General features: G+C 49.1%; 64 protein-coding genes (2 of these 64 cut by a window edge). 25 read left to right on the top strand and 39 right to left on the bottom strand.

From position 1 onward, the window contains the following. The 4 genes from D8682_RS00750 to D8682_RS00735 form a co-directional block, all read right to left on the bottom strand. A protein-coding gene (locus tag D8682_RS00750) for a hypothetical protein (RefSeq protein ID WP_121813091.1) crosses the window boundary here: on the bottom strand, positions 1-474 show its 5' portion. The gene continues 45 nt to the left of window position 1, outside the view; only the first 474 of its 519 coding nucleotides appear in the window; the start codon lies at positions 472-474; its stop codon lies off the left edge, out of view. Continuing rightward, positions 467-838 carry a hypothetical protein gene (locus D8682_RS00745; RefSeq protein ID WP_121813090.1) on the bottom strand — a complete coding sequence of 124 codons (372 nt, stop codon included), beginning with the start codon at positions 836-838 and terminating at the stop codon, positions 467-469. Before D8682_RS00745 ends, D8682_RS00750 begins: the two co-directional genes overlap by 8 nt. 40 nt (positions 839-878) lie before the next feature. Continuing rightward, entirely contained in the window at positions 879-1,148 is a 270-nt protein-coding gene (locus D8682_RS00740) for a hypothetical protein (protein WP_121813089.1), read from the bottom strand. Positions 1,149-1,219: 71 nt separating this feature from the next. Beyond that, positions 1,220-1,705, bottom strand: a complete 486-nt coding sequence (locus D8682_RS00735; RefSeq protein ID WP_238392751.1) for a DUF1419 domain-containing protein — start codon at positions 1,703-1,705, stop codon at positions 1,220-1,222. Between the two features lie 552 nt (positions 1,706-2,257). Here D8682_RS00735 and D8682_RS00725 point away from each other — a divergent pair. Beyond that, positions 2,258-3,640 (top strand): hypothetical protein, encoded by a 1,383-nt coding sequence (locus tag D8682_RS00725; RefSeq protein WP_121813087.1) that lies wholly within the window; start codon positions 2,258-2,260, stop codon positions 3,638-3,640. 20 nt (positions 3,641-3,660) lie between these two features. After that, positions 3,661-3,876, top strand: coding sequence for a hypothetical protein (locus tag D8682_RS26570; RefSeq protein ID WP_162302948.1), 216 nt, complete (start codon positions 3,661-3,663; stop codon positions 3,874-3,876). Between the two features lie 190 nt (positions 3,877-4,066). Here D8682_RS26570 and D8682_RS00720 read toward each other — a convergent pair whose 3' ends face one another. From D8682_RS00720 to D8682_RS00710, 3 genes are all read right to left on the bottom strand, one after another. Continuing rightward, positions 4,067-4,621, bottom strand: coding sequence for a hypothetical protein (locus D8682_RS00720; protein WP_121813086.1), 555 nt, complete (start codon positions 4,619-4,621; stop codon positions 4,067-4,069). A 76-nt stretch (positions 4,622-4,697) separates the two neighbouring features. Further along, positions 4,698-5,195 carry a hypothetical protein gene (locus D8682_RS00715; protein WP_121813187.1) on the bottom strand — a complete coding sequence of 166 codons (498 nt, stop codon included), beginning with the start codon at positions 5,193-5,195 and terminating at the stop codon, positions 4,698-4,700. Between the two features lie 180 nt (positions 5,196-5,375). Further along, on the bottom strand, positions 5,376-5,813 hold the full coding sequence (locus tag D8682_RS00710) for a hypothetical protein (protein ID WP_121813085.1): 438 nt from the start codon (positions 5,811-5,813) through the stop codon (positions 5,376-5,378). Between the two features lie 389 nt (positions 5,814-6,202). Here D8682_RS00710 and D8682_RS26565 point away from each other — a divergent pair, with 389 nt between their 5' ends. Next, complete coding sequence (locus D8682_RS26565) at positions 6,203-6,448, top strand: hypothetical protein (protein ID WP_162302947.1); 246 nt, start codon at positions 6,203-6,205, stop codon at positions 6,446-6,448. 86 nt (positions 6,449-6,534) lie between these two features. On the opposite strand, the gene D8682_RS00700 is transcribed toward D8682_RS26565, so the two are convergent. From D8682_RS00700 to D8682_RS00650, 11 genes are all read right to left on the bottom strand, one after another. Next, positions 6,535-7,227 carry an N-6 DNA methylase gene (locus D8682_RS00700; RefSeq protein ID WP_238392750.1) on the bottom strand — a complete coding sequence of 231 codons (693 nt, stop codon included), beginning with the start codon at positions 7,225-7,227 and terminating at the stop codon, positions 6,535-6,537. A 91-nt stretch (positions 7,228-7,318) separates the two neighbouring features. Beyond that, positions 7,319-7,768, bottom strand: coding sequence for a hypothetical protein (locus D8682_RS00695; protein WP_121813084.1), 450 nt, complete (start codon positions 7,766-7,768; stop codon positions 7,319-7,321). A 48-nt stretch (positions 7,769-7,816) separates the two neighbouring features. Further along, a complete protein-coding gene (locus tag D8682_RS00690; protein ID WP_121813083.1) occupies positions 7,817-8,089 on the bottom strand; it encodes a hypothetical protein in 273 nt (90 codons plus the stop codon). A 46-nt stretch (positions 8,090-8,135) separates the two neighbouring features. After that, a complete protein-coding gene (radC, locus tag D8682_RS00685) occupies positions 8,136-8,579 on the bottom strand; it encodes a DNA repair protein RadC (RefSeq protein ID WP_121813186.1) in 444 nt (147 codons plus the stop codon). A 147-nt stretch (positions 8,580-8,726) separates the two neighbouring features. Then, complete coding sequence (locus D8682_RS00680) at positions 8,727-9,092, bottom strand: hypothetical protein (protein ID WP_121813082.1); 366 nt, start codon at positions 9,090-9,092, stop codon at positions 8,727-8,729. A 753-nt stretch (positions 9,093-9,845) separates the two neighbouring features. Continuing rightward, positions 9,846-10,091, bottom strand: a complete 246-nt coding sequence (locus tag D8682_RS00675) for a hypothetical protein (protein WP_121813185.1) — start codon at positions 10,089-10,091, stop codon at positions 9,846-9,848. A 30-nt stretch (positions 10,092-10,121) separates the two neighbouring features. Next, positions 10,122-10,856 (bottom strand): Fic family protein, encoded by a 735-nt coding sequence (locus D8682_RS00670; RefSeq protein ID WP_370090662.1) that lies wholly within the window; start codon positions 10,854-10,856, stop codon positions 10,122-10,124. Between the two features lie 48 nt (positions 10,857-10,904). Further along, complete coding sequence (locus tag D8682_RS00665) at positions 10,905-11,210, bottom strand: hypothetical protein (protein WP_121813183.1); 306 nt, start codon at positions 11,208-11,210, stop codon at positions 10,905-10,907. 44 nt (positions 11,211-11,254) lie between these two features. Continuing rightward, a complete protein-coding gene (locus D8682_RS00660; protein ID WP_121813182.1) occupies positions 11,255-12,352 on the bottom strand; it encodes a DNA sulfur modification protein DndB in 1,098 nt (365 codons plus the stop codon). A gap of 142 nt (positions 12,353-12,494) precedes the next feature. After that, positions 12,495-12,704, bottom strand: coding sequence for a hypothetical protein (locus tag D8682_RS00655; RefSeq protein WP_121813080.1), 210 nt, complete (start codon positions 12,702-12,704; stop codon positions 12,495-12,497). A gap of 23 nt (positions 12,705-12,727) precedes the next feature. Next, positions 12,728-13,126 carry a hypothetical protein gene (locus D8682_RS00650; protein WP_121813079.1) on the bottom strand — a complete coding sequence of 133 codons (399 nt, stop codon included), beginning with the start codon at positions 13,124-13,126 and terminating at the stop codon, positions 12,728-12,730. A 131-nt stretch (positions 13,127-13,257) separates the two neighbouring features. Between D8682_RS00650 and D8682_RS00645 the strand changes: the two genes are divergently transcribed. The 3 genes from D8682_RS00645 (at position 13,258) to D8682_RS00635 (ending at position 14,446) form a co-directional block, all read left to right on the top strand. Beyond that, entirely contained in the window at positions 13,258-13,536 is a 279-nt protein-coding gene (locus tag D8682_RS00645) for a hypothetical protein (RefSeq protein WP_121813078.1), read from the top strand. A 9-nt stretch (positions 13,537-13,545) separates the two neighbouring features. Then, a complete protein-coding gene (locus tag D8682_RS00640; protein ID WP_121813181.1) occupies positions 13,546-13,962 on the top strand; it encodes a type II toxin-antitoxin system HigA family antitoxin in 417 nt (138 codons plus the stop codon). A 208-nt stretch (positions 13,963-14,170) separates the two neighbouring features. After that, positions 14,171-14,446 carry a hypothetical protein gene (locus D8682_RS00635; protein WP_121813077.1) on the top strand — a complete coding sequence of 92 codons (276 nt, stop codon included), beginning with the start codon at positions 14,171-14,173 and terminating at the stop codon, positions 14,444-14,446. A gap of 417 nt (positions 14,447-14,863) precedes the next feature. On the opposite strand, the gene D8682_RS00630 is transcribed toward D8682_RS00635, so the two are convergent. Then, positions 14,864-15,142 (bottom strand): hypothetical protein, encoded by a 279-nt coding sequence (locus tag D8682_RS00630; protein ID WP_121813180.1) that lies wholly within the window; start codon positions 15,140-15,142, stop codon positions 14,864-14,866. Between the two features lie 214 nt (positions 15,143-15,356). Between D8682_RS00630 and D8682_RS00625 the strand changes: the two genes are divergently transcribed. Then, on the top strand, positions 15,357-15,797 hold the full coding sequence (locus D8682_RS00625) for a hypothetical protein (RefSeq protein ID WP_121813179.1): 441 nt from the start codon (positions 15,357-15,359) through the stop codon (positions 15,795-15,797). An 8-nt stretch (positions 15,798-15,805) separates the two neighbouring features. Here D8682_RS00625 and D8682_RS00620 read toward each other — a convergent pair whose 3' ends face one another. After that, positions 15,806-16,321 carry a hypothetical protein gene (locus D8682_RS00620; protein ID WP_121813178.1) on the bottom strand — a complete coding sequence of 172 codons (516 nt, stop codon included), beginning with the start codon at positions 16,319-16,321 and terminating at the stop codon, positions 15,806-15,808. 46 nt (positions 16,322-16,367) lie between these two features. Here D8682_RS00620 and D8682_RS00615 point away from each other — a divergent pair, with 46 nt between their 5' ends. Beyond that, positions 16,368-16,667 carry a hypothetical protein gene (locus tag D8682_RS00615; RefSeq protein WP_121813177.1) on the top strand — a complete coding sequence of 100 codons (300 nt, stop codon included), beginning with the start codon at positions 16,368-16,370 and terminating at the stop codon, positions 16,665-16,667. A gap of 5 nt (positions 16,668-16,672) precedes the next feature. Here the strand turns inward: D8682_RS00615 and D8682_RS00610 are convergent, their stop codons facing one another. The 19 genes from D8682_RS00610 to D8682_RS00515 form a co-directional block, all read right to left on the bottom strand. Next, positions 16,673-17,377: a hypothetical protein gene (locus D8682_RS00610; RefSeq protein ID WP_121813176.1), complete on the bottom strand. Its 705-nt coding sequence runs from the start codon at positions 17,375-17,377 to the stop codon at positions 16,673-16,675. A gap of 4 nt (positions 17,378-17,381) precedes the next feature. Beyond that, positions 17,382-18,755, bottom strand: a complete 1,374-nt coding sequence (locus D8682_RS00605) for a KorB domain-containing protein (RefSeq protein WP_121813175.1) — start codon at positions 18,753-18,755, stop codon at positions 17,382-17,384. Next, a complete protein-coding gene (locus D8682_RS00600) occupies positions 18,755-19,624 on the bottom strand; it encodes a ParA family protein (RefSeq protein WP_121813174.1) in 870 nt (289 codons plus the stop codon). Before D8682_RS00600 ends, D8682_RS00605 begins: the two co-directional genes overlap by 1 nt. A gap of 703 nt (positions 19,625-20,327) precedes the next feature. After that, positions 20,328-20,495, bottom strand: coding sequence for a hypothetical protein (locus D8682_RS00595; protein WP_238392749.1), 168 nt, complete (start codon positions 20,493-20,495; stop codon positions 20,328-20,330). Between the two features lie 493 nt (positions 20,496-20,988). Beyond that, a complete protein-coding gene (locus tag D8682_RS00585; protein WP_121813173.1) occupies positions 20,989-21,786 on the bottom strand; it encodes a MucR family transcriptional regulator in 798 nt (265 codons plus the stop codon). Continuing rightward, positions 21,776-22,807: a type VI secretion system baseplate subunit TssG gene (gene tssG, locus D8682_RS00580; protein WP_121813172.1), complete on the bottom strand. Its 1,032-nt coding sequence runs from the start codon at positions 22,805-22,807 to the stop codon at positions 21,776-21,778. Before tssG ends, D8682_RS00585 begins: the two co-directional genes overlap by 11 nt. Then, positions 22,804-24,588 carry a type VI secretion system baseplate subunit TssF gene (tssF, locus tag D8682_RS00575; protein ID WP_121813171.1) on the bottom strand — a complete coding sequence of 595 codons (1,785 nt, stop codon included), beginning with the start codon at positions 24,586-24,588 and terminating at the stop codon, positions 22,804-22,806. The genes tssG and tssF overlap by 4 nt, the downstream gene beginning before the upstream one ends. Further along, positions 24,585-25,109, bottom strand: a complete 525-nt coding sequence (gene tssJ, locus D8682_RS00570; protein WP_121813170.1) for a type VI secretion system lipoprotein TssJ — start codon at positions 25,107-25,109, stop codon at positions 24,585-24,587. Before tssJ ends, tssF begins: the two co-directional genes overlap by 4 nt. After that, the gene (locus D8682_RS00565; protein ID WP_121813169.1) at positions 25,106-28,459 is read right to left on the bottom strand and encodes an ImcF-related family protein; all 3,354 of its coding nucleotides are present in this window, start codon (positions 28,457-28,459) and stop codon (positions 25,106-25,108) included. Before D8682_RS00565 ends, tssJ begins: the two co-directional genes overlap by 4 nt. Continuing rightward, complete coding sequence (locus D8682_RS00560) at positions 28,440-29,585, bottom strand: hypothetical protein (RefSeq protein WP_121813168.1); 1,146 nt, start codon at positions 29,583-29,585, stop codon at positions 28,440-28,442. The genes D8682_RS00565 and D8682_RS00560 overlap by 20 nt, the downstream gene beginning before the upstream one ends. Beyond that, on the bottom strand, positions 29,582-29,839 hold the full coding sequence (locus D8682_RS00555; protein ID WP_121813198.1) for a PAAR domain-containing protein: 258 nt from the start codon (positions 29,837-29,839) through the stop codon (positions 29,582-29,584). Before D8682_RS00555 ends, D8682_RS00560 begins: the two co-directional genes overlap by 4 nt. Before the next feature lie 2 nt (positions 29,840-29,841). Next, complete coding sequence (locus tag D8682_RS00550; protein WP_121813167.1) at positions 29,842-32,136, bottom strand: DUF2235 domain-containing protein; 2,295 nt, start codon at positions 32,134-32,136, stop codon at positions 29,842-29,844. Beyond that, positions 32,121-32,651, bottom strand: coding sequence for a DUF3304 domain-containing protein (locus D8682_RS00545; protein WP_370090659.1), 531 nt, complete (start codon positions 32,649-32,651; stop codon positions 32,121-32,123). The genes D8682_RS00550 and D8682_RS00545 overlap by 16 nt, the downstream gene beginning before the upstream one ends. Before the next feature lie 4 nt (positions 32,652-32,655). Beyond that, on the bottom strand, positions 32,656-33,414 hold the full coding sequence (locus D8682_RS00540; RefSeq protein ID WP_121813166.1) for a DUF4123 domain-containing protein: 759 nt from the start codon (positions 33,412-33,414) through the stop codon (positions 32,656-32,658). 9 nt (positions 33,415-33,423) lie between these two features. Next, the gene (locus tag D8682_RS00535) at positions 33,424-35,808 is read right to left on the bottom strand and encodes a type VI secretion system Vgr family protein (protein WP_121813165.1); all 2,385 of its coding nucleotides are present in this window, start codon (positions 35,806-35,808) and stop codon (positions 33,424-33,426) included. Between the two features lie 27 nt (positions 35,809-35,835). Further along, a complete protein-coding gene (tssL, locus tag D8682_RS00530; RefSeq protein WP_162302952.1) occupies positions 35,836-36,534 on the bottom strand; it encodes a type VI secretion system protein TssL, short form in 699 nt (232 codons plus the stop codon). A 492-nt stretch (positions 36,535-37,026) separates the two neighbouring features. Then, a complete protein-coding gene (locus D8682_RS00525; protein WP_238392747.1) occupies positions 37,027-37,389 on the bottom strand; it encodes a DUF4157 domain-containing protein in 363 nt (120 codons plus the stop codon). 881 nt (positions 37,390-38,270) lie between these two features. Next, positions 38,271-39,314, bottom strand: a complete 1,044-nt coding sequence (locus D8682_RS00520) for a hypothetical protein (RefSeq protein ID WP_121813163.1) — start codon at positions 39,312-39,314, stop codon at positions 38,271-38,273. 213 nt (positions 39,315-39,527) lie between these two features. Continuing rightward, positions 39,528-39,803 carry a hypothetical protein gene (locus D8682_RS00515; RefSeq protein WP_121813162.1) on the bottom strand — a complete coding sequence of 92 codons (276 nt, stop codon included), beginning with the start codon at positions 39,801-39,803 and terminating at the stop codon, positions 39,528-39,530. Positions 39,804-39,927: 124 nt separating this feature from the next. On the opposite strand from D8682_RS00515, the gene D8682_RS00510 reads away from it, so the two are divergent. The 17 genes from D8682_RS00510 to D8682_RS00430 form a co-directional block, all read left to right on the top strand. After that, the gene (locus tag D8682_RS00510; RefSeq protein ID WP_121813161.1) at positions 39,928-40,266 is read left to right on the top strand and encodes a hypothetical protein; all 339 of its coding nucleotides are present in this window, start codon (positions 39,928-39,930) and stop codon (positions 40,264-40,266) included. A gap of 83 nt (positions 40,267-40,349) precedes the next feature. Next, entirely contained in the window at positions 40,350-40,676 is a 327-nt protein-coding gene (locus D8682_RS00505; RefSeq protein ID WP_121813160.1) for a hypothetical protein, read from the top strand. Positions 40,677-41,036: 360 nt separating this feature from the next. Continuing rightward, positions 41,037-41,417, top strand: a complete 381-nt coding sequence (locus D8682_RS00500) for a hypothetical protein (RefSeq protein WP_238392746.1) — start codon at positions 41,037-41,039, stop codon at positions 41,415-41,417. Continuing rightward, the gene (locus D8682_RS00495; protein WP_121813159.1) at positions 41,417-42,286 is read left to right on the top strand and encodes a DsbC family protein; all 870 of its coding nucleotides are present in this window, start codon (positions 41,417-41,419) and stop codon (positions 42,284-42,286) included. Before D8682_RS00500 ends, D8682_RS00495 begins: the two co-directional genes overlap by 1 nt. Positions 42,287-42,301: 15 nt before the next feature. Continuing rightward, a complete protein-coding gene (locus D8682_RS00490; protein WP_121813158.1) occupies positions 42,302-42,703 on the top strand; it encodes a conjugative transfer protein TraE in 402 nt (133 codons plus the stop codon). 12 nt (positions 42,704-42,715) lie between these two features. Beyond that, on the top strand, positions 42,716-42,997 hold the full coding sequence (locus D8682_RS00485) for a hypothetical protein (protein ID WP_121813157.1): 282 nt from the start codon (positions 42,716-42,718) through the stop codon (positions 42,995-42,997). 3 nt (positions 42,998-43,000) lie between these two features. After that, positions 43,001-43,630, top strand: a complete 630-nt coding sequence (locus D8682_RS00480) for a TraE/TraK family type IV conjugative transfer system protein (RefSeq protein WP_121813156.1) — start codon at positions 43,001-43,003, stop codon at positions 43,628-43,630. A gap of 35 nt (positions 43,631-43,665) precedes the next feature. After that, the gene (locus D8682_RS00475; RefSeq protein ID WP_121813155.1) at positions 43,666-44,460 is read left to right on the top strand and encodes a type-F conjugative transfer system secretin TraK; all 795 of its coding nucleotides are present in this window, start codon (positions 43,666-43,668) and stop codon (positions 44,458-44,460) included. Beyond that, positions 44,460-45,707 (top strand): TrbI/VirB10 family protein, encoded by a 1,248-nt coding sequence (locus tag D8682_RS00470; protein ID WP_121813154.1) that lies wholly within the window; start codon positions 44,460-44,462, stop codon positions 45,705-45,707. The genes D8682_RS00475 and D8682_RS00470 overlap by 1 nt, the downstream gene beginning before the upstream one ends. Beyond that, positions 45,707-46,225 carry a TraV family lipoprotein gene (locus D8682_RS00465; RefSeq protein WP_121813153.1) on the top strand — a complete coding sequence of 173 codons (519 nt, stop codon included), beginning with the start codon at positions 45,707-45,709 and terminating at the stop codon, positions 46,223-46,225. Before D8682_RS00470 ends, D8682_RS00465 begins: the two co-directional genes overlap by 1 nt. Continuing rightward, entirely contained in the window at positions 46,225-48,759 is a 2,535-nt protein-coding gene (locus D8682_RS00460) for a TraC family protein (protein WP_121813152.1), read from the top strand. The genes D8682_RS00465 and D8682_RS00460 overlap by 1 nt, the downstream gene beginning before the upstream one ends. Positions 48,760-48,762: 3 nt before the next feature. After that, positions 48,763-50,787, top strand: coding sequence for a conjugal transfer protein TraN (locus tag D8682_RS00455; RefSeq protein ID WP_121813151.1), 2,025 nt, complete (start codon positions 48,763-48,765; stop codon positions 50,785-50,787). A gap of 9 nt (positions 50,788-50,796) precedes the next feature. Beyond that, positions 50,797-52,686, top strand: coding sequence for a conjugal transfer protein TraN (traN, locus tag D8682_RS00450; RefSeq protein ID WP_121813150.1), 1,890 nt, complete (start codon positions 50,797-50,799; stop codon positions 52,684-52,686). Positions 52,687-52,843: 157 nt separating this feature from the next. Next, the gene (locus tag D8682_RS00445; RefSeq protein ID WP_121813149.1) at positions 52,844-54,442 is read left to right on the top strand and encodes a TraU family protein; all 1,599 of its coding nucleotides are present in this window, start codon (positions 52,844-52,846) and stop codon (positions 54,440-54,442) included. A gap of 43 nt (positions 54,443-54,485) precedes the next feature. Further along, complete coding sequence (locus tag D8682_RS00440) at positions 54,486-54,896, top strand: hypothetical protein (protein WP_121813148.1); 411 nt, start codon at positions 54,486-54,488, stop codon at positions 54,894-54,896. Then, on the top strand, positions 54,893-55,642 hold the full coding sequence (locus D8682_RS00435) for a type-F conjugative transfer system pilin assembly protein TrbC (RefSeq protein ID WP_121813147.1): 750 nt from the start codon (positions 54,893-54,895) through the stop codon (positions 55,640-55,642). Before D8682_RS00440 ends, D8682_RS00435 begins: the two co-directional genes overlap by 4 nt. Further along, positions 55,639-56,030: the 5' portion of a S26 family signal peptidase gene (locus D8682_RS00430; protein WP_121813146.1), read on the top strand. Its footprint extends 106 nt past the window's final position; the window shows 392 of its 498 coding nt (coding positions 1-392); the start codon lies at positions 55,639-55,641; its stop codon lies off the right edge, out of view. The genes D8682_RS00435 and D8682_RS00430 overlap by 4 nt, the downstream gene beginning before the upstream one ends.

The raw sequence follows: 56,030 nt of genomic DNA, 5'->3' as shown, positions 1-56,030 counted from the left end.
CTCCAGTTGCGCCATATCAATTCGCCCCAGCACATAGTCAGGAATGTCATCCTGCGTCAGGTTTCCCCGGTCATCCACGTCATAGGATTGTCTGTATTTTCGGTCATAGACCGTGCGCCCCTCGGAGTGCCAGAATTCCTCTCCCTTTGTGGTAGTCAGCCTGTTTTCCTCGCGCTGGTTCCAGATCGCGGCCATAAAAAAGCCTGCGGTGATGGTCTGGCAATGAGGGCAGGCAAAATAGAAGTGTCGCTTCAGTTCATGACGCGTTGCGTATGCGCTTTTGCAGTTCTGGCATTCAGACAGCAAAAGGCATCCTGACGGCTTCAGTGAGGCGACATAACCAACAGCCTGCATTGCATAAAGAAACCCGGTAATGGTTTCATCAACCACTTGCTTATCGGCATCAGTCAGCCGTTGCCGTGCCTGTTCAAGAACAGATTCGGGAAATACCAGGGGGTAAAATTTATCAAACATTATCAGCCTCGTTATGGTCAGGGAGGGCGATCAGCCGCTCTCCGGTGTTGTACTGGTCAACAAGTGCCTGCATCGAGTCGCGGGTGTAGCCGTAAGCGCTGAGCGAATGGTCACTGGCGGTGATCGCCATCGTTCCGTTTTCAATCTGCACGAATGCTCTGATTGTGCCGAAGATGGCTTTTTTACCTGGTGGAAGCGTTTCAATCCTTCCGGGTTCAGTGAGGTCTGAACGTGGTCTGGTGTTGGCTTTACCGGCGCGGTGCTGGCCTTTTACCGTGTGCTTGCTGGCAGGTAAAAACTGACCGCCTTTATATTGCTGCCCGTTAATCCCGGTCTGACCGCCTTTCCTTGCTTTACCTTTCATTCGATAGCCCTGTTCGATTGTCATCGTGGCTGATTTGCCGTTAACCCAGCAGATGAAAAAGATTGTCCATAGGAGCCGCCGCAGCTACAGGCCAGCGTTCCTCATTAATGAACACGCTGAAGTAGTCAGGGGCATCGTTGTAAATCGCGGTTTCTTCTTCGGTCTTTGCGACAGCCAGATAAAAGCGATTATCGTTATCAGTCATCTTTCCGTGCTGGCAAACGTAGTAATAAAGATCGTCGATTTGATCATTGGTCAGCGGGGTAGCCGCAGAATTAGTACAGGCAACAGACTGAATTGAAATATTCATACTAAGCGCACTCCATCCCGAATAACGGCGGGTGTCCGTGGTGAAAATAGGGCGCAATGCCCCATTCAGCATTAGCGGTTGATAAAAACCATCACTTTCTCAACGATCTGCCGATGTGTCAGCGTATCCACATCACGCAGCGTAAAATAACGAAACTTCCCTTCTCCAGTGTGAATCTGGGCAAACATATCGGTGATATTGTCAGTGAAGCGTTCGCTGAGCATAAACGTAGTATTCTCATTGGATGAAACCCAGCGCAGGGGCGGCAGGACTTCGAGCATTTCTGTATAGCGGTTCAACGATATTTCAGTGACCGGCTTTACCGCCGCCTGATGCACTTCAAATGCCACTTCTTCCCAGGTCAGGATCTTGATGTTCGGAAATTCATTCTGATACTCGGTCAAAGTCTGTTTGCTGTATAAGCCAAAATAGTGATCGCTGGTTGGCGGTGTGGTGCTTTCAGGCTTTATGCAGACAATTTCCTGCGGCGTAAGACGACCGGGAATGTAAAAATACATATTGGTCATGCGAGGCAGATGCTGGATCGAGGTATTCATATTTATAATTCCATCCCGGATTACGGCGGGTGTCCGTGTGGGCGGTAACGCCCTGTTTCTGATACTAATTATAGCTAAATCGCCCGGATTCATCCAGTTTTATTTACATATTGTGAATTTTATTTAGCCTCGTTCCCGCGCCGCTGCCGAACCGTCCAGGAAAAAATCGGGGGTTCCCTTCAGGGTTCCGATTTTTATCCTTGACGGCCCTCCCGGTAATACCCTGCCGGATGGGGGAGGGTTCCCGCAGGGAGCCATCCCCCATGTAAGACCGCCGTTGACCTTCACACACACTCCCAGACAATCACCGGCGCTAATGGCCGCACATCTGCCCTGAAGTTCGCCCACGGCGAACGGTGAAAGCGCGGGGGCCATCAGGCCTCCTGAAGCGATGCCTTTGACTCTGGGTGACGGATGGACGCCCGAACGGGGCGAGACGCGCAGCGGCTCGATGCGAAGCACGACAGCCGGGTTTTTCGGCAGCGCCGGAAAACGCCCAATATAGGAAGACCTTTATCTAAGAGAATTTGAATCATATACGGAATAAGTTGTATGTCTGACTATACTTCGATGAACCAAACTCTACCAAGACGCCAATTAGTGGAATATGTTATGAGAGCTACCGCTGCTTTTTGCATATCTTTGCTGACTTTTAATGTATTTGCCGATCCACTTCCATTGCAGGATTTGGACGCAGCACTTCAGAAGCTTTTAGACGACGACCAGCGAGCCTTTTACGGGATACCCGAAAACATCCAAGTCCCAAAGCCTAACCCAAAACGCAAATCTCTCACTGCTCAAGTTAGTCATTCTCTAAATAAATCAAACTATTTATTCCCACATACTTTAAACAGTCAAGGTGAAATGGAATCTTTAAAAACTACAGCGCAATATTTAAAGCCATTCTCTTTTGGGACTACTCCCATTGGACCTCCTTGGAATTTTGTTAAGAACATCACTCTGATACCGCTTAAAATTAATTATGCCTCTGTAGGTGACTCAGCCATCCCGGATTCAATTTTTAGGGCAAAAGTACAGGGTTATAATTGCACTGAGCAAACCCAAACAATAACCGGTAAGATTACAAATACCTATAAAGCATCACGTAGCTCCGTTTTGAATTCAAATATTAAATCTGATTCAAAATTTGCTCTTGGTTTCCCTATTGGTAACACAGGAGCAACGGTAGGGTTTGAGAAGGCATTTAGTGTAGGCATTGGTGAAAACATAACGACTAACGAAGAACATACCCAATCGGATGAAGATGAAATAAATCAGCAGGTTCCCGCACACGTCAAACGCATTTACTACTTAGAGCGCATCGTCAAAACTGGTTACTATTACTTCGATGGTACTGTTCTTGCTGACGGAGATGTATCACCCAATCCTAGCCCTGAAAGTTCAGATCCATTTTGGGGTTTATTAAGCCAAACTCTAAGAAAACCTGAGTATAAAGACCCACAAAGACGGACTTTTCATGTTTCAGGTTATACATGGAATGCCAGTGGATTTGATAAAAATTACTACTGGATTGATGAGCCACTCACTGCTAACCAATGCAGCGATCTTGTTAAATCAATAGGGAAACCTTTTGCTGCTGTGCCTATCGTAGATAATGATTCCCAAGAGGTTGTATCACCTTTATTTAATGGAATGTTGGTCGAAACAGGCAATGTCACAGGAACAATCCTTGTTAGAGCAAAATCTAATTCGACCTTATCCTGCGATGTTTCATTCTCAACACTCAGCGAGCAAGCAAATGTCAAAGCGCCACCGGGCGAATGGTCGAATTGGGTTCCTTTAATTGCTCATAAATCTCGCGTTTCATATTCTGTTAATTATTCTATCAATGACAATGCACAATGTTCTACGTCGGTAGAACCGCAAATTAAATACATGAGAAGTATGACCATTCAAAACCCCAGCCCTACCTGACTATATGCGAGGCATAAGATATGGCAGACTCTGACCCGAATGTTTTAGGTTTAACCTGTGAGCAATGCGATGAAATGTTCCAGGAATGTATCAACGAAGTACCCGCCGATTCACCGTCAGGCTATGCAATATGTCAGCTTTTATGGGATGACTGCAAAAAAAACTGTCAGGGCGTATCATCACTCACGCCCGAAGATGTTGACAGAATAGTTCGCTCAAAAGCTGAGCTTCCCTAAGAACTAAGTTCTTTTGCATGAGGCCGTCTGTCCGAAGGATGATTTTGCGCATGCGCAAAATCACGCAAAGCGCAGGCCGTACCCGTCTGGGGCATGCCATAAAGCAGACCGGGTGAAGCCCGGTCTTCATCAGCCAGGCAATAAAAAACCCCGAATTTATCGGGGTTAGCATCGAGGCTTCAACGTTGGGTTAGATACCGGCCAGCCTGTAGGCTTCTTCCTCACTCCCTGCTAAACCAAACCAGACAACACGCGCACCGGGAAAATCCATTCTGATGCAAGAATTTATCGTTTCGTCAGAGCGAGCGGCACGTTCAGAGTAGACCGTCATACAGGGCTTACATTGTGTCGAGGCTATGCCGTTTATGTTCTGGCCGGGCATGTTGAACATGACAAATGTTTTGGTCTTTGGTGTGGATCGGGCTTCAGTCATGAGGCTAACAGCCAGGTCGAAACAAGTTTTCGACACGTCATAGAGCGAGCTATCTTTCTTCATGACGTATTCCATTTTCGTACCCGCTTTTGCGCGCTTAATGGCGTTTTCCCGGCTCTGTTCGTTCGTCCAGCGGTTGTTCTGTCTTGCGGTAGGTAATGCAACAGCACCGACCGCGTAACACTCCGGCAGGTATCCGTCATTAATGAGGGCTTCAATAAACTCCCTGTAGGTGACAATTGTATCTTTAAAGCGGATTTTCTTTTTCAGGTGGTTTTCGGCTTTTTTGGCTATTGCGCTATTAATTGGCATTATTTTTTCCTTCCCGTGTTCGGCGGGTGTCCGTTAAAGTATTTTTAGAATCGGGGGCTGAATGCCCCCGTATATTTCACTTTTGCATAAACGCCATGCAGCGCTCGATGATTTCACCGTGCGTCAGGGTGCAAAGGTCGCGGAGACGGAAATACCGAAACTCATTCGGTGCAACGTGTACACGCGCAAAAATATCCGTCACGTTGCCGCTATACCTTTCCATCAGCATGAATGACACTGTTACGCCCAAGTAGCAACAGTTCATCGGCGGGAGCACTTCGAGCACTTCTTCATATTTTTCTTCGGTGATTTCACTCACCGGCTGTCTTGCCGCGTCGTTCGCTTGTTGTTCTACTTCTTCCCATGTCAGCAGCAGAATTGACGGATGTTCTGCCTTGTATTCCTCCAGTGTTTTACCGGAATATGCGCCGCGATAAATATCACCGGCTGGGGTGGTATCGTCATAGACGCTGCCAGTCGGAATGATCGCCACGTCCTGTGGATGGCAGTTGCCGGGAATATAGAAATAGAGTTTAGGGCGGGTAACAGTTGCAGTAGTGTTTGGAGTCGTCATTTTGATATTCCATCCCGGATTACGGCGGGTGTCCGTTTTGGCTTAATGCCTTGTTTCTGATACTAATTATAGATAATACAGTCAGTTTTTGCCAATAAATATTTACATTATGTGAATTTAATTTGTGTTTATCCAAATCATACCGTTATAAAAAAGCCCGTTCTAAACGGGCTTTGAGATCTATTTCAACATCATTACAAAATCTTCTGGCGAAAGCGTTTTTTTGGCGTACTCAAAGAGGATGTTTCGCTTTTGCTTCATCACCTCGATTTGCTCCAGAGCATAAATCTTCGATGTCTCCGGCAGGTCTTGTAAATCGCTATGAATGCACTTGCTATAACAATCGAGCGTTAAAAGCATGCCGAGTACATCTGGCGAAACGTCATGCAGGTAGCGGTCGATAGGGGTGATCATCGAGATTCTTTCAATGTGCATAGGGAAAAAGTAACCCTGGCCGTTCTCTAACTCACGGATAGCAAAACCTTTGTGGCGGTAGTTAAAAACATACTTTGCCGTATAGTCCTGAATCAATTCCGGGATATAGGGGGCAAATGAGCCGAACAGATTGATAGTCGCCTGAGTCAGTTCGTCACGGCTGTTAAGCATAATAGTATTCATAATTTTCATCCTCCCGGATTACGGCGGGTGTCCGTGTGGGCTGTAACGCCCTGTTTCTGATACTAATTATAGCTAAATCGCCCGGATTCATCCAGCTTTATTTACATATTGTGAATTTATTTTTGCCCCGTTCCCGCGCCGCTGCCGAACCGTCCAGGAAAAAATCGGGGGTTCCCTTCAGGGTTCCGATTTTTATCCTTGACGGCCCTCCCGGTAATACCCTGCCAGATGGGGGAGGGTTCCCGCAGGGAGCCATCCCCCATGTAAGACCGCCGTTGACCTTCACACACACTCCCAGACACTCACCGGCGCTCATGGCCGCACATCTGCCCTGAAGTTCGCCCACGGCGAACGGTGAAAGCGCGGGGGCCATCAGGCTACCTGAAGCGATGCCGTTGACCCTGGGTGACGGATGGACGCCCGAACGGGGCGAGACGCGCAGCGGCTCGATGCGCAGCACGACAGCCGGGTTTTCCGGCAGCGCCGGAAAACACCGCCTGAGCATTCGTCTTTCAGAGAAGCTCTTTCAGTTCTCGTTGGATCAGTTTCTTAGCCTGCTGCCTGGCTTTATGTTTACTGGTGCGCATTACAGCGTCATAGGCATTACTTTTTCTGTACCCACGGCTTCGGCATAAAGAACAGGTACAGCCTTCCCGACTGAAGAACAGCCCGAACGGTTTCATAGTTGCTCCTTTACGTTATGGAAGTTGGTTTTGTTAATTCAGCGGCCACTTTCGGCCAGCGCTTCGAACAAACGTCTGACTTTCAGACGGTCATCAAACTTATTCAGCCAATACGCGAGCGTATAGCGTGTCCTCCTGAACTCCATGCGCAGCGTGTCACCCGTGCTCACCTCGGCGGCAATACCCAGAATAGAGAGTTGGACGAAAGCCATGTCAGCGGCAAAGGGGTCATTGTCAGTACAGGATACGAACAGTTCAGCGGAGGTGTTAAAGCCTGCATCAGCCAATCCATTTGCTATTTTGATGATCAACCCTCCTGAGCCTACAGCCGGTTCCTGGACGATGATGAAGCCATGCTTTTTGATTTCGCAGGCATAGTCATGTTTCATCAATTCAAACTTCAGGCTTGCAAGTGATCCTGGCGTGAAATACTGGCCCATCGCGGTATTTCCCAGTTCCAGAGCCATTACGCATTCACCCAGAAAATCACGGGGTTTTTCCTGTAGTACCTGCGGTAAAAGTCGGATCAACGTCTCCAGCATTTCCGCTTCTTTCATTGAGTAGTCGCCCTTCAGCTTGCGCGAATTCTCGTAACACTCAGGACTCAGGGCGAAACCTGGATCGATACGGTCAGCAGCGATTCGGCATAAGACCGTGAGCACATCGCGGGGTGAACGGTGTGCTGTTAGTTGTCTGACGACCTGCATAAACTGTGTTTCCGCTGATAGCACAAAGCCTCCTTTGTCAGGTTTTAGTAGAAGGGCGGTCGGATTCCGACCGCCATCCTTTTTGCGCATGCGCAAATCAACCTGTTCAGGTTTTTCAAAAATGAACGTTCTGGTTTGCCGTCAGCGTTGTTTCAACGGTTTCACGGGCGCGGGAAAGGATTTCATCGTGGGTTAGCGAATCTACGTCTCTGAATGTGGCGTAAATAGGCTGATCGTTCATGACCAATGCTGCAAAGCAGGTAACGATATCGGCAGCATTAAACTCACGACATTTAAACGAGCAGCCCAGGTTCGATTGGCACTCATCCATAATTTTCGAACGGCGGAACAGGTCAAATGTGCTTTTGCTGATCACCTCAACGGGCATACGGGCCGCAGCGCGAATCGCCGTTATGCAGTCATCCATATGCAACATAACGATCTGCGTATTTTGAATCTGAAGTTGTTCCAGCGTTTCCCCTGAATTCATTCCCCGATTTTGATTGCCGTCCACCTGTACTGGCTCTAATACGGAATATGAGCCTGGAATATAGAAATAGTGCATTTTCGTTCCTTTCCCGCTGGCGGGTGTCCTGTTCGCAATAATGAGTTACTAAGCCCGGTCAATTCGTCCGAAACCTGCGCTCTCGCAGATATAGCGCCATGCCATGTAAGTGATTTGTTCTTTACCTTCTTTCCAGCAAGCCACAACGGATTCTGCGTTACCTGTCATGACGGCTAACTGGCCCCATTTGATGCTTGCCCGGTTTAATACCTCCGTGATTTCATCGACGGTCGGCGGTGTCCAGTTAGCGAAATTGCGCAGAGTTTCCGGGCGTATCTGGACTTCCGGCTTATTGCTGTAACGTTGGTTCGGCTGTGACATAGTGATGCCTCCAGTTGCCCGGCCACCGTCAGGTGGCCGGTTCGTTTTAAATATGGCCGCGTTCTGCCATCGAAATGACGTCATTTCCAGCGACGATAAAATGATCCAGTGTTCTGATTTCAAATAGCTCCAGCGCGGTTTTAAGCCGTGCTGTGATGTTGATATCTGCGCGGCTTGGTTCTGGTGAGCCGGATGGGTGGTTATGCGCAAAAATTACCGCCTGAGCATTCAGCTTTAACGCTAACCTGGCGACTTCGCGGGGGCTGATTTGAACGGAGTTGATCGAGCCTGAATGGATGATTTCAAATGAAATTAACTGATTCAGATTGTCCAGATACAGCGCCCCAAAAAATTCTCTTTCCTGGTTCTGGAGGTGCAGGCGCAAATATTGTGTAACAGCATCGGGGCTGGTGAATGAATATGACGTTTGCTTAAGCCGGGACTCAAGGATGGTCATCGCCAGATTAATAATTGAGTCTTCATGATTCATTGCTGTTTACCTCTCCCGGATTACGGCGGGTGTCCGTTCGGCTTAATGCCTTTTGTGTACCGTCACTATAATACAAATTTGTATCATGACAAAGAAAAATTCACATAATGTGAATAAAAATAGCCCTGTAAAGGGCTATGAAAAATATCACGTTGCTGGCGTATTTTTAGACTGTTCGGCATACCAGGCTATGCGAAATTGCAGTGGCCGATACGCCAGGAAGCGGGGCGGTAACATGCGGTGATAGTAAGATAGTGAGTAATCAATTTTGTTGGCGTAAGAGCTAACCAATGCGCAAAAGGCATTGCTGGCCGTCTTATCCGATCCGTCGATAAGCGCACTGAGAATAATGTCCAGGCTCTCGCAAGCTTTTAGCAGAATGCTACGCGCGGGGATATCCGCTTTCACATTGAAATCAAAAACTGGCAAATCATGCTGTTGGATGATTGCGGCAAATTTCTCGCGAATTGCGACAACTTCAGGATCGGTGCAAACATAGGATAGAGTGGTCATCGTGTTTTCTCTCCCGGATTACGGCGGGTGTCCGTGTTGGCGGTAACGCCCTGTTTCTGATACTAATTATAGCTAAATCGCCCGGATTCATCCAGTTTTATTTACATATTGTGAATTTTATTTAGCCTCGTTCCCGCGCCGCTGCCGAACCGTCCAGGAAAAAATCGGGGGTTCCCTTCAGGGTTCCGATTTTTATCCTTGACGGCCCTCCCGGTAATACCCTGCCGGATGGGGGAGGGTTCCCGCAGGGAGCCATCCCCCATGTAAGACAGTCTTTAGCATTGCAGGCTCAGGCCAAAAGACAGCGAATGTGGTGGCGGGTTTTGTGGCCGCAGGTGTATATAGTGCTTATCCACAGAATCGGGGGATAAGTTCGGGAAAACTATCTGTTAACTTTGCACAAGACGATGCGGGTGACAAAAACAAAAAAACCCGCATTAGCGGGTTAAATTGGATGCAGCGGTATCGCAACGCTGCGGCACTACGGAATTTGACTACATTAACTGGCACGACGGGTTTACCGCGATACTGGCAGGATGCCAAACCTCATCAAATCCACAATATAAATCCTACTGGAACGGCGTCCAAAGTCAACGTTTATCAGCGTCTGTTATGTCCGTTGCATTTGAGCGAGGATGGAAGCCCGTAAGGGGCGAGACGCTTCGCGACTCGATGCGCAGCACGACTGCCGTTTTACTGGCGCAGACAGTAAACGCTCCCGACTTCACTGGTTTCATCCGTTGTGGTGCGTACTTACTTTGAACACCGTATATCGCCTGCCTCATTCCGCAACATTACGTTGTCTGCTCCGCCATTATTTGATTTTACCAATACTTTATAATTAGCATGGCTATGCTCATCCTGACAATTCCACACATCAACCCGCATCGAACTGGCGGTTTGCTCGTCACTTTTACCCGATACCAAATGATCAAAAGCAAGAATAATGACCGAAAAAATGCAGGCAAGGATGAGGGTATTCCTTAACGAAGTTGACATAAATACTCCCTTTTTTATTACCCTAATAGATTACGCACGGCGACAGCTATTGAGGAAGCCCAGCATATCTGTGCCATTTTTTGAGACATAGAATTTCACCATCCGGTCATTAAATTCCTGCGCCTTTGCTGCCGGAATGCTGATAGGGTCAAATCCATGTTTCATCAGCCAGCCGTTCATCATGTGTCGGCTTGTACGCTTGTTGCCATCAAAGAAAAACTGCTGCAACGCGCCAAACAAAAACATCACCAGTGCGCCCTCATATGGAGGCAGCGTTTTGATGTGGCGTACTCCTTCAGCGAATACCTGATTAAGCACAGGAGCGCCTGGTATTGTCGGTAGTGGATTATGCTCGCCCTGTTCACCTAACGCGACATACGGTGTATATCCTGTTTCCTCCCCCTCCCCACGGAATACGCCCCACTCAAGCGCTTCATTTCGCGCAACAATGCTGTGCAACAAAGTGATCGTCCACTTGTCCAGGTCGAATTTCCCTGTTTTGACCAGCTCAATTAATTTTTTACCGCTATCAGCCAGATTAGTAACCTGTTCAGCATCAGACAGTTTATGACCGCCAACAGTGACGCCATCGAGCAAGGTCTGCACTTCAACATAGGTGAAAGGGTTGTTTTCCAGCTTAGCGGCATCCCAGACAAAAGAAGGAAGCTGCTGCTTGTAGATACTGAGAGCACGACGCGTATCGCCAGGCATGACAGATGGCAGTATGCTGGCTTCCCAGGTAAAGCCTAAAAGGTCTTCAGTCAACGTTTTCATTTTATCCAGCCTCTTTACCGTGATGCCTCACAGACATTTTCAAGCAAGCTTGCCAATCCAGAACTGATCGTCCAGGAACATACGTCCCTGACGGCTGTTTGCATATTCCCCTTCCCGTAGCGCAGTGAGGTCAGCGTAGTGCCATTTCTTTTCAGATTGCACAACAACGCGTTTATCCGGGAAAACACGGCAGGATTGCTGAATCACCTCGTAGGAACCGTCATTCAACTCCAGAACCCGAAAGATAAACTGCTTCGTGTTTTTGGGCACGATATCTTCAAATAGTGTTTTCATACGCTTACATCCGTTAATGGTTTTAAGCAGGGATTTTAAAACGATAATCATGGCGAGTCTCCTTTTTCGGCCAGCATTACTGCTGGCCGCTTTCATCAGAATTTGTAGGTGGTTGAACGGATGGCTTTAACCAGGTGCTCAGCGGCTGCTCGCTGGCCCTTCGTTGTGGCGATAATTTTCCCTGTCTCGCGGCTAACACAGCTATCAACCCAGTTCTCGTACACGAAATAAGTCTCCCGCGCAGCCATGTTCTTTTTATCGCCCATCGTTTCCAGTCGTTCGACTAACTCACTAACTGTCATTTCCTCAAGTAGCTGCTTAACAGCGAAACCAAAGGCATGTTCCATTACTGATGTAAATGTCAGCCACTCCTGGCTGTATTCGCCGTAAGTAAACCCGCAGGTATCATTGAGGCCGGTGAACTTCACCCACGCATCCCAGATTAACTGCATTTCCTGCTCTGTACGCCTGATTGGTGCGCCCTCAACCACATAGCTACTAAACCGCTCTGTGGCATCATGCAGAGATTTAAACGATACCCACTTGTTGCCGTTTCGCGTAGAGACAGCATTCCGTTCAAAGTCTACTTTTTCTGCCAGAACCGGGTTATTCAGAATGACGCGTTTAACTGTCTGACCGATGACGTTCGTCTGATCATAGGCAATGTTAATCGCAGCGCTGGGCTTAGAGGCATTACCGTTAATATCAGCAAAAAACTGCTGACGTGTTTCAATCGGCAGGTTTTCCGTAAGCATTACGGTCACGCTGTGATGACGAATGTCCGGCATGATATCGAGCACTTCACGAATGCCAGCCTGACGGTGCTGGCCGTCAAAAAGGCGAATTTGTGCATCCATTGGGATTGTCACGTAGCCCACAAAGGACTCGTTCATGAGATTCAGCGTAAGCTCACCATCACAATTACCAATAAGCGGAGGGATGATGTAATCAGTTCCTGATTTAACCGCGCCAACCACGTAATCTGCAAAGGCTGACGCACGACGACGGTTCAGTTCGCGCTGTGACCGCTCAAGCGTATGCCCTTCATTATCAAGAGATAGAAAACGGCTCAACGCGCCAAACGACACCTGCATGGTGATAATACGCTGCTTACCCTGAAAACCGACAACACACGGATAATCAAAGCCAATGGTTTTTGAAATTGCTGAAGGGGCAGTAACTACTTCGCTCATTTTGTTTGTCCTTCCCGGATTACGGCGGGTGTCCGTATGGGCGTAATGCCCTGTTTCTGTTTCTTATTATACGCGATCTGGCTAATCCAACAAGAAAACATTTACATATTGTGAATTTATTTTTGCGCATGCGCAAATCACTTCAGTAGTTTAGCCATCGAAATACCGCTGCGGCTGGATAGGCATTCACCAGAGTCAAACCGGCCTCCCGGAAAAACGTCATCCATTGTTGGGGGGTCAGGTGGCCGTGCTGCTTTAAGAGGCTGATGACCTGTATACGGGATAAAATAACAGCCCCTCCGTCCGGGCCTCCATTTTCACACTCATCATAAACATCGCTGTATTCGTACATGCTAATCACCTTAAAAACGGAACTTATCTGAAGCAATTTACAAACACCACATCCCCCATCCAGCTATCAAGCTTGCCGTATGCAGGTTGTGAATTCGGGTAACTAATCAGACAGTCGATAATAGCCTGCTCAACACTTTCAGACTCGACATCACAAAGCGCTCCCTGTTGCTCAAAGTAATGCGTAACACGAACGGGATAGCCATTGCGCTTCGGATTTGGGGCCACGACGAAAACACGCTTTTCGCATGAGAGTTCGATCCCATCATGACTGTGATAAAGAGCGAGCAATGGCTGAATCTGCTGAACGTTCCAGACGTCAATTAAGTCAATGCAGTCCCAGTTAAATCCAGGATGTACCTGGATAAACTCGTCAAACGAGCCGATAACTGAATCACTGAAAAACTCTCGAAGTTCATTCATACCACCCTCCATTCATGATAGTTAATTGTATCATGAAAACATGATATTAGTTCGATTTATTTACATAATGTGAATAAAATTAGGTATACTCACGAAAGCACTTTTTACCTGTGAAACAGAAGGAGGAAGGTATGAGGATTCTGCGTAGCCAGGTATTCCGGTCGGCCCTGGAGCAATACCCTGCTCAAAAGGATGATATCGCCGCCATGCTCAGTTTTCTGAGCCGGATCGAGATAAAGACATCCAGTGACTTAACTGCGCTATTTCCCTACGCATCGACTGATGAATGCGGAATTACGCAAATCGGGTTTGCAGGCAGTTTTGCTGGAGGCAATTTAATTTTTACAGGCAGGTTTAATTATCCCGGTCAGTTCGTTATAGCTGACGATATCCTGCCAGCAAAAAGCTAATGAGGATTCATGGATAAAAATAAATTGAATGAAGGTCTGGGCATACTGCTTATCGAGCTACCCTGGCTTGAGGGTATCAAGGATGATAACGACTATCAGGAAGCGTTAGCGGCCCTTTCTGACTTAAGCGGGGATGATACGACTCCGGGCATCCTGCTAAAAGTAATGGCAAATTGCATTGCAGAATATGAAGCATCACGCATACCTGCGCTACTTATTGGCCCTGACGGCATGATGAGTCATGGTGCTGATGCTCTGATGACTCTGATGCGTCACCGCAAGATAAAAGGGCAGGAACTGGCTGAAGCTCTGGAACTAAGCCCCGCGCTTTTGTCATCGCTCCTGACTGGAAAGCGCGCTTTAACGATCCCACACATTTGTAAGCTGGCTGATTTCTTTAGTGTCAGCAAGTCAGTGTTTATCTGAGAACGCGGCAGACGTACAAAATTTATTTTTGTGCGCCTGCCGGGTTGGACAAGCCGCAGGCACGTCAGGATTTTACGGCACAATAACTCCTACCTACCTAATCAAAATCGAGCAAAAAAAGCCCTGTATTTAGGGGGCAGTTTGCGAAACGGAAATTATTGTACGTTTAGTTCATTGTTTAACCAATCAAAGATGATAGGAGTGAGTAATGGCGGTAAGGCTTTATTACAATGCAGCAGACGCGCGTGCGCGTGCCAGCGATGCTTGGCATGATGAATGGATAAGCAAAAGTGGGTTGAAAGCGCGGTTCTGGACTGATAAAGCGATCTCTCAATTCCTCGGACTGCCTAAAAAAGCAGGCCCAATACTGGCCTGGAAGCAAAAGGACGTGGAAAAGGTCGAGAGTACCCATGAGTTTCAACAGTGGCTGGCAAAGCGGCGCGAGTGGCTGATAGCGCACGGAAAATTACTTACTGACGAATAAATACCGTCGCTGTAACGAATTATCGCATATAAGTTATCGCCTTTGCGGTATCGCATTTAGGTAATCCGATTAAAATATAGCACCCTTGAAACACCTATAGCATGGGAGTACACCCTATTGCTACAGGTAAGCCTGTTCAAAAAACTGGCTTACCGTACAATAATTCTCTATATCCAAACTGACCCCAATTAGTGTTATCCGTAACGGTATTTATTTTGATATCACCGGCAAAAATGATCCGCCTTAAAATATGTTAAGCCGTTTAATAAATGCCGTCCCAGGATATTTTCGTTTAATCATGGATTTATTTTCCATGAAAATCAATTTGTGTTTTTCGTGATTTGCGTTAAGTTCAATAAAACCTAACTTAACCCCTTTGCTGTTATAGCAAGCATATCTTCTTTTATTGATCATATATCACAACCAGCCGGGGGTTAAGGCGTCGAGTAGATGCGCTTTTCTCAGCATACGCTGGCGACTCTCGAATAAATCTTTATTTATAATTCCTTTGTTCTTAAGGTAATTATAAAGTTCTTCTGGATAAGATTTGTCAGTGCAAGCTCGTTCGCGAATTTTACACACATGCTTATACCAATCAGTAAAAACCAATGCGTCTTTAACAGAACTAAAGCTGACTGATACTAGTTCTTGGTTGAATGTAATTTCAACCCGTTTGTATTTGGCAATCACTTTCATGATTATCTCCGGTTATGGGCGTATTGCCCCGTTACATATAACCTTATCATCGGTGATATTCAATGACAAGGTAAAATTCACAAAATGTAAATTTATTTTCTTTGCGCATGCGCAAAGCATCCTATGCCGCATGGAGCGAAAAAATGCTAGTCCTGGTGGCTACTGAGCGTGTGCAACTGCTGGTAGTATGCTGGTTATTTCTGGAGAGGTTACGATGACTTACTACGTTAATGATACGCACCGTATGGTGACATTACTCATATGTGGTACGTATGCTGATGCTACTATCTATGCAGCGTGGGCAAATGAGCAACTGGATGCAAATCAGATTCAGGTTGAGGCGAAATGCCATGCCCTCATTAAGAGCGGTGACGAACTGCTGGGCTATTTCGGTTTCTCAATTGATACTCTGGTAGACACGTTGTTTCTGATGCTTCCTGCACGTTCCAGAATTCACTCAAATATGGCTCTAATTAAAACCCTAATACGGGAGCCTGAGTTATCTAAGCGTCAGTGTTGTATACGAGAAAGAAAAAGCCCAACACACTATAGCAGGCTCAGTAATATTTTAAGCCTGCATGCAAAGTGGGTCAGCGATCTGTCCGGCGGTAGAAACCCCATGCGATTACTCAGGGCTATCAGAGGTGATCTTTGATCAGAAACCTAAACCAAAAAGATTGTCGATTTACAACCTGGGAATAATGTTTCCACACAGACAGAACGGGCTTGATAATTATAGTGTGTCACGTATCTTCCACTGCCAGACTTTAATGCTGCTTCCGACAGCTTCTTCTGTACGCAGTTTGTTTCTGACAGGTCGCCAAACAAGTGACGAGCCAGGATCATCGCAACATGAACATCATTGTTATTCAGAAGTTCGAGCACATCTGGCTTTATTTCAGGATGTTTGGATAATTCAACGACCGCCGTGGGAGTGACGTTCGACAGGTGCGCTTTCAGCACATCCTCTGTTACTTCTTTGGCAATAGTATTAATGGAAGAATGCACTTCACTTTCAGTGAACTGAAATACGTCTGATAATGCCATCGTCAGAATATGAACAAATGACTTTGGCGACTTCGGCAGGAGCAAAATCATGTCCTGTGTGAAATCATCAATTATATAATTCTTTCTGGTTACAGTTTTACATTTACGGACTTCCCGGATATTGCTGAGCATGCTAACCTCAATATAATTATCGTACTCAATTCAAAGGGTAATATATATGGCAAAGCTATCCTTTACAGAAAAGAAGAAACTTGAGGAAAGCCTGAAATATGTTCCTTTACCCAAAATGTGCGATACGGAAGATAACCTATGGATAAAGACTTATCTTAAACGTCTGCCTGAACGTTATCGGCAGGAGGTCGCAAACCTTTATAGTATTATTTTCCTAAGAAAGCTGCATGACAGGAACCTTCATGACCTCAAACGTAAAGGGGAGGCCAGAAGGCATGCCAACGCACTGCTGCATAATATCGTGCATCTGTATGAAAAGAGCAACAAAAATGAATATGATTGTTAACACAATCACGTAAAAACAATATTCCCGTTGCATAGGTAAGTAGCGAAACCAACTTTCTCTAGTTCCTTCACTGAATCAGCTATTTCACAGTCTAGTTTGAACATAGCTGTATCAACTTCCAGTGCCGCCTGACGGTCAGCTTCAGTAAATAACTTATTATTATTCAGTGCATTGTCTATCAATGGTTGTATTTCGCGCGTTGTGGCAAGCCCAATTAGCAACGTTGGTATGTTTACGAAATCTAAATTGTTACCTTTGTAAAATATTAAGATCTTAGATGATATATCAGGGTTACTAAATGATTTAAACCGTGTCCGATATTCCGTCCTCGATTCGTGCTCCCGCTTAAAGCGGTATGCTTTTTCCAGCCATTCACGCCACTTCCCGCTGTATTGCCCGATATCTGCGCCACGCTCTGCGGCTGAGTAGCCCCAGAACGCCCATTCTTTATCGGTAAACGGAATTTTACCCAACCCCTCAGTAATTGAGAGGGCAGTTACGATGGCCCACTGTGGAACATCAGTCGTCCTACCCCAACGGGCGATGGTGTTGCTGCCAGGCGGGGTTAGGTTCTTTCGTAGCCCTAGCTTAACCGCACTGTGCGTGAGTAGTGCAATTGCGTCAGCGCGGGTAAGCTCCCTTACCCGCATCATGTAAGAGAGATAGACCGATATTGGATATTCACGATCTTTCAGTAAGAGCGAGTACATTGCCTCACTCCTTGTAAATGACGGTCTTGTAAACGAAATCGCTTTCATTTGCGAGTTTGACCACGCCATCAACGGATACCCAGACGAAACCACTGGTTTCCTTATCAGCCATATCAGCGCCGATCACATCTTGTGAAACATTAACCAGCAGTTCGCATTTCACGCCGTTCACCTCTCCCCAAATTGTGGCTTTGAGCATCCCTTTTGAAGGTTTTTTGGCACGGTTCGGACTTGCTGGTTGAGTGGTTTTCTCTGACTCGTTAGATCCTTTTTTGAGCCATTGCAGGAAGCCCTTAACGTCCTGGTATTCCTCTACACTGAGTGAATCATTATCGGCGGTGACAGATTCAGCCCATTCACCCAGGAGTGACTTTACGTACCTAACTGCATCGTCTTCTGTGGCATGAACTGGCGAAACGCTGAACGTTTTATTCGACGTGATGCCGTGTTCGAAAATGGTTTCCAGCGCCCCCAGGAATCCCTTATCAGTCTGCTTGACCAGCAGGTTAATCCGGCCCGTCTTAAACTGATAGTCCATGTAGGCAATAGCGACATTTTCATCATCTACTGAGTCGTCTGAAGCTGAATCATTTTGCGCATGCGCAAAATCGTTACCGGTCTTCCCTTCTGCAATGACTGGGACTGGAGCCGCAACAGAGCCAGTTTTCTTCGCTCGGCGCACCGTTGCGCGATCCAGCTCCGTCTTTTCCACAAGTTCATTGAACAGTTCAGGCTGGGATTCCTGGATTTTAACGAGTGTCACCAGTGTTTCGATATCTTCCGTTCTGCCCGTGTTGATGATCTCTTTGATTTCAGGGGAAGCATTACGCAGCGATAACAGGCGTGATACCGTAGTATTCCCCCCTTTGAGGCCCAGACCTTCGGCAATTTCCTGTTGTGAAACAGTTACACCGGCCTCTTTAGCCATGTCGATGTAATTACCAATAAAGTTAGCCCGGTCGATGATCGACATGTTATCGCGCTGGATATTGTTTTTACCACGCTGCCAGTAATTGATGTGGGCTGGCTGGTCGGCCAGTTTACGATCAACCAGTACCTTCAGTCGGAAATCCGGTTTGGATTTAATTGCCTGTTTTGCCGCTTCGTGTCGCGTTGCGCCATGCTGAATACGGTAGCCGTGCTCGTCTTTCGGATACACCTGGCAAGGCTCATGCTGTCCTTCTTCCGGGTTCAGAAAATCTCTTACGTAAGACGCCACTAACACTGGGTCAAAGGTGGTACGCGGGTTTTCTGCATCGGTATAGCATTCGTCAGGATGCACAAAGAGCAACTGCCCGGCATTATTCGCGCTGTTCTGCTGTGCAACCTGAGAAATGCTGCTAAGTGAACCTGCTACATTATTTTTCTTAAAGCTCATTATGCCACCTCGTTAAAAATATGATTTAAAACCGCTTTCATTTCTTTTGCCGCCGTTCTGCCATTGCCATCGCGATATTTCCATACTGGCTTGGAGTCGCTAAGTGTTGCGCCGGTAGGCGAACGGTATGGCAACAATGGCGTGATGTTCAGCCCTTCAAAAGAAAGTAACTGGTCATAAAATTCCTTGTCGCGTTTGCGGCGCGAATCATACTTATTTGGAAGAACGATACAGGCTGGCATTTGGTAAATATCATTACCTGCTTCATTGTTCAGGTGAGTGACCAATTGAGAGGTAATGGTCAGCACATCAACTACGCCATTAATTGAAATTTTGTTCAGTTCGCTGGTCACAACGGTTGTGGTTGATGCCAGCAGGGATGCCTGCTGGCGGTTCCCTTCGCTCGGTGGTGAATCGATAACAATCAGATCGAATTGTTCACGCAGCGCGGCCATATGCTTCGCCGGGAACGTATAAATCCCCTCACTAAACGGAATACCATCGACATCTTTCATAAAGTGGTCGGCTGGAAGGAAGAAGATATTTTCGTCCAGTTGGTAAATTGTTTTTTCAATCCCTTCCTCGGTAAACAAATCACTGGCGGTCGCGAATTCTGGTAATTCAGGCGTAGTTGAGCCGGTGAAAACTTCAGTCAGGTGTTTGTCGAAGTCGATACCGAGAACCTTAAGACCAAGCTCTGCGGCGTACCAAATTTGATGGGCTGCGGATGTGGTTTTACCGACGCCACCTTTTGCGTTGCCGTTAGATATAACAGGGCATTTTGCACGGATGGCTTTTAAAACTGAGTCACTGAGGGTTGAAACCTTCAATGCCACTGCGGGTTTGCGCTTCTGCTGCGTCTTTGTCATTCGACAAATCTCCGGTTATGGATTTCTTATCCCCGTCAGCACTTGCTGACATTCAAAATATAACAGATAAGTGTTATAGAATACAACCTGAAATTTTCACAATTTGCGCATGCGCAAAAATGAAAGTTTTAGCAACCTACTGATATTACTAATAGCCTGTTGACGTCTCACACGTTTATGATACATATTTATATCATGTAAATATGTAACAGTAAACCGTTACAGGAGAGAGCCAGTGTTAACAGAGAAACGCCGCCGAGGGCCACCTAAATCAGATACCGCCCCCTGAGTGGGAAAGAGCGAGCCAGACGGCACAGGAATAAAATCAAGGAAACTGGAGGCACTGAAGTCAGGACGTGCTTTGATGTTGATGAGTTGAATGTACTCATGGAAGTTAGAGAACGGTGGAGTTTACCCCAGGCATCGAGCCATGCCGACATTATCAGAGCTATGGCGGTTGTACTGGCGGGACACACACTGGTAACTACTGGTAAACGCATTAAAGCGACCATTTCTGTGACTGACGCGTATGACGATACGCAAGTATGAATTAACAACTGAACAGTCATACCTTCCAGACAGGATAAATTTGATTACCGAGTACGTCCGTATTGCAAGTCAGCGTGTTCGCGAATAGCGTGGAGTATTGCAGGCAGTCTGCTGAGTGTTTTTTATTTTCAGCAGATCAGCCTGCAAATTCGATTTACTTCTGCTGCTGGTTGTAACCAACCGGGCGGCTCCAGTCATCGTCGTATTTGATATTCCCTTCGATATAAAACCACTCAATGCCTGAGTAGGAGATGGCGATATTTTCCATCATGCCCGGAGTGTGGGAACCCGGCATATAAGCATGAGAAGCATTTACGGACATGATTACGATGCTGTTAAGCGTAATTCGGTAAATCTCGTATTCGATGCCCGCCTCGTTGATGTCGTAATAGGGGTTCTGTGCCGGAACCGCCGAAATTTCCAGTGCAGCGGATTAGTCGATTTTTGAAGCATGTTTGGCATGTGCTGACGTGTACGTTTATGGTGCCGTGAGTGAGAATTTATCCGTACCCGCTATGTGAAACGTTGCGATTAGTGATTTTTCGCTCCAAACAGCTATTTCTTTGCTGTCCGGTTGACGACGGTCTTACGTACAGGTCGCCGAACGCCAAAAATTATGCGTCACGGAAATTTCGGCGGTTCCGGCGCACAACCCCTTAATGGAACGAACACGAACGACGGAGAACTAACCGTATTTATGCAACCAGCTGTACAACGTCTGGCAGGCTACGCCTAACTCAAGAGCAATATCTTTCACTTTCTCACCCGTTTTCTTTCGTGCCTGCATTCTGGCAACCGCCGACAGTCTTATGCTTTCACTGACTATCTTTATCGCTGCGTTGTGATTGCAGCCGTCTGGTATGCATTTCCGCAATATATTTCGTGCCGAAGGGCTTTTTGCGACCATTCAGAACATTTGCTTCATGCATGGCCTGAGCCAGCGCCATTGGTTCTACTTCGCCGCTGGCGATTTTCTGGCGTATAAATTCCGAATGCTGTCGCCGTTTAGCAAAGCCCGATATCGGGATTTTCTTCATGATCTGCCACTTTTCACGGTACTCCAAAGCCGTCATATTATGGGCGAGCCGGGCATGAGTACCGACAGACGAAAACAGCTTTCCGCACTCCAGACACTGCACATACTCATGGTTATGATGTGCTTCAGCTTCTTCTTTGCTGGAGAATGGTGTGGTACGTAGCGGCACGGGTTTCTGATTACCAACAAACCCTCTCCAGCAGTCCGATAACAGCGGCCATCGTCTGGTAATGAGTTTTTCCAGCACCTCCTCTCGGTACGCCTGCGCACCATGACTCAACCCAGCAGTTTCCCCGGCTTGTCCAGGCAGAAGTCCGGCCAGCCGCAATACAGCATAAGCCGCCCATGAATCCTGATGACGACAGTTCGCAAAAGGTGTACCTGTCCAGGGCGTGAAGCGTTTTTTACAGTTGCGGCATTCATACAGGCGTGGGTCGCGCAAAATGAAATTTTTGGCGGCACACCACGGGCAACATTCTGGTTTCATCACGGGTATAAGACGTAAAAAACCGAGAAAGGCATCGGCCTCTGCATACAGCGCAGCCGGTACATTTTCCCGCCAACTATCAGTCGTCAAAGTCCTTGCCACGTAATTTCCCTATCTTCATCCGCATCGTTTGCGGCATCTGATCTTCATTGTCATCCCGAAGCCCGAGCATGATGTTGTATCCCGAAAAGAGATTCGGGTCGCCAAGCCTCGGACTAGGCAGCAAATGCACCGGAACAGTCAGGTGCAGGCTGGCGTCGTAATCGCATCCCAGATAGGTCTTTAGCAGTTCAAACACATCCTTGCGCAGCTGGCCGCGCGGCATCCATCCCTTTGCTTCCCCGGCATCCTCTGTCTGCATTTCAATGCGCATACAGTAGTTTGCATCTTCAACTTCATCCCCCAGAATCGGACGTTCACCCAGCGTCATTCCCCCGTGAATCGACAGTCGCGCTTTTTCGGCAACTGGCATCCAGACAGGATGATGCGGGATAACCTTTACCTGTGTATTCGGTGCCTGGCTACGGATGACGGCAGTCACACCTTCAGTCGTGTGTGTCGGATGTAGCATCGGCGACAACATTGCCAGCAACCGCGATGGGGGCAATTCCCGACTGTGAGTTACGCCAGTTAGTGCCATCAGACTGCGGGAGAACTTATCCGTGCCGCCGTCTTCAAACGAGGCCGGGTAACTATATTTCTTCCAGACACGGTAGAACTGCGTCATCAACCGATGGTTGAAGATGTCAAGGAAAGCGGCCGTCGCGTCAGTGCCTTCCCGCCCCTGGTTGATATCGTCAATATAGGCCGTCGGTAGTGGCGAATCCACGCCGTACAATCCCAGGAACTTTGTCCTGACGGTCGGCGGGGCATCCGGGCTATCCGGGTCAATTTCGGTACGCTTCAGCTCACTGGAGGGAAATCCCAGATGTGGATCGGGCCTGAAGCGCACCGGGTCGCTGTCAGGGTATAAACCTGTACCCAGCGAATTCCCGCCAGCCTTCTCCAGTAGCTGACAAAAGCGATAAAAATTGAACCGGGCAGTCTGATCGTTACCGTCACTGTCGAGCCAGAATGGCGGCAGGGCTTTCTTGCTGCCTTTGTCGTTCATATCAGCACGCTGTCAATATGGCGCTCCGGCCACGCCCATTCCAGACCACACTCGGTGAGTACCACCGTCAGCTGCGTGAAACGGATAACGCTGGCGTACTGAGTAAAAAACTGTTCCAGCAATTCGCAAAATAATCGGGCATCGCCCATACCGCTGAACTGTGTTTCGTCCAGCCCGACACGGATACGTACTCCGTGCCAGTGGCGGGAAGAATTGAATGCCTGCTCGTAGCTGACGTGTCGTATACCCGCTATCCGGCGACGGTTGTTGTCATCTTCTGTCCAGTTAAACAGCTGCAATACTGCCCGAAGATTTTCCGCATCGCTGATCATCTGGCTCAGGGCGCGGGGATGCAGCTGTGCCATGATATGCCACTGGTGCAGCTGCGATAACGGGGGATAACACGGCATTGAAGGCGCATGCCGGGTCTGGCATTGCAGCGTCTGATTACCGGTTGTGGTCACGCCGTCAAAGACCGCACCATCAAGCGTCATGCGCGAGTAGTTGCCGTTGGTGCAGGTTATATTCATAAATAGCGTGGCATTTTCTTCCTGAAGATCCTGCTCCCCGGACGTACCGCCCAGCATCAGCAGCGTTTCATGCAGACCGCTTACCCCACGCCAGATGCGGGTGTGGAAGTAGCGTTCCGGCCAGACCTCTTTCTGCTGGAGCATCCCGCCCTTATGTCGAAACTGACGAAACGGCACGTACTGGCGCTTGTCCAGCATCTCACTCGCGGCCACCTTATCCACGCTGTAAATTTCGGTGTGATGATCACGCAGTCGGTGTGGCCGAAGCCGATAATCCAGCTTTGTGGGTTCCACCTTCAGGGGTTCAGCGTTGAGAGAAAACAGATTAATGAGCGGTACACAGTGGATGCGCAGAATATCTTCCGGCACGGGGATATCCCGGTTCAGTGGCGTGCTCAGATGAAACTCCAGCTCAAAATCCTGACAATCATCCCCAAGCGGTAGCGTTTCAAGGCCCGTCAGAGTGAAAAACGCAAACCGGGCCGGGAAGCTGAAGTATTCCAGTAACGGACGAACTTCACCGCACAGCGCCGGGCTGTCGCTCTCCGGCCAGACTGACGACCAGTTCTGTTGCCAGCGCGACGACAGTTTGCCATGAAACGGCTGCGGATCGGGATTACCGGTCTGCGGCATGCGCACCGTGATACGTGAAACATGGTGCGTCAGCGCCAGATACAGCATCGACTGCAAGGGGCGATCACCGTGGATATAGAGTGGGATCTGGCTTAAATCAGTCTGAGACGGGTCGGCGTACTGGCTGAATGAAAACCGCAGGATCAGCACCTGATGGCCGTCAGGATTAAACTGTCGCCGGACGTTGTGCAGTTTTAGCGGGTGCAGTACCAGCTCGTCGGTTGTACGATACGGGCAGCGCAGACCGGTATCATCCATTGGCCGGGTCAGCAGTGTGGTGCCTGTGGGGATCACCAGATCCCTGACCTGCGCGACCATGTCCGGGGTCAGCTCGACTACGGCCATCGAAGGTTGTGTGCGGTTAGCTATCGGCAGCAGATGGCCCAGCAGCGGTTCCGTCAGCTCAGGTATATCGTCATCCAGCTTACGGCGCAGCTGTGCCATCATCAGTGAGAAACCCTGGAAAAGCTGTTCCACGGAATCATCGGCTTTGTGTGACATGCGATCGATACCCAGCCGCCGACCGGCTTCCGGATGTTGCTCCGCAAACTCACGCGCCGCCGCTTTCAGCCAGCGCATTTCACTGTCGAAGTATTTCAGAAATTCATGGTCATTCATTCGTTCACCGGTTTCAGCAGCAGCGTGTTGTTACGGACTTCAATGACTCGCGGCTCATCCGGGTCAAGATCATCGCGGTTCAGCACCTGTTTCCATGTGCCACGGGTTCTGTCCGGTTTTCGAAATAACCCGACCACCGCGACAAACTGTGCTTTTTCATCCATCGGGATATCAAGATTGACCGTCTGGCCGGGGTTTACCGTTATCTGGCGCGATGTCAGCAGCGAATCCTTCAGCACCACGTCAGGCTGTGTCAGCAGATCGGTGTATTCCGTATTATCAAAGGTCTTGCGGTCGTTCAGTTGCAGGACGCGTATGCGTAGCGGCATTGCCTGCTGCGCGTCATCGGCGTTAACAGCACTCCGGGCGGCAAAGCTCAGGTGCAGCGTCTCCACTTGCTGGTAAAAGATGGTTTTCGCCACGCTCTCCGTACCCTGTGTTGTTTTCTGATACAGGCCGCAGCTGCTCAACAGCAAAAGTGGCAGACACAACAGCAAACTGCGCGATGGCCGGATGTTCATTGTTCACCTCCAGTACGGGTTCCTGTCGCGACAGTTCCGCCGGTCGAGAAAATCTGCGATGGCAGCACAAATCCGCGCAGGTCGAGCAGCGACAGCGGCCCTTTCCCCAGCTCAGTACGCAGCTGGTAGTTCAGCGCCACGCCGTCCGGCGTGATCCAGGCCACACGGTAGAGGTTGTCACCTAAATTCGTGACCAGCGCTTTGTCCAGCAGACGAATAAAGCCCCAGCTTCCCGGTTCATCGGAATAGAGACGAGCCCCGGTTTTCACTGTGCGCCAGGTGAGCGTGGTCTGAGGTTGCCAGCGATTGTCCGGCCAGGTCAGCATCTGCCAGCTTTCTTCCTGGTTGAAATACTGGAGTTTCTGCCTGTCCAGAGTCAGGTCGGACTCCACCACATCGCGGGAAGGCTTCGCCATCAGCTGAAAATGCAACTCCACGTCGCCATGTGCAAAGGCCACGTTAGCGACACGGGTCAGGCGATTAAGCGCGTTAAGGAACGCCGGGTTAAAAGTCAGCCCCTGGCTGTTCATCGCGTCCGGCACCCACTTATCCCCTTCAAGACGCAGCAGACCACCCAGACGGGTCTTGATAAACTGCGCAATTCGCCCGGTGTCCGACCTCATAAACTGCGCCAGCTCTGGCAGTGAAGCCTCGCTCTGGCGGTCGGTAAACGGATAACGGTCTGCGAACGACGCATTCCATGGGGTCACAATATCGCTTTGCCACTGGCTGTTGAGGCTCTCAGAAGTCGGTGACAGCACCTGTTCCCAGGCCTGAATCATCGGCTGTACAAAAACAGTCTGACCGAACCCGCTCCACTCCTGACCGAGACTTGCCGCGATCAGACTGCCGTAGTCGCGGGTGTCGGTAAGATCGACCGCCTTACCCTGAAACACGGTCAGCGCCAGTGACTGCATCATCGCCTGCGGGTCAGGCGCGTTTGTCACCTGCTGAAGCCGCAGGCGAACACGGGTGATGCGGGTCAGGAAGGTTTGCAGGCTCAGGGTATTCTGTGAATCGTTCCCGCCCGTCAGCGACAATAACGGGCCAAAGGTCGCATCAAGTGGGCCTTGCGCCTCATTGCCTGCCTGCTGAATGGCGGCATTTGTCTTATCACTGTGGATCAGGTTTTTGGCTGAACTTACCAGCGAGTCGGTCAGGTCGCCCCCGGTCTGTCCGGCGCGTCCTTGTACGTTCAGGGTGTTCATCAGCGCAATCAGCGGCGACTGCCGCACATCGGCCAGCAGGGTCAGCTGTTCAATGGACTCTGACAGGCTTCCGGCCTGATGCCATTGCAGACTGTTAAGAAATTTAAGCCACGCACCGGAATAATCAGAGAAGTACCGCGCCGTCAGCCGGGCTTTCAGTGTATCCGGGGAAACCGTATCGGCGGCATCACTGGAATGCTGCGCATCACTCAGCACCCAGTCAATTTCTTCCTGCCGTGATTTCGCCAGCTTCGCGATGGCAGGCTGAACTTCTTCCTCCCAGGCCTTACGTGTAAACACACCCGGTACGGTAATTTCGGTACTGAACAGCTGACTGCTGTCCGTACCGTTGACCATTGCGCTCAGCGTCATATCCGCGTAATCACGGGATATCTGCTCAATCATCTTCTGATAGCGCGTGGATTCCGCATTGCTGGCCCCAATCTGACGTAACAGGGCTGAGCGCATACCGCTGACCAGGCGCATGTCTGGTGTGGTTCGCCACTCCAGATGTGCCGGAAGGTTCTTCATCATAAAGGCCAGCATGCTGTTGCCGACCGCTCGCCATGTGCCATCCTGCACACCCTCGCGCTGCGGCCAGTACTGCATGGTTGTTGCACTGAAGAAGGCCGGGTCTGCTTTATCCGGGCGGGAGAGCATCAGATAGGCCCGAAGCAGGTCATACATGGCTTTCGACTGCGAGGCTCGCTGCGGATCGTCAGGCGGCAGATTGCGCCAGGTATTCATCAGCGAAGACAGGTGCTGGGCCGATGCATCCCGCAGAAGCGGCATAGCGGCCTGCTGCCAGTACGGCCAGAGCGCTTCCAGTACATCATCGTTACGGCTGAGGCCCATGCGCATATACCACGGCGCACCGTACTGCTGCCGGTGTTGCAGGCGTTCAATTTCATGTTGCAGCTGATAAAGCGCCATCAGCCGTTTCGGCAGTGGCTGACGCGTATCCGTGGCACTCTGTGCGAGCTGCTGATCGGCCTGCATCAGACGCAGGTTCGCCGCCCAGGAAAAGACGGTTGCCGCCAGCCAGAACGCCAGCAGGCAGCTACAGGCCAGCAGTAAGGACTTGCGCCACGACACGCCGGTAGCCACCGGTTTTCGCCAGCGCTGTGCGAGCAAATCAAGCCAGGCTTTTCCCGGTTGCCAGGCATGCCGCAAAGAGGCCGCTCCCGAGGTGATGGCCGGGCTGAAGACCATCCCGCCCAGCGGCAGAGAACGTGCGCCTTCTGCCAGTTGCGAAAGCGTGTGCGTCAGGCGTTCTGTGCCACCCTCACGAAGGCTGTGGGCCAGCTGTAACAGGAACGTATGCTTTCGGTCATTGAGCGTCTGCTGCATCCCCTGCTGTACCAGTGCAGCTTCAAGCTGGTTCAGGGAATGACGAAAATCATCGGCCTCATCGCCTGGTGCCGACAGGAAGCCGGTTCCCTGCAACGGAAGTCCTGGCTGTTCCCAATCCGGTGCGTGGGTTTCCCACAACCACAACGGGACTTCCCAGCCCAACTGGTGATACTGTTTTTGCAACTGGCGGGAAACGGTATCCAGGGTGTCATGCGAAAGCGTCGTCTGCGCATTCACGACCCAGACCAGCGCATCAGCCAGACGACGGCGAATTTTGCGCAGTGCTTTTAATTGTGCCGCATCAGGTTCATCCTCCGGACGACCGTGCCACAGCAACAACGCCCCATGCCCTTCGAGCCAGTGCTGCGTCGTCAGCCCCGGAATGGCCTGTTCCACCTCGTTTTCTTCCCCGACGATCAGCATGATGCGCACTTTGCTGCGCCAGCGCCTGCCATACTGGAATCGCAGCTGGGTGGTAATGTCTTTCACCAGCTGATTTTCAGGTGGCCGTTGTTTCTTATTCCCGATAACACCGGTTGCCTCGCGCGCTTTTAGCTTAACCAGCGCTTTCCAGCACAGAATGAACGGCGCACAGAACCAGATGAGAACCAGCCAGACCATCGCAGCCCGGAAAGCAATCTGCCCCGGCAACAGTTCCGGCAGGTCAAAGCTGCTTCCCGCAAAGTAATAGAGCAACGCCCCAAGCAATACCAGCAGGGTTATCGTGATGACGTAGCCAGTGACCAGCCAGAATAATGAGTGACGGGGTTCAGTGCGGGAGGTTTCCACGGGGAACGCAAACTCCTGTAATAAATTGAGATTCCATCAATGTTGCTGTCCAGCCGCAGGTCTGCCCCTGGAGGGCTGACAGCACGGCCAGAGACTGCATGACAAAAGGCGTAACCGGCCCGGCGTTACCCAGCCACGGCATCAGGACATAATCAACGGCTGACCAGCCGGACGGCAAAAGGGTATCCATTGAGGATGAGTCTGCGGCCAGCATGCCTTCAGGCAAACCGCGCAGACCGGCATATCGGCTAAGCTGTTCTGTCAGTTGCACAGGTGTTTCCCCCGCGTCAGGCTGGAGTATTTCGCAGCGCGTCATCAGGGCTTCAGCACGGTGTCCACACAGCCAGGCAAATCCGGCCTCCGAGGCGGTGTATTCCGGTGACGGTTTTGCCTCACTAAAACCCGCGCACAGCAGCAGCGCTTGTTCATCCTCGGGCATGGCATCAATGACCTTGTCCAGCTCGGCAGCGCTTTGCAGGCACAGCACATCCTCCGGCAGGTGAATACCATCGGATTCCAGCACCAGGCTGAACGCAGTCAGGCTTTGTTCATCGCCCAGCCAGCAAAACACCTGCACCGGTCGGGTTTCATTGTCTTCACGCAAACGGGTCAGCACCAGACGGGCCAGATAGCGAGCCAGCAGTACCGCCCGGCTTTCCCGGCCTCCGAGCCCCAACACCTTCGGACAATGCAGCAACGCATTGCCCTGTGGATCATCGACCGCCACCGGAGCAACAGGAAACGGCGGCGACAACAGCGCCTGATGGTCAGCTTCTTTATCGCCCACCGGCGTAATCAGCATCACGGCTTCCACAGGCAACATACGCGAACGGTGTCGCCACCAGGCCCGGACAGAGGACGCAATTTCCTCCCTGTGCGTCTCACGGTTCGAAACGGACTGAAGCCAGACCAGCCAGCGCAGCGCGACGGCCACCGACCAGACAATCAACGGACACACCAGGCTCCAGAACCAGAAGTCAGGGGTGCGGGTGGGCTTACCTTCCGGCCACAGCAGCATCGTCGCCAGCGCGGCCAGAAACAAAATCACCGGCAGCGCACTCCCCCATCGCCGCCAGCGGGCGGGATGAAGTTCGGCATAGTCCGGGTAACGCGGCGGGAAGATCATCCGTGAACATCCATCGTGCTAAGCGAACTGACCAGCGTACAACCGCAGGCGCATTTGTGGCCGTCGAGCGCCACGGCTTTACCATTAACCGTGCTGCCGGACGTTCCCTGCACAATGCTGGTCATGCCGTGCTTATTGCAACGAGCTTTATCCCCCACGCAGGCCACCGGTTTACCGAACGCCTCATAACTGCCGCTCAGCACTTCACCACCGTATTCTTTGAGTACATCCCCTACGCGGATCAGCTTTTTCAGGCTCACAGGACTTTCACCCCCGACGCTTTCAGCATATCGATGGAGGAACTCATCATGGCCTGGTGTTGCTCATTGATGGTGTCTGAGCGGGTCTGTGACGCGACGCTGCCGGGTTCATATCCTGCTGCCGATTGCGCACTGGCGGTCAGGGTCTGCGTCGTACCTGTAGCCAGATCCGTAACCTTGTGGACTTCACCTTGGTACGCCGATTTTGGCTCAACCAGATACACAACCCGGTTAGAGGTCGGCTGTGCGCCAACAACCTTGCCCCCCACTGAGATCAATTGCAGTTTTTTATTAGCCTTGTTACCGCAGTAAATCATGCGATAACGGAAATAGCCGCCCCAGGGTTCGCGGCCACCTAAAGCTGTCTGCATAAACCAGGCGCGAGAGTCATGAATTTGATCGTCGTAGAGGGCCAGTAATTCAGCGCGGGGCTGAGTGCGAATTCCGGTTCCCAGCTTATCGGTGAACAGCTGCGGGTATAACCGGTTGCCGTCTGCTTTCATTTCCAGACATTCCGCAGCATCGTCATCACCATTAATCAGGAATACGGCGTGTTTAGGAATGACATCGAGCGCAATCTGTTTTGTTTGATCCCACCAGTTACCATTAATATCGCGTGCCCATTCCTTATAATCATGCTGGAACTCTCTGGCAGCCTCACGTAATTGAACCTTTGCATCAGAAGGGTCAAAGTCCGGCGGCCCCTGCAAACTCTCATCCATTGGTTTTCGGGCCTTTTTCGCTTCAGCACGGCGCTTGGCAAGCTCCCTTACATCGGATTCATGTTTACTTTTTTGCTGCTCTAAATCCTCTGGGGTTTTGAATTCAGGTGCGTCTTGAAAAAATTGCTGCGCTAGCATGCTTCCGTGAGCATAACGACCAATGCGCCAGGCAGTGATCCAGCCAATCTGGTCGATGATGGCACTTTCAAGGGTCTGGGAGAGCTGGTAGGCACGATAGCTTTTCTGACTTTCAGCATCGGCTTCATTGCCCTGCAACGTGGTATTCAGGAGAGTCTTCCGCCAGATGTTGAAGCGTTTAATGAGTCCAGGATCGACCTCAAACTCCAAAAGACTTTGTTGCCCCATCTCCCTTGAAGGGGATTTACCTTTAATCAAATCAGTTACGCTAGCAGGCTGGCTGGATAATGGTGCTCCCGCGTCGAAAGCAGCTAGGTAAGTATCATGCAAAACTATCTGGGAGAGTATCTCACCTGTTCCACCACAAGATTTCCCCTGGTCACCAGACGGGTAGCCACCTCCCACATCAGAATGCATGCCTGGATAAATAACCTCCTGAGTATTTGATGGATAGCTGCCATTTGGACGACGAATCGAGTCCAGCGGAAAGCACAGTCTCTGCTCATGTGCGGCAACAAAATGGCGGCAGTATTTCATCAGACCAGGGAACTTCCCTTCGTCGGGCAGTTGCTGAGTGTCATCAGCCCATCCCATATGCCCGGCAGCGCCAGGCAGAACATGTGCAGCACCGACTGAGGCAACAGTGTCCAGTAGCCCCAAAAACTCTATGCTCACAGGCAATCCGGCCAGCGTAAGCTGTTGACCATTACGTTGTTCTTTTGGGTCTGGTAGTTGAGTCAACCAGTTAACAAACGTTCGCGCTTCCGCTGCTCCACGGGAAAAGCCATAGATAAACAGTTTAACGTTCAGAAGATGAGGCTTAGCCTGTTCAAGCTGTCCCTGTAGTTTTTTAAGGTAAGGGTTAATCGCATTACGGCGGTTCACTTCACCGGTAATCGGCCAGTGAGCACGCATACCAGGAATTAGCCCTTTAGCCACATCATCATCAAGCCGTTGATGAGTTGGATCTATGGCATAGCTCAGGGCATCAACCAGACGCAACAATCCCCAATTTACCCTGTCTTCCCCACCGGTGGCAAAGGCCAAACCATCATCGCTGTAATCCATCTCACCAATTTTCGGGAACGGGGTTCCAACGCCTGGTATGTAGTAACGGAAATATCCGTCACCATGACCTTCGATACTGGCATGAAATAACTTTGCGATATTGGTCGGATGTGACTTCTGTGTATCGTTGAGTTCGTTATTCCCTGTACCATCAAAAAACAAGCTGATATGGAGGCTTTGGCTACACACAAACCCCAGCTTAACGCCGACCTGGGCGCTAAGCTGCGCTTTAAATTCCTCAGCTTCTTTCATCTGCTTATTATAATTGGCGTTAACCTGAGCTTCTGAAAGCTTTAAGCGACCACCATCAGGGAATTCGGGCGGTGCGAAACACGGTAAGGCCAAACTCATTTCACCGGACATGACACTGGATCCTCCATATGACGTGGTTCTTTGATGGGATAGTTAGGTGTGCCATAACCATCACAGACGGTTGTCACTTTGATTTGATTGCAGGGCAGGAAGTGAACCGTCAAACCACATCGCTTAGCACCGTACTGTGGGATATCGACGATTGTAGAGTGCTTCTGAAAGCTACCTTGAACAGCTGTTTTCCATGCACTGAATTTTGATCGGTCTTCGTAACCCGGAAATGGCGGTGCAGTATGCGGATCAACTTCCCAATCAATCTTCGCTTTTAACCCTGCATACCAGTGAGTCGGCAGCATGACGCAGCAGTATCCCCCACCATCCCCAAATGGGCTTATGTTAGGCCCACCGTACCCGTTGACCTTCACGTAATTGATCGCTGCCGATGTATGGTTTATCCCGCTAATGTCACCAGAGGTATAATCATCGTCATCTTTTGCTTGTGAACATCCTGATATCATCAATAAAACCAATGCCGTAAACCCGGTAATCACCTTCTTCATGTTCATATCTTTATCCTTCAAAATCCTGCAATGCACCGAAATACCCTGCATCGTTAGCCCTGAAGGCGATATCAAGGCAGTGTGCAAAATGGCTTTCCAGGCTGATATTGCTGATGCTTTTTTCCTTCATCAGCGTTTCGGCATCACCGATGCAACCCATCAGGCCGACCTGAGCATCATCTACCCGGCTTAATTCCGGGTCATCGGCCAGTGTGCGCGTGGGTAAGAAACTGCCTGACTTCCAGACAATCTCGCCGTCTCTGTCTCTCCAGCCCCAGAACAGCACGATATTCGTAAATGCGGCCTGTTGTTCTGCGGTGAGAACGTGAGTAAGCAGGGACGGGAAAACCCGGTTATCGTAGTATCGCAGCAGGCCGGTTTGTTCCTCCCACTGCACCTGCGATAAACCCTGCAAGTGGCGGCTCAACAAATCAAAAGCCAGCGGGGAGATCAGCAGCGTCAGGCGCGGCGTGTCCGAGAAGTATTCCAGCAGCTGTTCCAGCCACATCCGGTGGCTCGTTAGCGCAAAATACAGACGCATGACAACCGGTGAATACTCCAGCGTTCCCCCTTCCGGGGTTCCCTCGAACAGCTCAAACCAGAGCGCCTCCGGAGATAACTGGCGCAGGGCATTTTGCAGCGGCTGGTCGGTTCCGGCCTGGTCAACCAGAACATCGATGTAATCCAGCCCGGCTGCGGAACAGAGCGATTCAGCCTGCTGCATCCAGAGCAGGTGCTTTTTGAGTGTTATCGGCGGTGTCGTTGTCATTACCTGTCCTTATCCACGCGGCGCAAAGGCGGCAGCGGCTTCCTGCGCTTTCTTCAGGCAGTCCTTACAGACCGACTTCGGCAAATCTGGCAGCTGTGTTTCAACGCTTGCGGGCGCATCCCAGACGTGCTGACCTTTCAGGCTCAGTTTCCCCGGTGTATGGATCTCGATGCTGCCCTGCGGCGTGATGCGAATTGACGCGCCGCCACAGCCCAGCACAATGCCGTTCTTCGCCGCGAAATGGAGTTCGCCCTGTGTGGACTGCACGGTGACATCCTTCAGGGCCGTTAACCCCATCAGGTCGCCATGCGATTCGATGGTCAGTGGCCCTTTGCCGGACACCATGCGCATCCCTTCCTGCTGCGCGAGCAGTGAAATGGCCTGGCTGGCGTTCAGGGAGAGTCGCTCTCCACTGGCAATATTGGCTTCACCCTGGCTTTGCAGGTGCAGCGTCTGACCGCTGTTAATCAGCACGGATTCCGGGCTGACCACACCAATCCCCTGCGGGGCGCTCAACAGCATGGCCGGAGATTTCAGTTGGTCAACCGCAGCAAGCCAGGCACTCAGATGTGAAACATCAGGCTGAAGGTTGTGATGCGACTGCGTGATAGTACGCCAGTCGTTCATCTGACTGATGGCCCCTTTGACCAGGCTTATCGCCGGAGACATTTCCAGTACCTGACCGGTGGCCGTAGCCTGTGCATCGGCGGTCAGAAAAAGCCCTTTTCCGGCCCGGAGTGTCCCCGTGCTGTCAGTGCGCAGTTCAAAGCCTTCGCCACGTTTGTTACGGGCGCTGTCCACGATATGACCGAGTGACAGCTGGCTCTTGCCGCCATATTCCGTCGATATTTTTACGTGCTCATAACCCCGCCGGTCCTCAAATCTCAACTTATTATTGGCGGGAGTCCGAAGCACGTTTCGCTGATGGTTGTAGAGATTGACGTGATCCTCATGGCGAGAATCATGCATCGCACAAAGGATATAGGGCCGGTCAGGGTCGCCATTGGTGAAGGCAATCATCACCTGCGTTCCGCCAATCAGCGGGAAATGCCAGCCGTAAGCGTTTCCGGCATAAGGTTTTGCCAGGCGCACAGGGAGGCTTTCAAAGCCGGGTTGCCAGGTGGTGTTGAGGTCAAACTGAAAACGCACCCGGTAGCGCCCGGTTTCATCCAGCTCGGCATACTGCGCATTTTCAACCGGGCTTGTGACACGGGCAAGCAGCGTACCGGCGATATGTGGCCGATCCAGCAGAGGTGGTCGGTAAGAAATATGCCTGCGGTTCGGAACCGCCGTGAAGGTGATAAAGTAAGCCGTATCGCGGGAAACGCGGTAAGACGAGGTGGATACCACTAACAGCCCGTCCGGTGCATCCTCCCAGCTCTTACCCTGTGGATGGATAATCATCCCCGGACGAATGTCCATGCCATTCGATTTACCGTCAAAGACAACCTGCTCTGTTAACAGACGTTCACGACGGCGCTTAACGAACCAGCGGCCTTGCTCCGGCTGTTCTGTGGCTTGCCTGCCCTGCTCTTTGTAATTCTCGCCGTAGCGATATTCTTCGCCCGTCAGTGCTGGTTTATCCAGATCGGTTTCCAGCTGAACCTGCATGTCACTCTGGGCTTCGCGGTAGTATTCATCGTTCACCCGCGTTTGCCCGGCAACCGTATGGCGGTTGACCGACACATCCCATAGCGATTCCTGCCCCCCATCAAACAGACCGGATGGGGGGCGAAACGCGATTTTCGGGCCATCGGTAAAGGCGTAACCGGTATCACCCAGCACCAGAACATCGCGCTGATTTTCTGCATCCCATGCGAAATAGTAGAACACGCCAACACGGGCCAGATGACGCTGTATAAAGGCAAGATCGCTTTCGGCGTAGGAGATAAAAAACTCCCGTAGCGGGTACTGCGTATTCAGCTGATAACGGGAGTCGAGGCTGGAAAATTCCCAGCGTTTCAGAATATCTTCGACGGCACCAATGACACTTTTGTTCTGGTAAACCGCATAAGTCAGACTATTACGCAGCAATGCCAGCCTGGCTTCGAGCACCACCACATAACGCGTAATATCGGCAGAACGTTCACATTGCTGGAAAGACGTAATGACCCCTCGTATCACACGAGGATTAACGGCCTGAAAGGGCTTTCCGTCAGGGTAAAACAGGAGTTGTGCCGTAGTGTTAATCAGGATATCTGCGGGAATGTCAGGGGTGGCACAGGTCAGTTCAATCGAGTAGCGCCACGGAGTATTCAGCGCTTCTTCCCCGCTGAAACGCAGCACCGACAGCTGAATATCAGGGCGTTGTTTTTGCAGCTCCGGCACTTTCAGCTGGTAGTGGTTGTAGACCGGAATTTTCCCGCCCTGGAGGGTTAACGTATTTTCGCTCATGACCTGCTTCTCCCTGGTCAGTTGTTATCAGCTCAGCGTGTACCACTGACCGAGCACATAGTGCAGATGGGTGCTCATCGCGCAGGACACAGCAACAATCACCAGTAATCCCAAAAGTTGCATCACCCACGGCGAACGCCGCCAGAAACGAATGTCCGGGCGGCGGTTGCAAACAAATATCGGATGGTTGATTTTGTCTTTGCTGACAGGTAACAGCTCACGCAATTGCTTCAGCAGAGATTGACGCTCGTCATTAGCTTCGCCACCGTCGTGCAAATACCGCCCCTGATAGCCCAGCGTCAGCATGCGGTGATAGCAGGTGAGAATGGCTTCTGAAGGTGCCGGTTCGCGTAGCAGTTTTTTGATATGGTCATAAAAGACATCACCGCCATGAATATTGCCCAGAAAGCGCCCCTGAAGTGGAGTCTCTGACCACCAAACAGATACATCGGTATCTGGCTGTGTCATCACGGCCTCATCCAAAAAAACACAATGTGCGAATTTAAGCTCATCGGCAAGATGGCTGGTCGCACCGGCTTTATTGAGATCTATTTGCACTTGTTCAATCATGTTTTCGCAATGCTGATAAAGGACTTTATCAACCGCAACACCGGGAATATTCCTGATAGCCAGTGCGAGAAGCCATGTGTCCTGAAATAGAGTATCGATGAATGAAGACGTGATGGTTTTCGCTTGCTCATCCATCCCTGAATCGGCTGAAGCCACGATGTTATGTCCATGATAAGAATACGGCTTATTTAGGAACATCGTAATAGACTTGCTACATATTGAGCAATGCCTTAAATGTTTCATTAAATGAGCTGAGTAAGCTAAAGGCTTGTCTGTACCGTGGGGGGGTATGCGTGATTTTCAATTTCAGGCTTTCCATATTTTTCAAACTTTAAATGGTTTTAAAAAAAACAACATACTCAAAGAAAATATTAAATTAATGGAATTTATGAATTCTCGATTTTAAATACTAAAATACCGCTACCCTCTATTTCTTGAATAGCCAGTGATAGGGGTCCGCTTGAAATTCGGAAATTATCCTACGTTTAGAGTTTGGGCTTAACGGGAGGTTTCGTTCCAGTGAGCAAAGCCCCCTGACCGTAAGGGATGTATGGCTTGGTGTACGTAATCGCTCGATTTCGGACACAGAAACGCAGTAGCTCCGCCGTTCGGGGGATGGTCAAAGGGTATCTTGTTTAAAAAATAGTCTTAGCGTGGTTTATTTTCCGTTTCCCAAGCGGACCCCCAAGAGAACAGGCCCCGCATCCTTACCATCATCCCGCGCTGATGCTGCCAGACGTGCATCATTTCATGTAAAAAAAGATGCTGCCCACCAACGCGATCGTTATTAACATGCGGCTGTGAAAAGTCAGGCTCATAAGTACCTTCCTGAAAGTACAATTCGCCGTTGGGCGTCATGGCGTAGTTGTTCTTTTGGAGGTTGAAAGGTAGATAGCTGCTGCGATTGATCCAGACTTCGTTATAGCGGATGGTGAAAGCGTAGAGGGTACGGGCCAAGTTAATCTCACCAAGCGTTAACAGCCGTAACCCGCCTCGGTCTATATCGTTCATTTCCCTAATCATGGGTGGCCTCATCCATTGGTAAAAACTCCTTCATACTCCTTAAACTAAATTTTTTCCTGTTCAAAAATGCGGAAAATATCCGAAATCGTCTCAAACTGCGGCTAACCCTCTCAAAAAATGCACTTAGCGTACAATCCCGTGCGGTTGGGCTTCAGACCCCGTCATTATTAATAGGGAGTCTCGAACAACCTTCCTATATAAGCCCATAGCGACAGCACCGGTTTAGATAAGGCGGCAATCATTGTTGAATGTACTATTGCGGCTGAACGCCGCCGAAGCCCGGCGCAGCCGGTTACATTCTGGTAGATCGCGTTAACCCCCCCTCCCTGCTAAGCCGTCTTTTAGGAAGCCTGAGCAGTGCGAAGGCTGACATTGCGAGTTTACAGACGTGAAGGTTCTGACGGTCGAAGACGCACGGTCATTACCGCGATAAAAACTTAAGGGCGAGTGATAGTCCTCGGTGAGTTTCAGGCAAATATGCCTGCCACTTGTGGCAGGTGCTACCTATAAGAATCAGAGGGTGGTTTCTGTAGCTTAGGTGAATTGTGTTTTATGCCCGTAGCAAAGCGGAGGGAGGTACATTCGGCATGCCAGAGGCTGCCAATATACTCCCCTGTTAAGGGGCTTGTTATGTTCAGAAATAAGGTTCGAAACTATCGATATTGTTCGAAATTAACTGATTATTTAGTAGCCGATGAGCCAGGTGAAAACGGATTGAGCAATAAACTGGCTTCTTAACCGCGAAAATCAGCCTGCGTATGAGGCGATGAGTGATGAAAAAACAGGCTAGAACCGAAAGGGAGGCATTAATGGCCGCGCAGCGGCTGCGTGACGAGGATGGAGATTTAGGTGGTTACTGGGATCGTCCGTCACTGACCTGCTCGCTCAAGAAGCAGTCGATAATAATGCTCCTCATCGGTCACTCGGATTTCAGGGTGCTCCAGGTTGACAGCTTCTTCATGTTTGCGGGTAATGAAAGCTGGAGTGGCCGCAGCAAAACTTAACCAACGGCTTTTCGCTGAAGCAGCTTTTACCGGCATGGACGCTACTTTTTCCTGAATTGCACCTTCTATATTGCTGACCGCCTTACCCTTTTCCTCGATCAGTTCCGGGCTGGTGATCTGCCATTTAATCTTCTTAAGCAATTTCTTCAGTGAATACAGCTTCTCAATGCCGAGATTAAGACGGGATAGTCGAAGCAGATGCCGTTCGTTTTGTTGCTTAAGCGAAGCAGAAAGCCCTTTCTTTCTCGCCCATGCCTGAAAGCGACAAACCATCGTCTTGAGTTCATCCAGTTGCAATCCCTTTGATGTGAAGAAATCAACGTTGAGGAATATCCGCAGCGGCTTATGTTGCCTGGTGTCCTTGTCAAAACCCCGTACAACGTAAACATGCTTCATTTCTTCAATGACACGCAACGCATGAAGCGCGGAATCATAAGCAACACGACCATTCTCGTATCGATGCAGAACACCCATTTGTTTTGCGATTTCCTCAAAGGGAACCATCACTTCAAATGGGTATTCATTGTCCGGGTTGTAGTCACAGTTCGCAGACATCGCAAAGGATAACGCAGTAAGAGCCTCGCGACTTTCGGAGCGAACGCCGGTGCGAAGTGGCTGGGGTTGGAAGTCAGGATCGAACTGCCGTGACCACGGCGTATAACCTTTCTGCCGTAAGGCAAGAAGTGCAGGATTTCTGTTCCAGTCATGGCGAGTAATACTGGCGCATACCCGGCCAGCGATCCCTTTCGGAAATTCACCAATAAAAACAGGGGTATATCTTCGATGAATTTTAGACATCCCTTTACGGAGAGCGTTTAACTCTCCCCTTCGGGACGGTTTGTACCGTACCGAATCCGGGGCATCTTCATGATATAAATTTATATCATGCTGATTTTCTTCAGGTTTCATCCGCCTGCCTGCAATCCATTGATGAATTGAAAGCAGTACCAGGGCTTTATTTTAACCAACAATTTGCTATACTAACCCCGTGACCTTTAGTGTTGACAGTTTGGCGACCGGACAACATTTAAGGTAGTTAGGAGTTGGTACAGCGGTCGGTGTCTGGCACTGCCGCCTCATTTATAGCCCCGGTTATCGAAAGATGCCGGGGCTTTTGCTTTATTAGTTAATCACTTTTACGTCATTACTCAGCAAGCTATCATGGCCGGGAAAACGAGTGTTAAGGAACCGAATAGCAGCCCCTTTCGTGCTGAACTCACGGGTTTTCCGCTTTTCCTTCTGAGTATGTGCAGTGACAAGCTGCGCGAAATCGCCACAACGAGTCTTAAACTGAATGTAGTAAGGTCGTGGAGTGCGACGATCAAAGGCAATCTGAATACCAGCCAGAAAATTTTCTTCCGCTAGTTTCACTGCTGTAGACAGCTTCCAGTTGTACATAAAATCACCTCCAGTACCCACAAACGATCTTCAGGATACTATATTACATACATATAGGGTAGTCGCTGGATTAAAAAATGGTAATATTTGGATCGGGCATGCAGAAATGAGGAAGGGTGAGGCTATGAAAGATCAGTCTAAAGGTGTTAAAGGTTACAAGCAAATCCATCTGAAGAAGTTCAGTAAGACGATTTCGCACAACCTGAAGTTACTGGCTCTCTCGCGAGAGATCAACCTTTATGAACTGCATGGCCAGATCATCGCTGAATATATTAAGAGTGATATTCTGCCTCTGTCTGGGCCACTGGCGACTGACAAAACTTCCTACAATGTGTTTGTCGGACAGGAAGAAATGAAGCGAGTCGAAGAACTGTCAAACCGCCTGCACGTTCCAGAATCCGAAATTTTCTTCTCGGCTCTCGTAAACTTTGCCGATAAACACAATCTAAGCCAGGAACTGTAAGCAGTAAAACCATCCTTTGTCTTATTGCTTTATGGTGAAATGGCAATATAAGTATCTACAACAACTATAACTGGACTAGAAGAATGGGTCATCCTAAAGACTGGAAATATCTGAGGTTAAAGATTGATGAAGACCTCATTGAACAAATTGACAACATAGCCAACACGCGTGGGGAACAAAAAGCTGACGTAGTGGGAGAAACTGTCGATCACTTAGTTCAGAGCCGGGCTGACGGCTCAGCTTCAAAACGTTACTTTTCAAGCCCTGAAAGTGCAGCCTATAAAGGTATCTGGATCAAGCCAGAAACCTATAAAACTGTCTGCATGCTGTCTGACACTGATGATCAAAACCCAAGCAGGGTTATTTACACGGCCATTGTTCGATTTCTTGAAGACCCCTCAGCAAAGTAACCCACTTTAAAATCTCCCTTTTTTTATGCGAACCCGTCAGATATCAGGAATTTATTTCCTGGTAGATGACGGGTTGGACAAGCCACAGGCGCGTCAGTGCATACTCCGAAGTAAACTAATTAAATCAGCCAAAATCCAATATTCACCCTTGAGTTGATTTAATTAAAAACCCTAATCAAATTCACTATTCAGACACACACAACGAGCATAACACTCTGTTTTATAAAGATATGAAGCAAGGTGATTTTCGCAGTTGTCATGATATGAATTTTTATCTCTAATAAGATTGATTGATTTCGAAATCCGTTTATAATCGCTTTTATGATACAAATTTGTTTCATGAAATGACGGGATCTACGGATGAAGCTAAACAAGGTCATGGCATCACTGATAACTGTGATGGGTACTCAAGTACTGACAGGTTACGCATACGCTGACCGGATTATCCAGCGGCCTGCTGGCGCATTTTACATTGTGAGCGATGAGGAAGCTGCACAGGCTTTTGACCGCAATAACTATGGCTTTTTTGTGCTCCCCCCTACCCCAACTAAACCGGTCTATAACCGTGCTCCTTCACAAAAGAAGCACACTAAAAAAGCCGGAAGTAAATCTCACAAAAAACAACAACCCACTAACCCTGCGCCGTGTGTCCCGGTTCAATGCCCGGTGGTTCCGGCGAAGCCTGTTACGACCATCGAACCTGCTGAGTCAATCTTCTTACGACTGGAGAAAGCGAAATAATGAACTTCAAGAAAACCATTCTTACCGCCTCAATGGTACTGGCTATGAGTTTTGGATTTGCGCATGCGCAAACTGAGAAAGCATCTGCTAATGACACTGAGGCGCAATCCCTGAAAGCGGCGCAAGACAAGTTGGCCGCATCATTTAGCGGTATGACTATCTCTGGTTTTAAACCGTCTCCGATCCCAGGCATCTTCGAATTCCGAACCGGCAGTAACACCATTTACTTTTACCCGCCTGAAGGAGAAAAAAAAGGCGTACTGATTATCGGTGAAATGTTCGATGAAAAAGGTAAAAACCTGACTGACGAAAGCAAAATGGCCGGGATGACGGATACTCTGAAATCTTTGCCGCTAGACTCAGCGATTACCATCGGGCCTAAGAACGCACCGGTCATCTACGAGTTTACCGATGCAGACTGTCCTTACTGCCACGCGTATGACACCTGGATGCAGGCTTACTCGAAAGACCACCCGGTTCAGCGCAAATTAATTTTCTTTAACAACCCCAGCCATCCTTTGGCTTTAGCAAAAGCGAAACACATTATCTGTTCCGAAGATAAAGACGAAGCCTATCGCTATGTCTTCTCTGGCGAACTTCCACATAACCCAGACGGTGCTAATGCTATCCAGATGGCAAAGCAAAACGCCCTGAAAACTTGTAAGGAGGCCGACGAGGTATTATCCAAACACGCTCAAATTATCCAGGCTGTCGGTGTCAATGGAACACCATCATTCCTGTTTAATGTCGATTCAAATCCAAACCTGATTGTCGGCTTCTCCCAGCAAAAAATTGCGGAAGCAATTACACAACTGGAGAAAGACGCGGCACCGAAAATCACCAAACCTTCTGATAAAACCGCTAAATAAACTGGAGTAAAAAGTATGCTGACTGTCAGTAAAAATAATTTTCAGGTATTGCTGTGGCACAAGACTGCTTCAAATAAACAGTCTTATCTGGCTCAGTTGCGTGAGTTTTTAACTAACACTCCGCAAGCCCGTCTTGTAACGCTGTTCTTTTTGTCACTGGCTGGAATGGTTATTTGCCAGGAAGCCTTTGCATTTGCTGCACCGGCTGTGGGGTCGTTCGGTTATAACGTCTACGACATCGCGTTTAATAAAATCGCCACTGGCCCGGTAGGTTTTGTTGGTGGCGGCTGGCTCATTGCAACTGCCGCTACAAAAATGAACGAAGGCTGGACACGAGCGTTACCTTATGCGATTGGCGGCTCTTGTCTTTTCAAAGTTGAAGAATTGACTACCTCTCTGGGTGCGATTTTAAATTAAGGAACGCTGGCGATGGATTACGGTTTTAACGAGGGGCGTTTATTCCGCTACCCACACCAACCCATTCAGATATTTTGGTTTGACCGTGATGAATGGCTGATGCTTGTTGTTAGTTATATTGCAAGTATGCAATTTGGGGGGATTACATGGGCCATCGTTTTCCCGTTATCCATCGCTGCGATCAAAATTAAACGAACAAAAGGGCGAGGATTCTTTCGCCATACGCTTTATCGGTTAGGTTTTGTAGAAATTTACGGGTATCCAAACTCGTCAGCAAAGAAGCTGGAGGAATAATAAGTGTTTAAACGACCAACTACCAAGCCAGTAAAAAAGGATACCAGTGAAGCCCTGAATAACTTTCAGCGCTCTACTGCTGAAAATAAATTTATTCGCGTCATGCTTATTATCACCGTTATGTTGAATGCGTTTACTTATCATAAAGCGGATCAACTCGAAAAGCGCCAGACAACAGTCATCGTGCCTTATGGTGCAAAGTCTAGTGAAATGCTTATCACCGGTGAAAGCGCATCTACCAGCTATATGCGCCAGATTGGTCGCTTGATTGTTAGCGACTATGGCTCGGTATCTAAATCATCAGTTGACCAGAAGTATGCTGATCTGCTCAGTCTGGTATGGCCCGACCGTATCGAAGCTATGCGCATTAAACTGAATGAACGGGCTAAATATTTCAAACAGTTTAATTCAGTGACGCAAAGCCTGGAGCTTTCTCCAGATCAACCTATGGCTATCGTCACTAACCCTGCTGAAATTAATTACAAGACTGATGCCAAATCTAAATATCGTTATTCATTCGGTGTAGAACAACGAAAAATTATCGGTGAAACCGCACGTCCTGTCGAAACAATGAAAATGAGAATTGATTATACGATTGCTGATGGTCGATTCTGGCTTCTCGATATCGAATAACCCGCGTTTATAACTTTCAATTCAAGGTTTTTTATATGAAAACTACGTTATTGCTGGCACTACTGACGACTTCGTTAGTAGTAGGCGCGGCTGAGAAAAAAATCTATCCGCAAAATACTCAACGAGTATTACCAGAAATTTCAACTCAAGTTGTTTTATCCAATCGTGATGTTAACAGACTCGTATGTGAATCAGGCGAAGCTGTAAAACCTGTATTCAGTACTGAAAAACCAATTGACGTTAAAGTAAGTTCTGACCGCCGTTCGTTCTGGGTTAAATTTAAATACCTTGCTCAGGGCGGTGAAAACCATTACTACGCGGAACCGACTGAATTATTCCTCACATGTGGAACAAGCACATTCGAACTTATTGTTCTTCCAAAATATGAGAACCCGCACAAAATACTACTTGGCTCTGACACTAAAGAAAATATTAAAGATAATCAGGCATTATTTAGTGCGCTTTCTCTTGAAGAAGCTGCGGTATCACTGTCAACAAAAATTATCTCTGATGCGGATACCAATGGTCGTGGTCTACCAGAAAGTTTTGAAGTTATTCCGGTGAAGGATAACTGGGTGCGTAATATCTACGACAGCCGTGGCCGACAGATCCCTATTGAAGTGAAAAAAGAGCGTGATGTACTCGTTGATGGTACTGGGCTTCGAGGGTCGCAATATACCATCAGAGCGTTGAATAACGTCACTCTTACCGAAACCATGTTTCTAAACACAAAGTTCGGCACAAATATCTTTGCGATTACCGCCGAACGACTGGCGCTTAGCACAGGGCAGTTATCCACGCTGGTCATTATTCATCGGGAGTCTATGTAATGAATAACACCAAATTCCCCGTAATTGAAAAAGCCCGTGCATGGTTCTATCGCCAGCCGTCAGCCCAGCAACAGAAATATAAAAAGTGGGGCACGATTGGCGCGTTCGCCCTTGTCGCCCTCGGCGTGTATTACCTCACCGGACAGAACGAAAAAGCGCCGCGTGTTGCTGAAGTGCAAAAAGATGTCTCACCTCAGAAAGCCGAGAGCGTCATTCAGGACGATATCGTGACAACCCTGGGCGCACAGATCAAGCAACAGGGAAACACTATTGACCAGAAGGTGAATGATGCCGTGGCTGATGCTATCAGCAAAGGACAATTCAATCTCGCGCCCCCTTCCCAGACTGGTCAGGGGACAGCTACCCTTTCCACTCCCACACAGCCGGGGGCTGCTCAACCTGGGCAAAATTCCGCTGCTACCGGCAGCGCAGCGCCTGAATATCCTGGTATGGCAAACTACCCTGCCCCGTTGAATAACGGCGGTGCTGCTGATGCTAATCCTGATCAAGCGGCTGCGCCTATTGAAACACAGTGGCTCGGTGGCATTTCCGAAGGTAACGGTGATATCCCTCTTAACACACCTGAAGCGGATTCTGCCGCAAAAAAGAATACGATCCAGTTGCCGGTTGGATTTATGAAAGCAAAACTTCTGGTCGGCGTTAACGCGCTCACCGGGGAATACGGTTCTGAAAACCCGCAAACACTGATGTTCAGGGTACAGGCTCCGGCACAACTTCCCAACTTCATCAAAATGAACCTGCGTGGCTGCTTCAATATCTCCAACGTGAGCGGCAACCTCAGTTCAGAACGCATCATCGTCCTTCCCGTCTCGATTCACTGCATGACGATGGACGGGCGCTATATCGTTGAAGGTCAGGTTAAGGGATTTGTCTCTGACCGTGACGGGAAGCGCGATATGTCAGCGCGTGTTGTATCCCGCGCTGGCCGTCTGCTCGCCGGTACTGTACTCGCAAAATCCGTTGAAGCCTTTGCCAATGTCATCGGCAATCAGAGCATTCAACAGAACGTTTCACCTCTCGGTAGCATTAACACCATTAAGCCCGACGAAGCCGTTAAGAACGGTGCTGCTACGGGTGTGGCAGGTGGTTTCACCGAAGTCTCGAAGTATCTGCTCAATCTCGCACAACAAACCTCTCCGGCACTGGAAACCGGCCCCGGTAAAGACGTCATGCTCTTTATCCAGGAAACCGCTGAACTCACCATCAAAGAAGTAAGGATCAAATAATGAACATGACAAAACTTAGCCTGTTACTGATTTCTGCTTTCATCCTTACCGGCTGCTCTATCCTGCCGTACCACAACGATTTCGCGTGTAAACTGGAGGACGGTTACGGTCAATGTATCTCGTCTGATGATGCCTACACTGAAGCGACAACCGGCGCGAGTATGGGCCATGCCATTACTGAAGATGGGGTACAGAACGACCCAAAGGAATCTGCCGCTAAAACTGCGGCCAGCGCTGATGCACCAAGTAAACCCGCATCTGCCGCCTATGCCAGTTACCGTGATCGTGTATACGAACAAACGGCCAAACTTATCGATGCACCTCAGACGCCAGTCGTGCGCCAGCCGACTGTCGTCCGAACTTTAATTATGTCCTACTCTCCGGGGCTGGATGAGCAAACTGCCTACATGCCTCGCTACGTCTTTACCATGCTGAACGGGCCTAAATTCGTCCTCACTGACTATCAGTTATCGCGTGACGATGCAGCACCGGCATTCCTGACAGGAGGGAAAGGCTGATGCTTAAAACCTTACAACGTATAATTGAGAAGCATGTATTTCTCAAAGATGAAGTAACAAAATCAGACGTTCTGGGTCTGGCCGCTCGCGATCAGCCCAGTGAATATCTGCCCTACTTCAATTTTCAGGAACGCCTGCCCGGTGAGCAAGCAGACAGCAACTCGTTTCTGAACTTCGATAATACGATTGGCTGGATTTGGGAACTTAAGCCACTGGCCTTTTTAGGCAATGACAAGCTCGATAAGCTTCATAGCGTCATTCGTTCACAGTTTCCAAAAGGAACAGTGTCGCAGTGGATTCTCTTTCCCGATCACAACATGGAAGATTATCTACAGAAGTATCGCGACATTCGTAATACCGATGACCCCATTACCGCAATGAACGTAGAGGCAATGGACGCATTTATTCGTCGGGGTGCTGAAGGTGTGGAAAAAATGCGTAATCTTCCTATACGTAATTTTCGCCTTTTCCTCGCGATTAAGAATGAGCAGCGTATTTCAGAAGAATTACTTGTTTCCATTGAGCAAGCGCTCGAATTCATGGAGCCGCGCCGCTGGCATGCCTCTGACTTGGTTAAATGGGCTTCCGAGTTTTTCAGTGGCAAGCCCTCAAAAGGGCTGTATGACCCAGAGCGTCAGTTACGCAAGCAGATGAGTGTTACAAATCTGGATTTCTCCCTGCCTGGGTCAGTTAGCAAAATTGGTGATCGTTACGGAATTTGTCTGTACCCGAACGTTGTTCCGCAGAGTGGTAATACTCCGCTGCGTACCAACGAACTTTTTGGCGGCTTTATGGGGCAGGAAGATGATATTCGACAAATAAAATCTCCCTTTATGTACACCCTGACCGTCATTTATGACGATCTGAAAAAGAATATCTCTGATAAGGCGACTCAGACGATGTTTCAGCGCGTGGGGGCGAGTCTCGCCGCCGCGTTAAATCAACGTATTATTGAATTTGGCATCATGCAGAACATGATTGCCAAGCAAAGCAAATTTTCTTACATCATCCCGCAACTCTGGGTATTTGGCGACACAGAGCAGGCTGCGGTTGTCGCCGCAGGCCAGGCAAAAAGCATCTGGGAAGGTTTTGATTTTGAAATGATGTATGAAACCAACATTAAGCAGGTGATGTTCTACACCGCGCTGCCTTTTGGTTTTTATAACATCGAGAACAACATTGAGACGATAGATCGTCATTTCTATCTCGATAATGAAAACATTACCCGCTTCCTGCCTGTTCAGGGCGATTTTCGCGGCGGTGGCCGTCCCGTGCAATCGTATATCGGTCGTAAAGGCCAGAATATCAGTATTGACATGTACGATCCCCGAGCCAATGCGCACAACTTTTCCGTTATTGCCGAAACAGGGGGAGGTAAATCCTTCTTCCTGAATGACATGGTTGATTCATACCTGAGTATTGGCGCAAAAGCCCGAATCATGGATTTGGGTAAATCCTACGAAAAGCTCACCCGCATTCGCAAAGGCCGGTACATTGACTTCAATCTTGAGAAGCCGATTTGCATCAACCCACTCGACTTTACCTGGAACGATGCAGAAGACCTTGCACAAAATATTTCCACGGCTCAAATCGTATTCAGTGCATGTGCCTACGCATTTACCAGTCAACCTGTAGACGAAATTGAAGCCAACCTGATTGACCGCGCCTGTAAATTTGCAATAACTGATGGTCAGCAGTTACGCGGAACGAATGCCATTACTGACTACCTCAAATCCTCTAAGTTTCTTGATTCCGAATTTATGGATAAAACATCAACCAGTGCCGATACCCTTCGCCTTAAAGGTGGAAACCTGGCTTTTCTGCTTGATAATTTTACATCCGAGGGTCATTACGGGGCATTCTTCACCGGCCCTACCACTTTTAATATTAAAGATGACCAATTCGTCTGTACCGATATTGAAAAGCTCCGCGCTGTAAAACAACTCTTTTATCCGATGATCGTTAATCTGATGAACGCCATTACGATGGATTTGTACCTGTCCGACCGAACCACTCCCAACATCATTCTCGTTGAGGAAGTCGCGTCTATGTTGCAAAAAACAGGCTTCGTTACGATGGACGGTTTAACCCAGATGATCAACGAATGCTACCGTCGCGCCCGTAAGTATCGGGGTGCAATGGGTGTCGTCCTTCAGTCTCCACTTGATTATCTGGCTCTGCCAGGTCTGGGGGACGTTGTTAAATCAAACGCCCAGTGGCGCTATTACCTCACGTCCAGCATGTATGACGAAGCGGCCAGTAAAGGTGTGCTACCCAATATAACCGGTGGATTCCCTCTCAAGCTGTTGCGCAGTGTCCGTAACGCACGTCCTAACTATGGTGAAGTGTTCATTGACAGTCCTTTAGGGATGGGGGTAGCCCGGCTGTGCGTCGATAACTGGCGATACTGGATTAACACCTCCGATGGTAAAGATGTTGCGGCATTCGATCTGCTACTCAAACAGGGGAAAGAGCCAGTCGAAGCCCTGCAACAACTCTCTGGCGTGTCAGCAACTCTGTTAAAAGCCGGGTGACGCATGAAGACACTCCCTATCCTGCTGGGAGCATTTATGCTCCCGCTTTTTGCGCATGCGCAAATCAGTGCAACGCCTGATCCAAAAAAAATAAATGAAAGCAAAGACGTGGCCGGTGCTATTTCCTCCACCGTAAAAGGCAAAACAAGTAACGCCTCCCGCCTAAATGAAAGTCAGATTCGCCCGGTTTCGGGCGATAACAATATGAAAACTTACGACGGCAAGACGACGTTCAATGGCAAAGCTGTCTGCAAAGGGTCATCTGAATTCATGCGCATGCTGGTACAACCCTCCACTAACGGTAATCTGAAAATTCTTAACATCATGCAGGATACCGATCTTAACGGAAGTCTTGATATTACGACTTCGCCGGGCTGGGATGTGTCTGTGGTATGCAGTAATGGGTTCCAGACATGCACCGATGCCAATAACGCGGCGACCTGCACCTCCTGGGCGTGGGTAGCAAATGCGCAGAACTATCAGTTAGGCCGTAAAAGCGTTGCCATGAGTGAACTGGGTGGTTGTTACTGCATCAACAACAGTTGTGGCAATAACCTCGCCTGGAACAACCTCAGTCAGGTGCTGAACGACCTCGGAGGTGGTGCGTCACAGGCGCTGTCACGCGCAAATCCCTGGTTCACATTGAGCCAGATAAAGGTAGACGGTGTATCGGCATCCTTTGTCGGCGGCGATACCGCATCCTGCTCGATGGGAGATTCAGAGGGTTTCTTTGGCACGGCTGATGGCAAGAAAATCCTGACCTATCAGGATAATTACAATGCGATGAAATCCGATGCTAATTACACGGCTAAAACCAGTGATGCTTATCGAATGATTACTGATGGGAGCCTAAATCCTAACGAAAAATCAGATATCTATAACTGTGACATTAACCGAAATATCGCTCTTGATGAGCCTAAGCTTAATGAAATTATCGCCTTTGACGGAGGGCAAGGTTCCGTACAGCAATGTGGTTCTGACTGCCTGCAACTGGTTCTTGGCAGGCTGGGTGATAACTACTGGAGCGGTTCATGTAAATACTTCGAGGTTGATTCCAACTTTTTTATTAAGGATCACACCCGCATAGCCAGTGCCACACTGGTTAATGCTGTATTTGATGACTGGATGCAGCTCTGGGCCGGGGATAAAGTCGTCTGGAATGGCCCTTATGGAAACTGGAACGATGCTGGCCCTGTTCCCGGTGCGTGTGAACTCAGTAAGTCCTGGAACGTTTCTCCTAATCTGGATTTTAAGCAATACCTCAACCAAAACGGCCAGGTTAAATTCAAAATCCGCGTAGAAGTCTCTGGTGAAGGTGAGGGTTATGCCCTTGTTCGCCTGAAAGCCGATTTGTCGTGCCGCGAAGGTAAGGAATATACAACTAATACCTGCACAGCTTATGAGAATGACCAAAACTGCCAGTTAGTTGATGAAACGGTTGATGGCGTGAAAACATTTATCGGCAATATCAACACCGGGTTGATCCCTTTACCGCAAACTAAAACGTTACAGGGCAGCTTCTGTTCTTTACCTGTCAAACGGGACTGGTTCACAAAGAAACGCGCGTATCGTTGCAACCGCAAAGTGGATTTCAACTTCGACAATATTATCGAACGTAAAGCCTACATTAATAAAACCGTCACGCCTGGCGACTATCAGGACAAAATGTTCTCGAATGGCAAAGTCTCTTATGGATCTGGAGATTTGTTCTGGCCCGATATGCCTACTGTTGGCCCATGTATCAATATGTGTAAAACGCGCAAGGCAAAAACAACACCTGATATGGCTATAAGTGGTCAGGTTGATCAGAACAATAAAGCGGGAATTACTAAGTATGACAATTTTTATTATGAATGTGACGCCAGTAATGCCTGCCCTGCGGAACCCGGTGAAGAAGTCATTAAAGCCTGCCAGTGCCTGAATGAATTTGCTGAAGCATCAGCGATTATGCAGGTTATTCGTCAGGCAGGTCAGGACATGATTTGTAGTTCTGGTAATACCAAAAAGCCTGATGGCAGCGCTAAATAAGGTGACAACATGGAATATCTAAAAAAAATACTTAGTTTGGTTCTTATATTCACACAATTAGTCATGCTTATTGGAGTTATGCCTGCGCGAGCAGAAAATCCAGTCGCTCCTAATTACGTGTGCGGCCAAGATTTGAATAGCAATGGTTATCTGGGCGATGAGGGCGAATACCAGTCATGTAAGACAGCCACTATAAATCACTCAGCACCGGCGGATACATTTTGCTTACCGGGCTATTCCATGCAGCCCAGCGGCAGGTGCGCCCGGTTCAGTTATGCACCAATCAACAATCAGTGCCCACAAGGAACCTATATCCAGAATGGTCGTTGTTTAAAGGAAGAATATCTAGCGGCGCAGGCTTATTGCCCTTCAGGGACAGTGAAGGTTGGTAATGTTTGCCAGTCCTACAGCTATACTCCTGCGAGTCAGGTGTGTCCGTCTGGCTCGTATGTTCAGAACGGAAGATGTATCACCGCTTCTCAGATTGAACCCGTTCAAGGTTGTATTTCGCCATATACCTATAATCCCTATAACCCTCCTGAGCTAGGTTGTCGATATTTAGTACCACAGAGTAACAAAAATTGTGGTTTGGTTCCCGCCTCACAGCGACCACCTGGATATACATTTTCTCAAGGCTTTGAGCTTGGAGCAGAGAAAGGTTGTTTATATCAAAAACCTGTCGATAACATTTGTTCACAAGGAGTTATGAGCAGTGGGATGTGCGTATTCAATACCGATAAAGGCCCAGTATCATTAGTTTGTCCGAGCGGCTCAGTAGTTGAAAATGGTCAGTGTAAAAAAACAACTGTTTCCGATCTTAACTATTTGTGTAATGTGGGAACATTCACTAACGGACAATGTAAAGTTACCAGTGATGCAGGGCCAGTTTCACTTGTTTGCCCTCCATTATATATAATCGAAAATGGACAATGTGTACTGACCTCTATTTCAGATACACAGTATAAATGTAATCAGGGTGGATTAAATGGCACACAATGTAAGTGGAATACTTCTGAAAACTATTGTCCTATCGGCGTAGATAATGCTTGCCTGAATAATAATGGTGGCGCGGGGTGTTCGTCTAACAAATGCATCGATATCACGCAAAACAAACCCGTTGATGAGGGTAACGTTGACGGTTCGATGTTGGTTGATGATGGGAAAAAAAACGAAGATGGCGTTTGCATGGATCAGCTTTTCATCTTCAGTGGCCGTGGACAGGATTGTAAGCTCGCCGGTATCGATACTGCGTATAAAAACTGCTGTAAAAGTGAAGGGAAAGTCTTCACAGATGGCGCAGGTGCGATGGGAACGGTATCCACTGCGGCCAGCACTGTATCCAAAGTCTACGGCGCGGCCCAGGAAGCCTACACCTACTATACCGTCGCAATGCAGGCAACCGGTGATGCTGCTGTAGCATCTTCAATGGCTGCTCAGGGTTTTGGCAATGCGATGATTGTTGCCTTTGACCCGACAAGCCTAGCAATTTCCATAGCCATTTACTTTGCCATGCAATATCTGATGAAAGCCTGCGATCAGACCTCGATGGAAACCGCTATGCAGGCAGGCTCTGGTTACTGTCATGAGGTTGGGACTTACTGCAAAAAGAAAATCCCTCTGCTGGGATGTGTGCAAAAGGCGACGTCCTATTGCTGCTTTAACTCCAAGCTCGCACGAATCATCCATGAACAGGGTCGTCCCCAACTGAAGAACTTCAACGGCTGGGGCGATGCCGGTTCACCACAATGCCGAGGATTCTCCCCGGATGAATTTCAGGCGCTTGATTTCAGTAAAATTGACCTGAGCGAGTACGTGGAAGACATGGTGAAAAAGGCCACGGATGAAATTCAAAGTAATGTTAATCAGATAACGCAGGACTTTTACGAGAAAACTAATTAAAACCAAATGTGAGCACTATAATAGTGCTCACATAACCTAGTAAAAACAACACGATATAGCATGCAATCAGACAGCATTCCTTAATCAAAAATTTGGTGTGTCATTTAATCAATTCTGGTTTATGATATAAATTCATATCACGGAACAGTGACGCATCATGCTTAAATTGACCGCTCTCCTTCTCAGCGCTGGCCTGACATTATCGGCCAGCGCTGCAAGCGTTAGTAATACGATCGGACAGGTCTACGAAATCGCTGAACCTGACGCACTGGCTGAAATCGAACAACGCGTCCGGGCAGTAGACTGGTCTAAGGAATTGAACAAAAACCGGGAGTCCTGGGCTACATTTCAGGGGATTCCATTACCTGCGGCCAAAGAAACCCGCACCCGCTACCACGTCCCTTTTTATACTTCTCTGGTTGATGTTCCTGACCAGAACGGCAAAGTGCTGTACCCGAAAGGCTATACCTTCAACCCACTTCAGTTTGTCCATCTTCCTCAGCGTATCGTTGTGATAAGCCCCGGTCAGGAAGAATGGCTTAAGGCCAACGCGCAGAGTACAGACATGGTGCTCTATACGCATGGTGATGTCATACGCAAGAGCGATGCCATCAACCGCCCCGCGTTTATTCTCGATGCCACGCTGAAACAGCGTCTGGATATACAAGTCACGCCAACCGTTGTGACGCAGGAAGGTTCTCGCCTGGTCATCAATGAATACGAATGGCAAGCCGATAAAAAGCACTCTACGGCCATGCTTCGGGCAATGTCCAGTGACATGCTCAGTGCCACTTCAGAATTGATGGCAACCGCGTTTAATACGCTGATCCCTGCGGCACATGCTGAGTGCAAAACGTCATTCCTGAATCCTGTGACTGACATTGGCTGGTCTTGTATTTTCCCGATGCGTATCGCCGGTGTTCAGATAGTTGGTGGCGAAGAAAATCCCGGTTCAGCAGACTCACCCGTATGTGTGTGTAAAGGCGGGTCGATCCCCCGAATTGGCCTGCGCACTTCCTTCTGGGAGCCAAAACGCATTATCGATACCGTTTCCGATCCGTACTGCATGATGCCTCTCGGCACATCCCTGAATACGCCTAAGCCTGGAACGCTTGGCGGTGGCCTTAATGAAAACAACGGGTCTAAACGCGCATTCCAGCAAGCTCACTATTACATTTTCCCGGCCTGGAAAATCCTCGATATGTTTTACGACATTCCCTGCCTGGACGATGAAGGGTATGACGTGGCGATGATGACGGAGATCCTGCCTCAGTGGAACAACGACATCCTGAGTCTGATTATTAACCCTGAAGCCCTTCTTTTCGCTAATCCTATATCCACCATCACCTGCTCTGCTGATGCGGCTGCGGCCTCCTTCGGCATGCCCCTGAATGCCCTGTTCTGGTGTATGGGGTCATGGGGTAATGCTTACCCGCTATCCGGCTCCATAACCTCTACAGATTATGTTGAAGCCAATGCCGGTATCGCCGCCAGAACCATTTACATGATGGGCCGACTCGGTTTGCTCTGGAATACCTCAGCGGATGGTTGCTACCGCGAACTGGCCCCTATCTGGCGTAAAGACCGCTTTAAGCTACAAATGATGCGCCCGGCCAGAAGCACAGCCTGTATTCCTCTGGGCCGCGAAGGTCTGTTGTGGACAGGCGGCAAGCACGATCCGCGAAAAGATAATTTCATGTGGATGATGTTTGAAAAGAAAGACTGCTGCGTGAGTTATCAGGGTTCGGTTCTTTAAATTTATTCATTTGCGCATGCGCAAATTATTAAAGGGATAAACGATGAAATTCATTATTTCGAATAAGCATATTACCTTCACGCTGCTGTTTATATTTCTGCTGTGCGTTTTTGGCGGCAAAATTTCAGCGGCCATTGTTAACGAAACGGCTCTTGTGCAATGGCTGACTGAGAACCGTATTAATAACGTCTTTACCGGTGCTGATTTCTCCATCCTGCCTGCGGTCGCTGTATTGGCTGTGATTTACCTCCTGAGCGCTGTCCTTCAAAGCGTCCTTATTGTGCTTCTTGACCTTTGGGACTACCTGACAACCCCTCCGACTGTCACGTCGGTTCAAAAGGACACGGCTATCCCGCAGGCGAAGTCCTCTGAAGAATCCCTGAAGTCTGAGCCAACGATGGGCGAACTGCCAGTGGATGATAAATCAACAGAGCCGAAGGACAAGCAACCATGAAGAACAGCCACATCATTCTTCTTGCTGCCCTTGCATCGTTCGGGGTCTATGCGACCGGTAATAACAGCCTGTCCATCGATATCACCCCGGAAATGATGGCGGCAGCAAATAAGGCCAATACCGGATTAGCAGAGAGCGTAAGCGGTGACAAACACGCGTCCTCACGGCAGTTTGCGGCCTCTGTCGCTGAGTTCTCCAGAAGCAATGAATTTCGTGAAAAGCAGAATGCCGTTAAAGCCCAGGTATTAGGTTCCAGTGGTCTGAACAGCGATCCTGAAGAAGAACAGGGGCCAAAGCTTGCCGGGAATCAACTGGTGATGTTCGTTTCCAGCAGCATGCCGCTCAATACCCTGCGTAACTACGCCAGGGATTTATCAAAAGTCGGCGGCGTAATGGTGATGCGGGGAACAGTCGGCGGGATCAGCAAAATGCAGGAAACCATAAATCTGACGCGCAGCGTACTTGTCGCCAACCCTACGTGTGAAGGAGCAAAGTGCAAAATGTGGGGTACAGAAATGCTGATTGATCCGATGCTTTTCCGGCTCTACGACATTAAAAGAGTTCCTGCATTGATATATCAGCCCGATATGCACATCCAGAGTTACTGCGATGGCCTTGAGAATGCAACCAAAGCGTCTGCGGTGGTGTATGGGGATGCCTCTGTGCGCCGCTTGCTGGAACGCATGAACGTCATATCGCCTGACGCAAAGGTTAAGGCTCTGGTAGAACGTCTGGAGAAAGCATGATGCGAGCGATCCTGAAATCCCGTAAACGCCTATCCAGTGATGCCCGGAGACTCATCAATACCACCACGATTGCGCTGAGTCTGGCGTTTGCTTACAGCCTGTTCACGCACATTTTAATCCCGGCAACTCACAGCGTTAATCCTCGTGTTCTCTATCGCGCCGGTGAACAGGCCACGCAGCAGAATGACTATGTGAAATTCCAGCGTACCGATGATTACCTGCCCAATGGCAAAGCCTGGCTCGTTAAACGGCTGGGCTGTGTGGCCGGGCAGTATCTCTCCCGTATTGGCAATCAGTTCTATTGCGATGGCGAACAAATTGCGCAGGTCATGTTGCGCGATACCAACGGCAAAAGTCTCCCTGAGTTTACGTATACCGGCACGGTTCC

The sequence above is a fragment of the Buttiauxella sp. 3AFRM03 genome, assembly GCF_003675305.1.
Taxonomy (GTDB): Bacteria; Pseudomonadota; Gammaproteobacteria; order Enterobacterales; family Enterobacteriaceae; genus Buttiauxella; species Buttiauxella ferragutiae.
The sequence above is the reverse complement of the archived record's forward strand: the minus strand, read 5'-3'. Positions and strand labels throughout refer to the sequence as shown.

Excerpts from the sequence above, each read along its gene's own strand:
- D8682_RS00655 (WP_121813080.1), bottom strand. The coding sequence starts at position 12,704 with ATGTACGAATACAGCGATGTTTATGATGAGTGTGAAAATGGAGGCCCG.
- D8682_RS00545 (WP_370090659.1), bottom strand. The coding sequence starts at position 32,651 with ATGAACATGAAGAAGGTGATTACCGGGTTTACGGCATTGGTTTTATTG.
- D8682_RS00640 (WP_121813181.1), top strand. The coding sequence starts at position 13,546 with ATGGATAAAAATAAATTGAATGAAGGTCTGGGCATACTGCTTATCGAG.
- traN (WP_121813150.1), top strand. The coding sequence starts at position 50,797 with ATGGAATATCTAAAAAAAATACTTAGTTTGGTTCTTATATTCACACAA.
- D8682_RS00510 (WP_121813161.1), top strand. The coding sequence starts at position 39,928 with ATGAAAGATCAGTCTAAAGGTGTTAAAGGTTACAAGCAAATCCATCTG.
- D8682_RS00465 (WP_121813153.1), top strand. The coding sequence starts at position 45,707 with ATGAACATGACAAAACTTAGCCTGTTACTGATTTCTGCTTTCATCCTT.
- D8682_RS00500 (WP_238392746.1), top strand. The coding sequence starts at position 41,037 with ATGAAGCTAAACAAGGTCATGGCATCACTGATAACTGTGATGGGTACT.
- D8682_RS00485 (WP_121813157.1), top strand. The coding sequence starts at position 42,716 with ATGGATTACGGTTTTAACGAGGGGCGTTTATTCCGCTACCCACACCAA.
- tssF (WP_121813171.1), bottom strand. The coding sequence starts at position 24,588 with ATGAATGACCATGAATTTCTGAAATACTTCGACAGTGAAATGCGCTGG.
- D8682_RS00520 (WP_121813163.1), bottom strand. The coding sequence starts at position 39,314 with ATGAAACCTGAAGAAAATCAGCATGATATAAATTTATATCATGAAGAT.
- D8682_RS00615 (WP_121813177.1), top strand. The coding sequence starts at position 16,368 with ATGGCAAAGCTATCCTTTACAGAAAAGAAGAAACTTGAGGAAAGCCTG.
- D8682_RS00595 (WP_238392749.1), bottom strand. The coding sequence starts at position 20,495 with ATGTCCGTAAATGCTTCTCATGCTTATATGCCGGGTTCCCACACTCCG.
- tssG (WP_121813172.1), bottom strand. The coding sequence starts at position 22,807 with ATGAACGACAAAGGCAGCAAGAAAGCCCTGCCGCCATTCTGGCTCGAC.
- D8682_RS00445 (WP_121813149.1), top strand. The coding sequence starts at position 52,844 with ATGCTTAAATTGACCGCTCTCCTTCTCAGCGCTGGCCTGACATTATCG.
- D8682_RS00695 (WP_121813084.1), bottom strand. The coding sequence starts at position 7,768 with ATGCACTATTTCTATATTCCAGGCTCATATTCCGTATTAGAGCCAGTA.
- D8682_RS00600 (WP_121813174.1), bottom strand. The coding sequence starts at position 19,624 with ATGACAAAGACGCAGCAGAAGCGCAAACCCGCAGTGGCATTGAAGGTT.
- D8682_RS00610 (WP_121813176.1), bottom strand. The coding sequence starts at position 17,377 with ATGTACTCGCTCTTACTGAAAGATCGTGAATATCCAATATCGGTCTAT.
- D8682_RS00630 (WP_121813180.1), bottom strand. The coding sequence starts at position 15,142 with ATGAAAGTGATTGCCAAATACAAACGGGTTGAAATTACATTCAACCAA.
- D8682_RS00535 (WP_121813165.1), bottom strand. The coding sequence starts at position 35,808 with ATGAGCGAAAATACGTTAACCCTCCAGGGCGGGAAAATTCCGGTCTAC.
- D8682_RS00650 (WP_121813079.1), bottom strand. The coding sequence starts at position 13,126 with ATGAATGAACTTCGAGAGTTTTTCAGTGATTCAGTTATCGGCTCGTTT.
- D8682_RS00635 (WP_121813077.1), top strand. The coding sequence starts at position 14,171 with ATGGCGGTAAGGCTTTATTACAATGCAGCAGACGCGCGTGCGCGTGCC.
- tssJ (WP_121813170.1), bottom strand. The coding sequence starts at position 25,109 with ATGAACATCCGGCCATCGCGCAGTTTGCTGTTGTGTCTGCCACTTTTG.
- D8682_RS26570 (WP_162302948.1), top strand. The coding sequence starts at position 3,661 with ATGGCAGACTCTGACCCGAATGTTTTAGGTTTAACCTGTGAGCAATGC.
- D8682_RS00550 (WP_121813167.1), bottom strand. The coding sequence starts at position 32,136 with ATGTCCGGTGAAATGAGTTTGGCCTTACCGTGTTTCGCACCGCCCGAA.
- D8682_RS00505 (WP_121813160.1), top strand. The coding sequence starts at position 40,350 with ATGGGTCATCCTAAAGACTGGAAATATCTGAGGTTAAAGATTGATGAA.
- D8682_RS00665 (WP_121813183.1), bottom strand. The coding sequence starts at position 11,210 with ATGATTATCGTTTTAAAATCCCTGCTTAAAACCATTAACGGATGTAAG.
- D8682_RS00675 (WP_121813185.1), bottom strand. The coding sequence starts at position 10,091 with ATGTCAACTTCGTTAAGGAATACCCTCATCCTTGCCTGCATTTTTTCG.
- D8682_RS00605 (WP_121813175.1), bottom strand. The coding sequence starts at position 18,755 with ATGAGCTTTAAGAAAAATAATGTAGCAGGTTCACTTAGCAGCATTTCT.
- D8682_RS00620 (WP_121813178.1), bottom strand. The coding sequence starts at position 16,321 with ATGCTCAGCAATATCCGGGAAGTCCGTAAATGTAAAACTGTAACCAGA.
- D8682_RS00490 (WP_121813158.1), top strand. The coding sequence starts at position 42,302 with ATGCTGACTGTCAGTAAAAATAATTTTCAGGTATTGCTGTGGCACAAG.
- D8682_RS00475 (WP_121813155.1), top strand. The coding sequence starts at position 43,666 with ATGAAAACTACGTTATTGCTGGCACTACTGACGACTTCGTTAGTAGTA.
- D8682_RS00515 (WP_121813162.1), bottom strand. The coding sequence starts at position 39,803 with ATGTACAACTGGAAGCTGTCTACAGCAGTGAAACTAGCGGAAGAAAAT.
- D8682_RS00495 (WP_121813159.1), top strand. The coding sequence starts at position 41,417 with ATGAACTTCAAGAAAACCATTCTTACCGCCTCAATGGTACTGGCTATG.
- D8682_RS00525 (WP_238392747.1), bottom strand. The coding sequence starts at position 37,389 with ATGAACGATATAGACCGAGGCGGGTTACGGCTGTTAACGCTTGGTGAG.
- D8682_RS00440 (WP_121813148.1), top strand. The coding sequence starts at position 54,486 with ATGAAATTCATTATTTCGAATAAGCATATTACCTTCACGCTGCTGTTT.
- D8682_RS00470 (WP_121813154.1), top strand. The coding sequence starts at position 44,460 with ATGAATAACACCAAATTCCCCGTAATTGAAAAAGCCCGTGCATGGTTC.
- D8682_RS00645 (WP_121813078.1), top strand. The coding sequence starts at position 13,258 with ATGAGGATTCTGCGTAGCCAGGTATTCCGGTCGGCCCTGGAGCAATAC.
- D8682_RS00540 (WP_121813166.1), bottom strand. The coding sequence starts at position 33,414 with ATGACAACGACACCGCCGATAACACTCAAAAAGCACCTGCTCTGGATG.
- D8682_RS00720 (WP_121813086.1), bottom strand. The coding sequence starts at position 4,621 with ATGCCAATTAATAGCGCAATAGCCAAAAAAGCCGAAAACCACCTGAAA.
- D8682_RS00455 (WP_121813151.1), top strand. The coding sequence starts at position 48,763 with ATGAAGACACTCCCTATCCTGCTGGGAGCATTTATGCTCCCGCTTTTT.
- D8682_RS00735 (WP_238392751.1), bottom strand. The coding sequence starts at position 1,705 with ATGAATACCTCGATCCAGCATCTGCCTCGCATGACCAATATGTATTTT.
- D8682_RS00745 (WP_121813090.1), bottom strand. The coding sequence starts at position 838 with ATGAAAGGTAAAGCAAGGAAAGGCGGTCAGACCGGGATTAACGGGCAG.
- D8682_RS26565 (WP_162302947.1), top strand. The coding sequence starts at position 6,203 with ATGCCGTTGACCCTGGGTGACGGATGGACGCCCGAACGGGGCGAGACG.
- D8682_RS00715 (WP_121813187.1), bottom strand. The coding sequence starts at position 5,195 with ATGACGACTCCAAACACTACTGCAACTGTTACCCGCCCTAAACTCTAT.
- D8682_RS00725 (WP_121813087.1), top strand. The coding sequence starts at position 2,258 with ATGTCTGACTATACTTCGATGAACCAAACTCTACCAAGACGCCAATTA.
- D8682_RS00435 (WP_121813147.1), top strand. The coding sequence starts at position 54,893 with ATGAAGAACAGCCACATCATTCTTCTTGCTGCCCTTGCATCGTTCGGG.
- D8682_RS00660 (WP_121813182.1), bottom strand. The coding sequence starts at position 12,352 with ATGAGCGAAGTAGTTACTGCCCCTTCAGCAATTTCAAAAACCATTGGC.
- D8682_RS00680 (WP_121813082.1), bottom strand. The coding sequence starts at position 9,092 with ATGACCACTCTATCCTATGTTTGCACCGATCCTGAAGTTGTCGCAATT.
- D8682_RS00460 (WP_121813152.1), top strand. The coding sequence starts at position 46,225 with ATGCTTAAAACCTTACAACGTATAATTGAGAAGCATGTATTTCTCAAA.
- D8682_RS00710 (WP_121813085.1), bottom strand. The coding sequence starts at position 5,813 with ATGAATACTATTATGCTTAACAGCCGTGACGAACTGACTCAGGCGACT.
- D8682_RS00740 (WP_121813089.1), bottom strand. The coding sequence starts at position 1,148 with ATGAATATTTCAATTCAGTCTGTTGCCTGTACTAATTCTGCGGCTACC.
- D8682_RS00560 (WP_121813168.1), bottom strand. The coding sequence starts at position 29,585 with ATGATCTTCCCGCCGCGTTACCCGGACTATGCCGAACTTCATCCCGCC.
- D8682_RS00625 (WP_121813179.1), top strand. The coding sequence starts at position 15,357 with ATGACTTACTACGTTAATGATACGCACCGTATGGTGACATTACTCATA.
- D8682_RS00690 (WP_121813083.1), bottom strand. The coding sequence starts at position 8,089 with ATGTCACAGCCGAACCAACGTTACAGCAATAAGCCGGAAGTCCAGATA.
- radC (WP_121813186.1), bottom strand. The coding sequence starts at position 8,579 with ATGAATCATGAAGACTCAATTATTAATCTGGCGATGACCATCCTTGAG.